Origin of the sequence: Bartonella sp. AA78NXGY, from assembly GCF_042197005.1 — a bacterium.
Lineage (GTDB): Bacteria > Pseudomonadota > Alphaproteobacteria > Rhizobiales > Rhizobiaceae > Bartonella.
This window is the reverse complement of record NZ_JBHIRI010000003.1, coordinates 1-57671: the sequence shown is the minus strand read 5'-3', so window position 1 is coordinate 57671 and position 57671 is coordinate 1. Positions and strand designations below refer to the sequence as shown.

44 protein-coding genes and 2 pseudogenes are annotated in these 57671 nt (G+C 38.9%); 26 read left to right on the top strand and 20 right to left on the bottom strand.

The features are described from left to right. Positions 1–792 precede the first annotated feature (792 nt). A complete protein-coding gene (locus ACFINL_RS02650) occupies positions 793–1077 on the top strand; it encodes a hypothetical protein (RefSeq protein WP_375611728.1) in 285 nt (94 codons plus the stop codon). 469 nt (positions 1078–1546) lie between these two features. Here the strand turns inward: ACFINL_RS02650 and ACFINL_RS02645 are convergent, their stop codons facing one another. From ACFINL_RS02645 to ACFINL_RS02610, 8 genes are all read right to left on the bottom strand, one after another. Continuing rightward, complete coding sequence (locus ACFINL_RS02645) at positions 1547–2554, bottom strand: HlyD family secretion protein (protein ID WP_375611727.1); 1008 nt, start codon at positions 2552–2554, stop codon at positions 1547–1549. A 30-nt stretch (positions 2555–2584) separates the two neighbouring features. Beyond that, complete coding sequence (locus ACFINL_RS02640) at positions 2585–4213, bottom strand: MFS transporter (protein ID WP_375638260.1); 1629 nt, start codon at positions 4211–4213, stop codon at positions 2585–2587. Between the two features lie 23 nt (positions 4214–4236). Then, positions 4237–4653 (bottom strand): ATP synthase F1 subunit epsilon, encoded by a 417-nt coding sequence (gene atpC, locus ACFINL_RS02635; RefSeq protein WP_375611725.1) that lies wholly within the window; start codon positions 4651–4653, stop codon positions 4237–4239. A 108-nt stretch (positions 4654–4761) separates the two neighbouring features. After that, a complete protein-coding gene (gene atpD / locus ACFINL_RS02630) occupies positions 4762–6387 on the bottom strand; it encodes a F0F1 ATP synthase subunit beta (protein ID WP_375611724.1) in 1626 nt (541 codons plus the stop codon). A gap of 19 nt (positions 6388–6406) precedes the next feature. Further along, the gene (locus ACFINL_RS02625; protein ID WP_375611723.1) at positions 6407–7318 is read right to left on the bottom strand and encodes a F0F1 ATP synthase subunit gamma; all 912 of its coding nucleotides are present in this window, start codon (positions 7316–7318) and stop codon (positions 6407–6409) included. 20 nt (positions 7319–7338) lie between these two features. Further along, entirely contained in the window at positions 7339–8874 is a 1536-nt protein-coding gene (atpA, locus tag ACFINL_RS02620) for a F0F1 ATP synthase subunit alpha (RefSeq protein WP_375611722.1), read from the bottom strand. Further along, positions 8874–9455 (bottom strand): ATP synthase F1 subunit delta, encoded by a 582-nt coding sequence (gene atpH / locus ACFINL_RS02615; protein WP_375611721.1) that lies wholly within the window; start codon positions 9453–9455, stop codon positions 8874–8876. The genes atpA and atpH overlap by 1 nt, the downstream gene beginning before the upstream one ends. 1019 nt (positions 9456–10474) lie before the next feature. Then, positions 10475–12670: a primosomal protein N' gene (locus tag ACFINL_RS02610; protein WP_375611720.1), complete on the bottom strand. Its 2196-nt coding sequence runs from the start codon at positions 12668–12670 to the stop codon at positions 10475–10477. Positions 12671–13818: 1148 nt separating this feature from the next. Between ACFINL_RS02610 and fsa the strand changes: the two genes are divergently transcribed. Next, entirely contained in the window at positions 13819–14472 is a 654-nt protein-coding gene (gene fsa, locus ACFINL_RS02605; protein WP_375649816.1) for a fructose-6-phosphate aldolase, read from the top strand. Here fsa and lptE read toward each other — a convergent pair. Then, the gene (gene lptE / locus ACFINL_RS02600; protein WP_375649811.1) at positions 14469–15077 is read right to left on the bottom strand and encodes an LPS assembly lipoprotein LptE; all 609 of its coding nucleotides are present in this window, start codon (positions 15075–15077) and stop codon (positions 14469–14471) included. The two genes, fsa and lptE, sit on opposite strands and share 4 nt — an antisense overlap. Further along, the gene (gene leuS, locus ACFINL_RS02595) at positions 15064–17706 is read right to left on the bottom strand and encodes a leucine--tRNA ligase (RefSeq protein WP_375650182.1); all 2643 of its coding nucleotides are present in this window, start codon (positions 17704–17706) and stop codon (positions 15064–15066) included. The genes lptE and leuS overlap by 14 nt, the downstream gene beginning before the upstream one ends. Positions 17707–17872: 166 nt before the next feature. Between leuS and ACFINL_RS02590 the strand changes: the two genes are divergently transcribed. The 5 genes from ACFINL_RS02590 to ACFINL_RS02570 all read left to right on the top strand — a co-directional run bounded on the left by ACFINL_RS02590 (position 17873) and on the right by ACFINL_RS02570 (position 25341). Beyond that, positions 17873–18562 carry a YggS family pyridoxal phosphate-dependent enzyme gene (locus tag ACFINL_RS02590; RefSeq protein ID WP_375649803.1) on the top strand — a complete coding sequence of 230 codons (690 nt, stop codon included), beginning with the start codon at positions 17873–17875 and terminating at the stop codon, positions 18560–18562. A gap of 2023 nt (positions 18563–20585) precedes the next feature. Beyond that, complete coding sequence (gene acs / locus ACFINL_RS02585; RefSeq protein ID WP_375649796.1) at positions 20586–22529, top strand: acetate--CoA ligase; 1944 nt, start codon at positions 20586–20588, stop codon at positions 22527–22529. Between the two features lie 533 nt (positions 22530–23062). Beyond that, positions 23063–23722 carry a cell division ATP-binding protein FtsE gene (gene ftsE / locus ACFINL_RS02580; RefSeq protein WP_273723097.1) on the top strand — a complete coding sequence of 220 codons (660 nt, stop codon included), beginning with the start codon at positions 23063–23065 and terminating at the stop codon, positions 23720–23722. Continuing rightward, positions 23715–24668, top strand: coding sequence for a cell division protein FtsX (locus tag ACFINL_RS02575; protein ID WP_375611715.1), 954 nt, complete (start codon positions 23715–23717; stop codon positions 24666–24668). The genes ftsE and ACFINL_RS02575 overlap by 8 nt, the downstream gene beginning before the upstream one ends. A 4-nt stretch (positions 24669–24672) precedes the next feature. After that, the gene (locus ACFINL_RS02570; protein ID WP_375649789.1) at positions 24673–25341 is read left to right on the top strand and encodes a YdcF family protein; all 669 of its coding nucleotides are present in this window, start codon (positions 24673–24675) and stop codon (positions 25339–25341) included. 19 nt (positions 25342–25360) lie between these two features. Here the strand turns inward: ACFINL_RS02570 and ACFINL_RS02565 are convergent, their stop codons facing one another. From ACFINL_RS02565 to ACFINL_RS02525, 9 genes and pseudogenes are all read right to left on the bottom strand, one after another. Further along, positions 25361–25495, bottom strand: coding sequence for a hypothetical protein (locus tag ACFINL_RS02565; RefSeq protein WP_375611713.1), 135 nt, complete (start codon positions 25493–25495; stop codon positions 25361–25363). Positions 25496–26683: 1188 nt separating this feature from the next. After that, entirely contained in the window at positions 26684–31645 is a 4962-nt protein-coding gene (locus tag ACFINL_RS02560; RefSeq protein WP_375649782.1) for a DEAD/DEAH box helicase, read from the bottom strand. A 2096-nt stretch (positions 31646–33741) separates the two neighbouring features. After that, a complete protein-coding gene (locus tag ACFINL_RS02555; protein ID WP_375649777.1) occupies positions 33742–35730 on the bottom strand; it encodes a MacB family efflux pump subunit in 1989 nt (662 codons plus the stop codon). A gap of 3 nt (positions 35731–35733) precedes the next feature. Further along, the gene (locus tag ACFINL_RS02550; protein ID WP_375649770.1) at positions 35734–36960 is read right to left on the bottom strand and encodes an efflux RND transporter periplasmic adaptor subunit; all 1227 of its coding nucleotides are present in this window, start codon (positions 36958–36960) and stop codon (positions 35734–35736) included. Next, complete coding sequence (locus ACFINL_RS02545; RefSeq protein WP_375613163.1) at positions 36957–38438, bottom strand: efflux transporter outer membrane subunit; 1482 nt, start codon at positions 38436–38438, stop codon at positions 36957–36959. The genes ACFINL_RS02550 and ACFINL_RS02545 overlap by 4 nt, the downstream gene beginning before the upstream one ends. Positions 38439–38499: 61 nt before the next feature. Beyond that, positions 38500–39315 (bottom strand): exodeoxyribonuclease III, encoded by an 816-nt coding sequence (locus ACFINL_RS02540; RefSeq protein WP_375649762.1) that lies wholly within the window; start codon positions 39313–39315, stop codon positions 38500–38502. A 33-nt stretch (positions 39316–39348) separates the two neighbouring features. Further along, positions 39349–39957: an outer membrane lipoprotein carrier protein LolA gene (locus tag ACFINL_RS02535; RefSeq protein WP_375649754.1), complete on the bottom strand. Its 609-nt coding sequence runs from the start codon at positions 39955–39957 to the stop codon at positions 39349–39351. A gap of 121 nt (positions 39958–40078) precedes the next feature. After that, a pseudogene (locus ACFINL_RS02530) lies at positions 40079–40339 on the bottom strand (DNA translocase FtsK); the annotation flags it as partial. Positions 40340–41060: 721 nt separating this feature from the next. Beyond that, positions 41061–43502 (bottom strand): DNA translocase FtsK 4TM domain-containing protein, encoded by a 2442-nt coding sequence (locus ACFINL_RS02525; RefSeq protein ID WP_375649746.1) that lies wholly within the window; start codon positions 43500–43502, stop codon positions 41061–41063. Positions 43503–44245: 743 nt separating this feature from the next. Here ACFINL_RS02525 and ACFINL_RS02520 point away from each other — a divergent pair. Next, positions 44246–45523, top strand: a complete 1278-nt coding sequence (locus ACFINL_RS02520) for a ubiquinone biosynthesis hydroxylase (protein WP_375649738.1) — start codon at positions 44246–44248, stop codon at positions 45521–45523. 1572 nt (positions 45524–47095) lie between these two features. Here ACFINL_RS02520 and ACFINL_RS02515 read toward each other — a convergent pair. Beyond that, positions 47096–47383: an H-NS family nucleoid-associated regulatory protein gene (locus tag ACFINL_RS02515; protein WP_015857007.1), complete on the bottom strand. Its 288-nt coding sequence runs from the start codon at positions 47381–47383 to the stop codon at positions 47096–47098. A 128-nt stretch (positions 47384–47511) separates the two neighbouring features. Between ACFINL_RS02515 and ACFINL_RS02510 the strand changes: the two genes are divergently transcribed. The 18 genes and pseudogenes from ACFINL_RS02510 to ACFINL_RS02425 form a co-directional block, all read left to right on the top strand. After that, a complete protein-coding gene (locus ACFINL_RS02510) occupies positions 47512–48126 on the top strand; it encodes a hypothetical protein (RefSeq protein WP_375649731.1) in 615 nt (204 codons plus the stop codon). Beyond that, positions 48126–48764, top strand: a complete 639-nt coding sequence (locus ACFINL_RS02505) for a TrwN protein (RefSeq protein ID WP_375649724.1) — start codon at positions 48126–48128, stop codon at positions 48762–48764. Before ACFINL_RS02510 ends, ACFINL_RS02505 begins: the two co-directional genes overlap by 1 nt. 117 nt (positions 48765–48881) lie before the next feature. Next, positions 48882–49181: a KorA family transcriptional regulator gene (korA, locus tag ACFINL_RS02500; RefSeq protein WP_015857010.1), complete on the top strand. Its 300-nt coding sequence runs from the start codon at positions 48882–48884 to the stop codon at positions 49179–49181. After that, a complete protein-coding gene (gene trwL / locus ACFINL_RS02495; RefSeq protein ID WP_375611702.1) occupies positions 49144–49461 on the top strand; it encodes a VirB2 family type IV secretion system major pilin TrwL in 318 nt (105 codons plus the stop codon). Before korA ends, trwL (ACFINL_RS02495) begins: the two co-directional genes overlap by 38 nt. A gap of 144 nt (positions 49462–49605) precedes the next feature. Beyond that, positions 49606–49926 (top strand): VirB2 family type IV secretion system major pilin TrwL, encoded by a 321-nt coding sequence (gene trwL, locus ACFINL_RS02490; protein ID WP_375649716.1) that lies wholly within the window; start codon positions 49606–49608, stop codon positions 49924–49926. A 135-nt stretch (positions 49927–50061) separates the two neighbouring features. Then, entirely contained in the window at positions 50062–50379 is a 318-nt protein-coding gene (trwL, locus tag ACFINL_RS02485) for a VirB2 family type IV secretion system major pilin TrwL (protein ID WP_375615008.1), read from the top strand. A gap of 76 nt (positions 50380–50455) precedes the next feature. Continuing rightward, positions 50456–50767: a VirB2 family type IV secretion system major pilin TrwL gene (gene trwL / locus ACFINL_RS02480; protein WP_375615007.1), complete on the top strand. Its 312-nt coding sequence runs from the start codon at positions 50456–50458 to the stop codon at positions 50765–50767. Between the two features lie 128 nt (positions 50768–50895). After that, a complete protein-coding gene (gene trwL, locus ACFINL_RS02475) occupies positions 50896–51213 on the top strand; it encodes a VirB2 family type IV secretion system major pilin TrwL (RefSeq protein WP_375612572.1) in 318 nt (105 codons plus the stop codon). Between the two features lie 56 nt (positions 51214–51269). Continuing rightward, positions 51270–51587, top strand: coding sequence for a VirB2 family type IV secretion system major pilin TrwL (trwL, locus tag ACFINL_RS02470; RefSeq protein WP_375649709.1), 318 nt, complete (start codon positions 51270–51272; stop codon positions 51585–51587). Between the two features lie 56 nt (positions 51588–51643). Beyond that, a complete protein-coding gene (trwL, locus tag ACFINL_RS02465) occupies positions 51644–51967 on the top strand; it encodes a VirB2 family type IV secretion system major pilin TrwL (protein WP_375612569.1) in 324 nt (107 codons plus the stop codon). 127 nt (positions 51968–52094) lie between these two features. After that, positions 52095–52406 carry a VirB2 family type IV secretion system major pilin TrwL gene (trwL, locus tag ACFINL_RS02460; protein WP_375615004.1) on the top strand — a complete coding sequence of 104 codons (312 nt, stop codon included), beginning with the start codon at positions 52095–52097 and terminating at the stop codon, positions 52404–52406. 114 nt (positions 52407–52520) lie between these two features. Then, positions 52521–52835 (top strand): VirB2 family type IV secretion system major pilin TrwL, encoded by a 315-nt coding sequence (gene trwL, locus ACFINL_RS02455; RefSeq protein WP_375615003.1) that lies wholly within the window; start codon positions 52521–52523, stop codon positions 52833–52835. 116 nt (positions 52836–52951) lie between these two features. Continuing rightward, positions 52952–53272, top strand: a complete 321-nt coding sequence (trwL, locus tag ACFINL_RS02450) for a VirB2 family type IV secretion system major pilin TrwL (RefSeq protein WP_375649704.1) — start codon at positions 52952–52954, stop codon at positions 53270–53272. Between the two features lie 125 nt (positions 53273–53397). Continuing rightward, positions 53398–53706: a conjugal transfer protein gene (locus ACFINL_RS02445; RefSeq protein WP_375649698.1), complete on the top strand. Its 309-nt coding sequence runs from the start codon at positions 53398–53400 to the stop codon at positions 53704–53706. Positions 53707–53718: 12 nt separating this feature from the next. Next, a complete protein-coding gene (locus tag ACFINL_RS02440) occupies positions 53719–54027 on the top strand; it encodes a type IV secretion system protein VirB3 (RefSeq protein ID WP_375610334.1) in 309 nt (102 codons plus the stop codon). 2 nt (positions 54028–54029) lie between these two features. After that, complete coding sequence (locus ACFINL_RS02435) at positions 54030–56501, top strand: VirB4 family type IV secretion/conjugal transfer ATPase (RefSeq protein WP_375612563.1); 2472 nt, start codon at positions 54030–54032, stop codon at positions 56499–56501. Then, a complete protein-coding gene (locus ACFINL_RS02430) occupies positions 56498–57265 on the top strand; it encodes a type IV secretion system protein (RefSeq protein WP_375649692.1) in 768 nt (255 codons plus the stop codon). Before ACFINL_RS02435 ends, ACFINL_RS02430 begins: the two co-directional genes overlap by 4 nt. 188 nt (positions 57266–57453) lie before the next feature. Further along, a pseudogene (locus ACFINL_RS02425) lies at positions 57454–57671 on the top strand (trwi protein); the annotation flags it as partial.

Genomic DNA, 57671 nt, shown 5'->3' with positions numbered 1-57671 from the left:
GCGCTTCAAAGGACGAAAATTACACCGCCCACCAATCTTAACAGATTGCTCTCAAAAGGTTCTACCTACTAACACTGATGCAATACAATTCATAGGTAGATTCATTCTATAGACGCACCGGATAAGTTCTACTACTTCTGTTCAAGTTTATACTTCTACACTTGGTTGCTTCAAAAAGAAACTGAAACAAAACAGAGACAATACTGTATTTTTAAGTTGCATGCCGATACCTTAATCAACGTCACCACAAAACAATGTTTTACAACACAACAGATAACGCCTATCAAAGCGCAATTTTTAAAAATGCATGAAAGACATCGCCAAATTAATCCAACATATTGATTTATAATAATCTATTTTTTACAAATTTGAATAGCAACCCCAAATATCGTAAGATTTCCTCATTTTAAATCTTCTTAATTGAATCAATCAATACCACTCCCTACAGCCACAAGAGAATAGATAGATAAAAACTCCTTATAAACTATTTCAAGTGCCAAAAGCTATCCCAACACTTTAAACAAACAAAAAAATGAAGACATCGCCCACCATCTTTATGAATGAATCTTACACCATTTTGTAAAAATTTTTACCTTACATCCTTAACAAACACCATCACGAAATGAACTCAAGTACATTAAGAAATGCCTCATTAAACCCAAACTTTTAATTCTCATCTCACCCACGCGCGGCATTATCAATGCAACCTTTCAATGTTCAAGCCGTTATAGCAAAACCCCAAACACCATCCCAACTGTCACACAACAATTTAACACATGAAGGAGTCAATAAATGTGTCTATTTTCACCCCATAGAAAAAATGCTAAAATTAAAAAACGTATAGCACAATTAAAAAGAGAGCTGGTCCCCGTAAATCATTGGAGTTTTCAAAATGATAGCTTTGAAAATATTTCTGAGCTGTTTAACACATGGAAACAAAAAGGCCGTCACGCACTTTATCACCTCAACGAACATGCTACAGAATTAAAGAAAAAAGCGAAAGAAAATCCTAAAAAAACCCTCGCATTAGCAGCAGGAGTCGTTTTAGTAAGCTTCTTACTGATCCGTAAAAATTAATAACACAACCAATAACCTTCCCTTTTAATGCCCGCCTTAAAACGGGCATTTTTATGGTTTACAAAATATAAACTTTACGTCTTCCTCCTAACTTTACGCCCTCACCCAAAAGGATAAGTTTCCCATCCGACCCAGTCTATAATCCAGTTTTTTATCTGGCATCCCCCCTACCCCCATCTTCCAAACATGCGGTGACACCACACCTCAAAGGACAGTGTTGTGCAAAACCACAGGCAAAGCTTCCAATACTCCCCCCCCCTACTAAGTTAGTTCAAAAGAAATGGAAGTGAGTAAAGATGCATGCGCTTTAATATTCTAAGGAACATTATTTTACATCATGACATAAAAGTATAAGAAGCCTAAGAGCTTTAAAACATTTAGTATAGCAAACCAAACGAAATCTTCCAATGTAAACAACCACTTGCTATAAGTAAATGACGCAAAAATTAAACTGAAAAAACCCAAAATTTCATCCTCCAGAATCGACTCGCTGCGAAGTATCTACATAGGTAACCACGGACATGCCAGGAATGAGTTTTTCAATTCCTTCCTGCCCAGGATCTAAAGCAATCCGTACTGAAATACGTTGCGCAATTTTGATAAAATTACCAATTGTCGTATCCGTTTTTAACAATGAAAACTCTGAGCCTGTAGCAGGTGCAAAACGAACCACACGCCCTGTTAACTTTTTGTTGTTCAATGCATCAACAGAAAAAACAACCGGTTGTCCCACACGCATCTGAGAAAGTTGCGTTTCCTTATAATTAGCAATAATCCAAATATCATCAGAAATAACAGAGACCAATTGTGTCCCTGGCATAACATATTGCCCTACCCGCGCTCCAACTAATCCAATATAGCCTGTTCGAGGAGATAAAATCTTTGTGTGATCGAGATTAAGTTTTGCCAACTCAACACTCACCTTCGCTCCCGCAATTTCTGACTGTAAACTTTGCCGTTCAAGATCCAATTGTTTTTGCAATTGGCGTTTTGTTTCGAGAGCTGTCAAGAGTTGTGAAAGAGGACGAGAAACAGAACTTGCCGCATCACCAAAACCTAACTTTTTACTATCTGGAACAACATTGGAAAATGCTCGTGAACGCGCCAATTCCACCTCTGCTGTATTAATTTCGCCCTGCAAAAGCTGTGCTTGTAATTCAATACTTGCCAGTTTTGCATTTTTTGAATCGAGAACAGCCTGTGCCCGTGCAAGCTGCTGCCGAAAAAGAGAATCATCGAGCTCAAAAAGCAGCATTCCCTTTTCAACACGTTGATAATCTTGCACATAAATCCGTGCAATCACCCCAGAGATCTGTGAACTAACCAGAGTAACATTGCCCTTAATAGAAGCATTATCCGTTATTTGAATGTTACTCACAAAAGGAGGAAGCCTCCAAGCCCACAAAATCAGCAAAACACCCGTAATGCCCGATAGGAATGCAACAATCGTAGCTTTTGACCGTAATTTTTTTATCATTTTTTGCACCCCTCTTTCTATGACATTACTCTACTTTTCTAATGCACGCAAAGAGCATGACTTAACAATCATTGTGACAAGAAAAATAACGAATACAACCATTGAAATATAAAAATAAAGCCGAAAAACGTCATCATAAGCAAAAATATTTGCTGTTAACTTAAATTTCTCTATCAACATAGAAGTACCCTGCTCACTTCTCAAGCCATTGGGAACAGAAACACCATAAGAAGGCGAAAATAAAGTATTCATCTCACCAGAAATAAGCGGATCAGTAATAATAATATTTTGTGTTAAGGACTCAAAGTTCTTATGGGCAAAATAAAACTGAAGGCTGCCAAAAAAAGCCGACCCCATCAATCCCCCTGTCACTTGCGTTAGCAAAAAAACAGCAATAAAACTTAAAACGTAACGCGGTCCTCGCTCACCAGCGATCACAAACCCTTTGAAAAGAGCAGGAGGCAAAAAAAGTGCATAACTAAAACTCACCAACCCTTGGCTCAACATCATATCTTGTGGGCGCGTTAAATGGTTTACATGACTATCTAAATAAGCTCCTAACGCCAAACAACCCAAAGACAACAAATAAAAATAATCCTCACGCCCCGCCCGTAAAAAAAAGACACAAACAGCCCCCCCTAACAGAATCCCTAATGTCACCGCAAGATACATGGGCGCCATCTCACGATTGAGCAAACCAAAAAGATTAAAAAACCCTACGGGCAAATTTGACCGCTCCAATAAAAAAACATGAAAAATAAATAAAATAAAAACAGATTGGACCATTTCTTTACTGAAAATCCAACGGAGATCAATCAACGGTTTTTCTCTATTAAGCTCAATAATAATAGCAATAGCCAACGAGAAAATAGCAAGTGCGAGCCCCCAACCAATCCATGGTGCTTCATACCACCAATACAATATGCCAACAGACATGATCACAGCATTTAATCCAAGACCAAGAGCAATCAAACCATAGCTTATCCAATCTAATTTTTGAATAACCTTACTACGCACAACAGGAGTAAGAGGCAAAGTATAGATACAGACCAAGCTGATAAGAACCAACCCCATTTCCAGAGCGGAAAGACTGGAAAAACCACCATTTTCCAGCAAATCAGGAGAAATCAAACGTGATAAAGGTGCCGCTAAAGCCGCATTCATATAATTCAAACTAAGACCAACAGTAAACTTCTTTGCTGGAGCAAAAGCCTCCATCATATAAAGCAGCGCAAGCGAAGCCAAAGGAGCAGCAGCAATCCCAGCAAAAAAGCGAATAATCAATGCAGAACGCAAATCCGTAACAAAGAGCTGCAACACGCAAACCAAAACAAAGCCAAGAATTGATAATTCAGCAAAAGCGCGCAGCCCAAATTGATAGCGGATTTTGATCAACATAATCGCTACACTCACATTTGGCGCCATATAAGCCGCTACCAGCCATGTCGTCTCGGCCAAAGTTGCATGAAAATCACCCGTAAGATGGACAATGTTAGACTGAACAATATTAGCCCCTAAACCATAAGCCCATTGCAAAATAAGAGAAGCAAAAATATAAACAAAGCACTTTGGCAAAGGTCCCGCAAAGACACGACCAGGATGAGGAAAAGGTTTTGCACTCCTTTTAGCAGACACAACCGTACTCTTTTTTCCGCTCATGTCATCTTTTCCTGTATACTCTGCTACGCTTCTATCAACACAGCACCATCAGCTGACAACTGCTGGAAAAAAGCCTCTATTTTATGATTGTCCTCATCACTTGTCCCTCCTTCTAACGTCGCTTGAATCTGCAAAATCTGCTGTTCTAATACATCAAAAGAAAGATTCTCTACAGCCACAACGTGCTCTACCAATAAAGAGCAGCCTGAAAAGGTAATATTTGCAACGCCCCCGCATACAACAAATAATTTTTCACCCACAGAGGTGCGAACACGAACACTGCCCAACACAATACTTGCCACCAATGGCGCATGATGCGCCATAACTGTCAAATAACCTGAGGCTGAAGGAAGAACAACAGACACGACCTGCTCTGAAAACACAATTTTTTCAGGCGATACAAGCTCAAATAAAAAATGCTCTTCTCTATTGTTTTCCACAAAAGTCTCCACAATACCCGATATAAGGACTCTCCGTTTTCTCCAACGACTCGTCCTTTTTAACGAAAAATACCCATGACAGTTTTCTCTTGAATAAGAAGCTTCTTACTAAGAAGCCTCTGCCATGAGACGCTTTCCTTTTTCAAGTGCTTCATCAATCGAACCAACCATATAAAAAGCAGCTTCTGGCAAATCATCATAATCGCCAGCACAAAGCCCCTTAAAGCCTTTGATTGTCTCTTCCAAAGGAACGAGTTTCCCCGGTGAACCAGTAAAGGCTTCCGCAACATGGAAAGGTTGCGAAAGGAAACGTTCAATTTTACGCGCCCGCCCCACCAGCAATTTGTCATCTTCAGAAAGTTCATCCATTCCAAGAATAGCAATAATATCCTGAAGCGCTCTATAACGTTGTAAAATGGTTTGCACTTGACAAGCAACAGTGTAATGCTCTTCCCCCACAATCAATGGATCCAACATACGCGAGAAAGAGTCAAGCGGATCAACCGCTGGATAAATCCCCTTTTCCGCAATAGAGCGCGAAAGAACAGTTGTTGCATCCAAATGAGCAAAAGACGCTGCCGGCGCCGGATCCGTCAAGTCATCTGCCGGAACATAAATTGCCTGAACGGAAGTAATAGAGCCTGTTTTTGTACTAGTAATACGTTCTTGCAACGCCCCCATATCTGTTGCCAAAGTTGGCTGATACCCCACAGCAGAAGGAATACGCCCTAAAAGAGCAGACACCTCAGCTCCTGCTTGCGTGAAACGGAAAATATTATCCACAAAGAAGAGAACATCTTGTCCTTCATCACGGAAACTTTCTGCAATTGTCAATCCTGAAAGAGCCACACGCGCACGCGCTCCTGGTGGTTCATTCATTTGCCCGTAAACAAGGGCACACTTTGACCCTTCCGTTGAACCATTATTCTCTTTTGGATTCACATTCACGCGGCTTTCGATCATTTCATAATAAAGATCATTTCCTTCACGTGTACGTTCTCCCACACCAGCAAATACAGAATAGCCACCATGTGCCTTTGCAATATTGTTTATAAGCTCCATAATGAGAACGGTTTTTCCAACACCAGCACCACCAAACAAGCCAATTTTACCTCCTTTAGAATAAGGGGCTAACAAATCCACGACTTTAATACCGGTGACAAGAATTTCCGAAACAGTCGATTGTTCAACATATTCAGGTGCCTCTTGGTGAATAGAACGTGTTTTGGTTGAAGCGATTGGTCCCACATTATCCACCGGTTCCCCAATCACATTCATAATACGTCCCAACGTTGCTTCTCCTACAGGAACGCTAATTTGTGTGCCTGTATCCACAACCTTTTGGCCCCGCATCAAACCATCAGTCGTATCCATAGCAATCGTACGCACAGTATTTTCACCCAAATGCTGCGCAACTTCTAATACTAAGCGATTACCTAAATTCTCTGTTTCCAAAGCGTTGAGAATATTTGGCAATTCACCTTCAAATTGCACATCAACGACAGCACCAATAATCTGCTTGATTTCACCAACAGCGCCTTTTGCACGCTCTTCTTTTTTTGCGGATGTATCTTTTTTTACAGGTGTATCTTTAGCTGCATCACGCGCAGGTACAGAGGAAGCCTTTACATCCACTTGAGATTTCGAAGCGGCTTTTTTCACGCTGGAACGAGCAGCTGGTTTCTTTTTTTCACCTTTTTCTGTTCCTTTGCTTGAGGTTACTGCTTTTACCATCAATCCTTACCTTCTCCATTTAAAGCGCTTCAGCGCCCGCAATAATTTCGATCAATTCTGTCGTAATCTGTGCTTGACGTTGACGATTATAAGCCACCGTCAATTTACTAATCATTTCACCCGCATTGCGCGATGCATTATCCATAGCTGTCATCTTGGCGCCCATTTCACCAGCAACATTTTCTAGCAAAGCCCGAAAGATTTGCACCGAAAGATTACGTGGTACAAGGGCCTCTAAAAGAGACGCAGCATCAGGTTCATATTCATAAACAATCGATTGTGAACCTTTGTTATGATCGGTTTGCTCCACAATATCTATTGCCCTAACAGTTGCTTTTGGAGCAACCATTGGAATCAAATCCAAAGCTGTTGGACGCTGATTAATTACGGAAACAAATTCAGAATAAAACAGCGTACAAACATCGAAAGCGCCTTCATTGAATAAATCAACAATCCGTTGACTAATCATCACTGCCTCTGCAAAACCAATTCGCTTTACAGCATGCAAATCGATATGGTCAATTATCAAACCTTTGTAATCACGCGATAAAATATCCGCGCCCTTTTTACCCACAGTGATAATTTTTACTATTTTATCAGCCGCCAACAATGCCTTAATCTGTTCACGTGCACGACGAGCAATTTGCACATTAAAAGCACCACACAAACCGCGCTCAGCAGTACACACCACCAAAAGATGCACATCATCGCGCCCCGTACCACGCATAAGAGTAGGCGCATCAACACCATCTACATCAGCAGCAACACTGGTCAAAATATCAGCCATTCTCTTCGCATAAGGGCGTGCAGACTGCGCTGCCTCTTGAGCACGATGCAACCTTGCCGCTGCAACCATTTGCATAGCTTTGGTAATCTTTTGTGTTGCTTTAACCGAAGCGATACGGTCTCTAAGATCTTTTAGTGAAGCCATTCAAGCATTCCATCAATTCATCACGAGAAATTTTTCGCATAAGTATCAAGAACAGTTATCAACTTATCTTTCAGCTCATCTGTTATTTGCTTTTGCTCAGCAATTGCCTTTAAGAGATCTTGATAATCACTACGCAACAGCACTAAAAGTCCCTGCTCAAACCGCGCAACATCAGAAACCGCCAAAGCATCAAGATAGCCATTCACACCCGCAAAAATAACCACCACCTGTTCTTCTGTTTTGAGTGGAGAAAATTGCGGCTGCTTCAACAGCTCTGTCAAACGCGCACCCCGATTTAACAGACGCTGGGTTGACGCATCCAAATCAGAGCCAAACTGCGCAAAAGCTGCCATTTCACGATATTGCGCCAATTCACCTTTAATCGAGCCAGCAACTTGCTTCATTGCCTTAATTTGTGCAGCAGAACCAACACGTGATACAGAAAGACCAACATTTACAGCAGGACGAATTCCTTGATAAAACAAATTAGTCTCTAGAAAAATTTGCCCATCAGTAATCGAAATCACATTTGTAGGAATATAGGCAGAAACATCATTTGCTTGCGTTTCAATAACTGGCAAAGCTGTCAACGACCCAGATCCATTTTCCGCATTCAACTTCGCAGCCCGCTCTAAAAGACGCGAATGCAGATAGAAAACATCTCCCGGATAAGCTTCACGACCTGGAGGACGACGCAATAAAAGAGACATTTGACGATACGCCACCGCCTGTTTTGATAAGTCATCATAACCAATCAAAGCATGTTGCCCATTATCACGGAAATACTCACCCATAGCACACCCAGCAAGAGGTGCAATAAATTGCAGTGGTGCTGGATCAGAAGCGGTCGCTGCAACAATAATAGAATATTCCAGCGCTCCACGTTCTTCTAAAACTTTAACGAATTGTGCCACCGTCGAACGTTTTTGACCGATAGCCACATAAATACAATAAACTTTGTCTTGCTCTCGTCCAGCCCCTGTCTCATGAAAAGGTTTTTGGTTTAAAAATGTATCGAGCAAAATTGCTGTTTTTCCTGTTTGGCGATCACCAATCACCAATTCACGCTGCCCCCGTCCAATAGGGATGAGTGCGTCAATCGCTTTCAATCCGGTCGACATCGGTTCATGGACAGACTGACGCGGAATAATTCCAGGAGCCTTAACATCGACACGACGACGCTCTGTTGCTTTAATGGGCCCCTTCCCATCGATAGGGTTTCCCAACGCATCAACCACACGCCCAAGCAAAGCGGGACCCACAGGAACATCGACGATAGCGCCTAGCCGCTTTACACAATCACCTTCACGAATATCACGATCTGAGCCAAAAATGACCACACCAACATTATCAACTTCCAAATTGAGTGCCATACCACGCACACCGTTTGGAAAGGCGACCATTTCCCCTGCTTGGACATTATCCAAACCATAAACGCGAGCAATACCATCCCCTACAGAGAGAACCCAACCAATTTCTGAAACCTCAGCCTTTTGGTCAAAGTTTTTGATTTGCTCTTTTAGAATTTTTGAAATTTCAGATGGTCTAATATCCATCAGCTGACCTCTTTTTTCAATGCAAGCTTAAGTGAAGACAATTTTGTGAGAAGAGACGTATCAATTTGAGACGATCCCACACGAACGATTAATCCACCAAGAATTGTTGGATCCACAATGATGTGCAGCAAGACTTTTCCTCCAACAACACCTTGCAAAGCCTCACACAACTCTTGTCTTTGTTGAGAACTTAAAGGGCATGCAGAAACAATTTGCGCAGTAACCTGCCTACGAGCGCGTGCAACACAATGCTGGAAAGCACGTAAAATACCAAATACGGCACTAAGCCTACGGTTTGTTGCAATAACGCGTAAAAAATTACCAATGACCTGCCCTGCGTTTTTATCAGCAAATTTGATGTTTGCACAAACAGATTGCATCACCTTAATTTGCTCTTTAACTGAAAAGAATGGACTAAGCACAAAGCGTTTTAAATCCTTATGCTCCAAAACAAGTAAAAGATCCTCTACTGCCTTTTCAACCTTTTCAACGTTTCCGGCTTCTTGAACGCAATCAAAAAGCGCTTGCGCATAGCGTTGATCTACCAACGGCAGCGGTATGAGAGAAAATGAATCCGACACGAAATACCGCCTCTTTCCCTTGAGCGACTCTCTGATAGTTATCAGATGAAATGAAACAGACATTCTCAATCTTAAGAATCTTTTTCTTAAAACCTAGAACAAAAATCACTTGGTTTCTAGCATAGACATAGCCGACTCGCAACACCACAAATCGCTGCTTTTTAAAAATTTTAATAAAATATTCAAAATATTTTTGAAAAGCATTTTTTTTAGATATACAGGATGGCATCACAGTTTTTTTATGCCTCTTTTTGACATTCTCTGAGCGATTTTTTCACTCTCTTTGATTTTTCTTCAAATGCCCTTGCCACCATAATAAAATACTTCTTCTCCCAAAAACACTCCCTTTATCACCACAAGACCTTTAATGAGATGCAGCTGCGATTGAAAAAGTCTATTATTTCAAACTGATAAGAAAGAAAAAATAATGAATATCCTCCTAAAAATTAAAGAAAACATTGCTCTTTTTTCTTCAAATACCCACTCCTTTTAAAAAATTTCACCAAGTAATATTTTCTTGTAAGCACACTCTTTAAATATACAAAACATTGATTTATAATGATAATATATCATTTTTCATACCGGACAAGCTTCAAATATCGACAAATTCTCTCTTTTCAAATTTTTTTATCAAAATCACGCCCTTCATTAAGCCCGCATAGCTTCACTTTATATGGCACTATATTGCACTGATTTAGAAAAAGCATAGATCAATTTGAACGCGAATAGAATTGGGTATTTTGGGTGTACAGCTAAGCATTTTCAGCCCTTATAAAAAGAATCCGCCTATCAAAAGAATACTGTCCCTCATACAAAAAAGAAGTAAAAGCCGAAATGATAGTGCCCTCGAAGAAGAGAGGCGCTTCTGCTGGTTCTATAACAAAGATATTTTTTCCCGTGGCTCTACTTAATGCAATACATGTATCATATTTTGCTGCTTGGATGCTTATTCTGAATAATATAAGAGTTCAAGTAAAGCACCTTAAGCAAAGAGACCTTCACTTTATGCGATACTGGTTTTAGAAAAAACTTTGCGGATCAATATCAATTTGAACCCGAACGGAACTGGGCATTTTGGGTGTACCGCTAAGCATTGCACGTATAAACCCTTGTATATCAAAAGAACGCTGTCCTTGCAGCAAAAGCCGAAAACGATAACGCCCCCGAACCAAAGCCAAAGGCGCTTCTGCTGGTCCCATAACCAAGATATTTTTTTCCCGTGGCGCTGCCTGACGCAATGCGCGCGCATAATGTTCTGCTGCTTGGCGCTGTTGTGCAGACACGATCAAAGAGGCAAGCCGCCCATAGGGAGGCAAATGATAATGCTGACGTGCTGCAATCTCACGTGTGTAAAAATCTTCTGGCTGGCATGCAAGTAAGGCTTTGATGACCGGATGATCTGGTTGATAAGTTTGCAATAATCCTAAACTTTTCAATCCCACACGCCCTGCTCTTCCGGTAACTTGAGAAAGCAGCTGATAGGTACGTTCACTTGCGCGTAAATCGCCATTGGCAAGACCAAGATCAGCATCAATAACGCCAACCAGAGAGAGCTTGGGAAAATGATGTCCTTTAGCGACCAACTGTGTTCCAATAATAATGTCCACATCGCCATTTGCAATGGCTTGTAATTCGCTTCGCAACTTCCCAATCCCTCCTTTGAGATCTGTTGAAAGGATCAATGATCGCGCTTGAGGAAAAAGCATTTGTGTTTCTTCGGCAATTCTTTCCACACCCGGTCCACAAGCCACGAGATGATCTAAGGTTCCGCATTCAGGACAGGCTTCAGGAAGTGGTTCATGATATCCACAATGATGACATTTCAGTTGCCCTTGCGCACGATGTTCTACCAACCAACTTGAACAATCGGTACAATGAAAACGATGTCCGCAAATTCGGCATAAAGTCAAAGGTGCATAACCACGACGATTAAGAAAAAGAAGAGCTTGTTCGCCCTTATCAAGCGTTTGTTTTAAAGCCCTTTCAAGAGCAAAGGAAATAAAGCGCCCCTTTTGCACCCCTCCTTGGCGCATATCAACCACCCGCAACTGTGGAAGTGCAGCTTCTTTAAAACGGGAAGGTAAATGCACCTTTTGATAACGCCCTTTTAAAACATTGGCTTGGCTTTCAATCGACGGTGTGGCTGAAGATAAAATAACAGGAAAATGCTCAAAAGAGCCCCGTGCAACAGCCATATCACGCGCATGATAAAAAATGCGCTCTTCTTGTTTATAAGCGCTATCGTGCTCTTCATCGACAACAATCAAGCCAAGCTCATGAAAGGGAAGAAAAAGTGCTGAACGAGCCCCCGCAACGACACGCACCCGCCCTTCTGCAACTTGCCGCCAGACGCGTTCTCTACGACGTGGCGTCAGATCAGAATGCCATTCTGCTGCCGCAGCGCCAAAGCGTGCATAAAAACGATCTAAAAACTGCTGCGTTAAAGCAATTTCCGGCAATAAAATTAAAACCTGCTTACCTCCTCTGAAGGCTTGAGCGACCGCTTCAAAATAAACTTCCGTCTTTCCTGATCCGGTAACACCATCAAGCAAAAAAACTTGAAACTGAGAAGATAAAACACCTTCCCGCAATAATGTTGCTGCTTCATTTTGCGCTCCCTGCAACTGAGGGGGACAAAAATCAGGATCAGGCATTGCCACAAGATCAGGAGCAGGAACCTTAACATCTTCAAAAATTCCTAGCGCTTTTAAACCTTCAACAACAGAAACCGAAGTTCCAGCCGCATGTGCCAGACCAGAACGTGTCCATATCTTCTCATTACGCACCAATTCCAAAATCCGTGATCGCGCTGGTGTGAGACGTTCTACATTTCCACCACAATATCGCAAACCCAGCATCTGCGCTTCCGGCTCTAAAGCAGCCGGTACCGACAAAACCAATCGTGCTACAAGACCAAAAGGTGCCATTGTATAGCGACTAACAAAACGCAAAAATGTGATCATTTCTGCCTTTAATGGGGGACAATCAAAAACATGAAGCAGAGAGCGTAATTTTTCACGCGCCACAGGAGCAGACTTTTGCCCATCGGCTGTCTGCTCTCCAACGTCCACAACAAAACCGCAAAGCTCACGCCCCATCAACGGAACCCGAACAAAGGAACCAACGTTCACCTCCATAGAAGATGGAACTTTATAACTATAAGCGTGAGCAACAGGAAGAGGAACCAATACGGATACAATCTTTTCCTCTATCATGTTTGAATTCATCTTTTAAACCAATCTACGACCTATTGAACACCAACAGGCCTAAACCTTAATCTTTAAACACTCTTATAAAATTCATTGCAGGATTCAATCCCCCGATTACAACACTTTTCTAACAAAAATTCTTTTTAATACTCATTTCATCACCAAAGTGCCAATAAAAGAACCAATCTCATCGTCTATAATAAAAAACTCTATAGCAAAAAAACCAGCGCCATTCTTCTGTGCAAATAAAGCGCATCACTATTAAGCATTCAACATGCTATCGGTTAAGTGCATCCTTCAACAAAGCGATCCCATAATATGACTTCTTCCCAACGCACACTTTTATTTTTTTACCGCCTCATATCTCAATTTATCTTCAACAAATTGATTTATAAAGATATAATCATCATTTTACCTATTGTAATAAAACCCTCAATACGATGAATTTTTCTCATTTCAACCCCATCGAGGAACATTTGTAAATCCTTATTGATGAAAGAGTATCCCATGATTTTAATTATAGGGAGAATAATATTGCAAATGGAGCCGTTACAATATTCACCTTGGCTTTGTGCCAAAACGTGAAAACACATGTATACATCTTTCAGCTTGATTGAGAATCAAGCAACAATACAAGCAGCACAAAAGCGTATTGTTGAAGAATGGAGAACACAGAATAAATCAATGTAATTGACCATAAAAAACCCTTCATGCGTAAAATTTTACAGGCGTTCTTCAACAGTGTTTTACGACAAAATAAATCCATCCGCTTTCATCAAAAACAAAGTTAAACATACCCCCTAAAAAAGGAAGGTATCTTATGATGCACTCTCAAATATCAAGAGCAATCGCAAATAGGAAATGAGCAAAGTGTTTGATAATGCTAGCTTATTTCCATAAATATAAAAACACCGCTACGCAAAGATGCCAATACGCAAAAATATTGGTACGCAATGAATTCTATGCCTTATCACGAGTAACACTATGAAATGGGTGTGGAAACGATAAATCATATTTCTTTACCGAAAACGGGTACATGATTAACACCATAGCATTCTTGTTCTTTACACAGATATTAATTCTTTCTCTTGCTTTTGCAGTCAACAATAGCGCATAACAAAAAATAGGATAAAGCTAAAAAGAAGAGGTTAGAGATGAAATTTTTTGTGGATAGCGCCGATATTGAAGAAATTCAAGAGTTACAGAATTTAAGCCTTGTTGATGGTGTTACCACCAATCCCTCTCTTATCCTAAAATCAGGACGCAATATTCTTGATGTTACAAAAGAAATTTGTGCTCTCGTTAGCGGACCTGTTTCTGCTGAAGTTGCAGCAACGGAATTTGAAAGCATCATGAAAGAAGCAGCTGTTTTAGCAAAGATTGCCGACAATATTTGTATCAAGCTTCCTTTAACACTCGATGGATTAAAAGCCTGTAAAGCCCTCACAGCAGCAGGACTAAAAACAAATCTCACACTTTGTTTTTCTGCCAATCAAGCCTTACTTGCCGCCAAAGCAGGCGCAACATTCGTTTCACCTTTTATTGGTAGACTTGATGATTGTGGAAATAATGGAAGTGAACTGCTTCATGAAATTCGCACAATTTATGATAACTATAACTTTGAAACACAAATCTTGGCCGCTTCAATCCGCACCGTTAATCATGTCAAAGAAGCAGCACTCAGTGGTGCTGACATTGCAACAGTTCCACCAGCAATCTTAAAAGCACTGGTCAAACACCCTCTCACCGACAAAGGGTTGCAAATATTCCTCAACGACTGGAAAAAAACAGGACAAAATATTGCTTAATATCTAGAATTTTTATTGGAAAGATCTTTTGAAAGTAACAAAAAGATCTGTTCAGCCAACTCTTCCGCAACACGTTTTTTTGCATCTTCTTCTGCTTGCAGCGTTGCATATTCTTGACGAAGTCGCTCAAAAGATGCATTCATCATTGCTGTTCCTTTTGCAACAAGAGTATTTTTCATATCCTGCAAAGTGTAAGAAGCTCTGCTCATAACAGTTCCAACAGAAGGTCGTCCCTTTCTCTTTTTCTCGAAATCAACCTCTATCTGCATAGATTCTCTTGTAAAGACGGATATCTGTAATGCCAATTGATAAGCAGGTAGAGAAGGTTTAGCACCATTTCCATACAAAAGAAAAAGCAGATGGTTGCGCACCATTTGTCCAAAACGATCCGAAGGTTCTTCCACAATAATAGAAGCAAGCTTTTGCGCTAATCCCAAAGAAGCTTGTCCAGAAGGGTATCCAGAAGCAGGATTCCCATAAGAAGCAGAATCCATTGTCATTGCACTCTGCAACTCTTGACGGTAAAGCGGTTCAACTTTGCATCCACACAACAGTGTGAATACACCAGCTAAAATGACAAGAATAGAACTTCTAAAAAACGACATTCACAATCCTTTGTGGAACAACAATGATTTTTTTCACAGGCTTTTCAATTAGCTGCGCCTTTACAAAATCTAACGCCAAAACCGCTTCTTTAATCATCACCTCATCAGCAGTTGCTGCAACGCTCACCTCACCACGTTTTTTACCATTAATTTGTACTGGCAAAGTATAGCATTCCGCAACGGTTAACGTGGGATCATAAATAGGCCAAGCAAGCGCAGATATTAAATTTTTTCCCCCTAAAGCAGCATGACATTCTTCTGCTAAATGGGGCATCATGGGTGCAATCATAGCAAGAAAAAAATCCATGGCTTGACGTAAAGAAGCTTTCATTTCATCGTCAACACTTTCTATCCTATTTAACAACGGCGCCATAATATTCAAGAATTCATAAAGGCGTGCAATAGCCCGATTAAAAGCGAATTTTTCCAAATCATCTTCTACAGCGTGGAGCGTGCGATGTGCGACCTTTGAGAGTTCCAAAGCCGCTCCCTGATGCCCTGCACAAGGCGCCACATCCTTTAAAATAGAAGCACTCACAGCCACATGGCGCCAAACACGCTGTACAAAGCGATGTGCACCTTCAACACCAGATTCTGTCCAAATGACATCCCGCTCGGGAGGAGAATCTGACAACACAAACCAACGCACAGTATCAGCGCCATAAGATGCAATAATATCATCAGGATCAACGACATTCTTTTTTGATTTTGACATTTTCTCAATCAAACCAATCGTCACTTCACTTTGATCGGTTAATTTATAAGCACACCGCTTTCCATCTTTTTCAACAATCGAAATTTCTGCTGGAGAAACCCACCCTTGATCATCTCGATAGGTTTCATGCACCACCATACCTTGGGTAAAAAGCCCCTTAAAAGGCTCATCTACCGTCACATGACCGACCAATTTCATGGCACGCATAAAAAAGCGTGCATAAAGAAGATGCAAAATGGCATGCTCAATTCCACCAATATATTGTTGCACAGGCAACCATTCAGAGATTGCTTGTTTGTCGACAGGTTCCTGCGCAAAAGGAGCCGTAAAGCGTGCATAATACCAAGAAGAGTCAACAAATGTATCCATGGTATCGGTTTCACGTTTGGCAGGTTGACCACAGGAAGGACAAGTAACATTCTGCCATGTTTCATGTCGTGCAAGAGGATTTCCTGGTTGATCAAAAGTAACATCATCAGGCAACACAACCGGTAAATTGGCACGTGGAACAGGAACAACCCCACAAGTTGTACAATGGATCATCGGAATGGGACACCCCCAATAACGTTGACGTGAAATCCCCCAATCACGCAAACGAAATTGCACTGTTTTCTTCCCTTGCGGTTGCCCATTGAGCATTTGTTTTTCAAGCTTTTTAGCAGCTTCTTCAAAAGCTTGTCGAGGTGTCAAACCATCCAAAAAACTGGAATTGATCATCACCCCATCACCCGTATAAGGTGTTTCAGGTGTGACAAAATCTTCTGCTTGCTCTCCTTTTGGTAAAACCACCGGTTTTATTGGAAGATCATATTTACGCGCAAAATCGAAATCTCTCTGATCATGAGCTGGACAACCAAAAACAACCCCTGTTCCATAGTCCATAAGCACAAAATTAGCGATATAAACGGGAATATGTACTGTTGAATCGAAAGGATGAACAGCCAAAAGGGGCGTGAGAAACCCTTGTTTTTCAGCTGTTTCAAGTGCTGCCGTTGTCGTTCCACCACACCGACAATTTTCAATAAAAGCACTCAATGCTTTGTCTTTTTTTGCCAAAGCTTGTGCAATAGGATGATCAACAGACAGCGCTAAAAAGGAAGCACCAAAAAGTGTATCAGGGCGCGTTGAATAACAAACAACCTCATCAAATTTTTCACAAACATCATCAGCATCACCTGTCGACTTTAAAGCCCAACGAATCAGCAAACCTTGTGATTTTCCAATCCAATTTTTTTGCATGGTGCGAACTTTTTCAGGCCATTGGTTCAGCTCTTCAAGCCCTGCCAAGAGATCTTCACTAAAGTCGCTAATTTTGAAAAACCACTGCGTCAACTCACGTTGTTCCACCAACGCACCAGAACGCCATCCCCGCCCATCAACAACCTGTTCATTGGCCAAAACAGTATGATCAACAGGATCCCAATTCACCTTAGCCACTTTACGTGCTACCAACCCCTTTTGATAGAAATCAAGGAACAACATTTGTTGGCGGTGGTAATATTCCTCATCACAAGTCGCAAATTCCCGAGTCCAATCTATCGAGAGCCCTAATTGCTTTAATTGCCCACGCATCACCGCAATATTTTGATAGGTCCAAGTTTTAGGGTGCACTTTATTTTGCATAGCAGCATTTTCAGCCGGCATCCCAAAAGCATCCCACCCCATGGGATGAAGCACATTAAACCCCTTGGCGCGTTTATAGCGTGCAACCACATCCCCCATGGCATAATTGCGCACATGCCCCATGTGAATACGGCCAGAAGGATAAGGAAACATCTCTAAAACATAATATTTTTCACGAGCATCTTCTTGGACAGTCTGAAAAATTTTCTTTTCATCCCAAATTTCTTGCCATTTTTTTTCTCTCGCCCGTGGATTATAGCGTTCGCCTATCTTATAATGCTCAATCGTCATTCCCATTATACTCTTTTAATAAAACTGAACCAAAAACTTGTTTTATTATGCTTGACCATGGATTAACCTCATCGTCAACATTTTCGTGAAATATTTCCCTAAGTATTTTATAAAACTTTAAAAAAAAACGACCAACTCTTGAACAAAAAAGGTAAAGCACAAAAATATGAATACACAAACACCCCTTGATGCCCCTTCCGTTGAAGCATGGCAAAACCTTCAAAAAGACATTGCTGAAACATGTCAAGAGTTACAACGCCCTGTAGAAGAAATTGAACTTATCGCTGTTTCAAAAACTGTTTCTGCTATTGATATACGACCCCTTTTGCAAGCAGGCCAATCTTTGTTTGCAGAAAACCGCGTACAAGAAGCAGCACAAAAATGGCCTGCTTTACGTCAACAATTTGAAAATATTAAACTTCATCTCATTGGTCCCCTACAATCAAATAAAACAGCAGAGGCGATCAAACTTTTTGATGTTATTCAAACGGTTGACCGTGAAAAAATAGCCAAAAGCTTAGCTGAAGAAATGGAAAAACAAAAAAAGCATCTCCCCTGCTATGTTCAAGTTAACATTGGCTTAGAACCGCAAAAAAGTGGTATAGCACCACAAGAAGCTACATCTTTTGTCAACCAATGCAAAAACAATTATGGACTTGATATCATCGGACTTATGGGCATCCCCCCTGTCGACGAAAACCCCGGTCCCTATTTCGCTCTTCTAGCAAAATTAGCAAAACAAGCAGGTCTTCCAAAGCTTTCCATGGGTATGTCCAGTGATTTCAAAACCGCTCTACAGTTTGGCTCTAATGTCCTTCGCATTGGCTCCGCTTTATTTGGAAAACGCCCTGTGTAAAGCAATTTCCCCTCATATAAATCTATTCCCCCTTCAATAAATTCCCATTGAAGATTCTACGAACAAGCCAAAAACAGCAGAAATGAGAAAAATATTTCCTTCAATCTCAATAAAGGAGCAATTCTAGCAAAAAAGATTCCAGTCCCTCTTTCATCCTGTTAGCAAAATAAGCAAAAAAGCTGGTCTTCTCAAATTTCTCACCGGCACATCCACAACACGTACAATAGCTTCAAAATAGCATTACAATTTGGCTCTCATATTCTCGCATATTGGCTCTACTTTACTCCCCTCTGAACGCCTCTCCAGCAAAAGCAACATAAAAAATAAATCCTTATATAAAAGCAAAATGATAAGAGGGGCGTTGAGCATGAATGAAAAAACTGTCGCAAAATCACTAATAGCAAAAGAATATTGAATACGATTATCGCAATGATTTTCATTGAAAATCACGCATTCTCTTAACTTCTCCAACATGCGTAAACAATTTCCCCGCATGCCAATGGCGTAAAGCAGGCAAAAGAGGCTTATGGCTGCATAATACAATAACAAAACTCTTTCATGTAAGTCACTTGAGCAAAATAAACATCTCAAATACCCAATAGAGCACCAAGAGCCGCGCTAAACAACATGCTAGCAATCTATAAGATCAACGATAGCATAGAGGCTTTCTATGCTCTACAAAGCGTAAATACAGTCAATATCCGCCTGAAAAATAAAAGAACTAATCCCAAGCATATGCGCATAATACATGCAGGCAAAACAATGGTAATGAAACCGATTTCAATAACGATATTCCTTCGCCGTTATTCCTTTGTCGTTCTCTTAAACAAAGAGAAAAACTTCAACTTTTCATACACGCAATTTTTCTAAATTTAAACTTTAATTAAGAAAAACATGGTGTCATTACTTATATTTTAAAAATTTATAAGTAATATTATTATCTTCTTAAGAAGAAGATTTCACATATAAAAAAGTATTAATACAATATAGTTATTATTTATTACAGTATTTTTATCACCATTTTTAAAGTTTATATTTGTAATTTCTCTAAAAATACGTGATAGACATTTGAAATGTATAATTATGATTAATATTTTTAATGTAGATAATATTAGGAGTATTAAACTGAAACATTTTGGTTCAGGTTTAACTTATACGATACATGATTCAACACCTATCATTTATGGAAATACATGTAGTACTAATGATTTTATGTCTCACATAGGCGCAAGAGGGTTGGCATGGAGCTTTTGATGGAGGAATAGGCAGAGCAATTCTAGGTGGTATAACTGGAAGACCAGCGGGTGCATTTACAGGTAGACTCTTAGGCGCCGCAGGTGGATTCTTAGCAGATGATCTTTGGGCTTTATAGAAAAAGGTCGTGAATGTTGGTTCTAATTTATAGAGAATAGCGACAAAGATATCTCTGAAATTAGTATTTTTGTAAATATTGGAAAGAATATACCAAATATCTATGGACAAAATATTTTTCAGAGATATCTATTACGGATCACCTATTATAATTTAGGATTTTTTATAATGAATATTCGTTATGAAATAATAAGGCTGTTTTGCATTCTCTTTGTATTCATCCCTATATATGCTATTGGTTTTAAAAAAATTGGTGGTTACAGTTGGAAAGTAGCTATAAAAACAACATTATATACAGTAATTATGTTCATTATTTTTGATAGTTTATGTAGATATTTTGGTTTATATTAATATTTAGTAAATTTATTCTTTTAAAAAGCATTCTCATTCCCTCTCCTTTATAGGATATTTTTTTAATATCTTTGTGCGTTTATAAAAAGCTCTATACCGCAATAGTCTTTGCCATATTTGAATATCTTAAAAGCATAAAATACCTTTTTAAGAAAAACGTATCAGATTTAAAAATTGACTATTCTAATCTTTGTCATTTAGTCTAACCTCATAATGAAAAGCTTTTGGGAAAACTCTGCCACAAATATAACCATACAAAAATACAGAGGCAGATTTTTCCAAACAATAAAAAGAGGGAAACATGACTGAAAAAATTTATCCAATATCAGAAGAGATCAAAAAAAATACTTTACTCGATGAGAAAACTTATCAACAATGGTATCGAGAAAGCATCAATGATCCAGAAAGCTTCTGGGCCAAACATGGTCAACGCATTGAATGGTTTAAACCTTTTACAAAAGTAAAAAACACTTCTTTTAACGGAGATGTCTCCATTCAATGGTACGAAGATGGGATAACAAATGTTACCTATAATTGCATTGATCGCCACCTGAAAACCCATGGAGACAAAATCGCGCTCATTTGGGAAGGAGATAATCCTTATCATGATAAAAAAATAACCTATAACGAGCTTTATGAACATGTTTGTCGTTTTGCTAATCTTTTGAAAAGTCGTGGCATTAAGAAAGGCGATAAAGTAACCATTTATCTTCCTATGATTCCCGAAGCAGCCTATGCCATGCTTGCTTGTACTCGCATTGGTGCTGTTCATTCGGTTATTTTTGCAGGCTTTTCTGCTGAAGCAATAGCAGGACGCCTTGTCGATTGTGAATCAACCTTTATGATTACCGCTGATCACGGCTTGCGTGGCGGCAAACGGATCAACTTAAAAGACAATGTTGATCATGCTATTGAGATAGCAGCACGCCAAAACGTGCATGTGGACCAAGTCATGGTTATACGGCGGACTTGTGGACCCATTCAATGGGTAGAGGGGCGTGATTTTTGGTACCACGAAGAGATAGCTCATACCAAAACAGCTTGTCCACCAGAACCAATGAATGCTGAAGATCCACTTTTTATTCTTTATACTTCAGGCTCCACCGGCAAACCTAAAGGTGTTTTGCATACCACAGCAGGCTATCTTGTTTTTGCCTCGATGACTCACCAATATGTTTTTGATTACCACCCCGATGAAGTTTACTGGTGTACGGCTGATATTGGTTGGATAACCGGCCATTCTTACTTGGTTTATGGACCTTTATGTAATGGTGCGACCACTTTAATGTTTGAAGGCACACCAACCTTTCCTGACAAAGGAAGATTTTGGGAAATTGTCGACAAGCATCAAGTCAATACACTCTACACCGCACCAACAGCTATCCGCGCCTTAATGGGAGCAGGAAATTCGTTTGTTGAACACTCAGACAGAACATCGTTGCGTCTTTTAGGCACAGTAGGAGAACCTATTAACCCAGAAGCATGGGAATGGTTTTATCATATAATTGGAAATGACCGTTGTCCGATTCTCGATACATGGTGGCAAACGGAAACAGGAGGGCATATGATCACACCCTTGCCTGGTGCAACCCCCCTCAAAGCAGGATCGGCCACACGTCCTTTCTTTGGTGTTCAACCCCAAATTGTTGATGCCCAAGGCAATGTTTTAGAAGGTGAAGCAGAAGGCACTCTTTGTATCAGTGATTCATGGCCCGGACAAATGCGCACACTTTATAAGGATCATGAACGCTTTATTCAAACTTATTTTTCCTCCTATAAAGGAAAATATTTTTCAGGCGATAGCTGTAGGCGCGATAGCGACGGTTATTATTGGATCACAGGACGAGTTGATGACATTCTCAATGTCTCGGGGCACAGATTAGGAACCGCTGAAATTGAATCAGCTCTTGTTTCTCATCCCTCTGTATCAGAAGCAGCTATTGTGGGTTACCCGCATCCCATTAAAGGACAAGGAATTTATAGTTTTGTGACCCTCATGGAAGGAACAGCGCCAAGTGAAGAATTGCAAAAAGACCTTATCAAGCATGTGAGACAAGAAATAGGCTCTATTGCCATATTGGATAAAATTCAGTTTGCTCCGCAGCTTCCCAAAACGCGATCAGGGAAAATTATGAGACGTATTTTACGAAAAATCGCTGAAAACGATTTTGATACTCTCGGAGATATTTCAACTCTTGCCGAACCACAAGTTGTTGAAGATCTGATTGCCAACCGACAAAACTAAAAAACACGACGAAATACAACATACGGTGGTTTTTGTTTTTTGCTAAAATTATCTCAGCATTATTACGAAAACCACCGAGGAGAATAAAAAATAAAACAATTCACGAGAAGCTCAATCATTCTAACAACAAACGCTTTTTTTCATAACAGGTAAGAAATAATTTAAGCAAAAACCTCAGGATTGGGATGCGAACAAGAATAAGAAAGTAAGATAAAAAGAGCAACATAGCTTTTTAAAATCACCCAATGTCCACTCAGTGCAAAAAAAGCCTCTGAGTAAGAAGGAAAAATAGTTCTGATGTTTATGCTAGAATCCCTTTGAAATTCCTGCTAAAATCATAAATAAGGCTAAAAAAAGAAAGTATAAGTGATAATATTCTTGAGCAAAAATATTTATCTATAACGAGGGTGTATAAAAAATATTGAAAACCATGAAATCTAAAATAAACAAGCTTACAACAAAAATCTAAAGCAATGAAAGTAAGAGTTTTTAGAATAAATGATGCAATATAAAATCAGGAGTAATAATAAAAAGTGATTCATTTTGAAAATGTCGGCCTACGCTATGGAATGGGCCCTGAGGTCCTTCGTGATATTAGCTTTCATATTCCTCCTGGATCATTTCAATTTCTCACAGGTGCCTCTGGAGCAGGGAAAACGTCGCTGATGCGTCTTATGTTTTTGGCACTCAAACCCACCCGCGGTCATATTGATCTCTTTGGAACAGACACAGCATTACTCAAACGACAAGAGCTCCCTGCGCTGCGACAACGTATTGGGGTGGTTTTTCAAGATTTTCGTTTACTCGACCACATGACCACTTATGAAAATGTCTCCTTACCTTTACGCATTAAAGGACAAGAAGAAGCAACCTATCGCAGTGAAGTGGAAGATCTTCTCTGTTGGGTAGGTCTTGGAGATCATATTCATGTTTTACCACCGGTTCTTTCCGGTGGGGAAAAACAAAGGGTAGCCATTGCACGCGCACTCATTGATCAACCTGAAATTCTACTTGCCGATGAACCCACCGGAAATGTCGATCCGCCCTTGGCAAAACGCCTCCTCCGTTTGTTTATTGAATTAAACCGTTTTGGAACGGCTGTTATCATTGCCACCCATGATATTGCCTTAATGGAACAAGTTGCAGCACGGCGTATGCTTCTCCATAACGGACGGATGACGATTCATGAATAAGTCTTTCCCCATTTTTACAAGCAATAAAAAAAATACAACAGCGATTATTCCCAGTGGTAATATTTCTGGAAAAGCATTAGTTGCCGTGATTGCTATTATGACATTTCTTTCAAGCCTCACCTTAATCGGTGTTGATTTGGTCCAACGTGCCGCCCAAAATTGGAGTAATCAGATTAGCTATGAAGCAACAATACAAATACGCCCCATTGACAATGTTGATATCAACAAAGCACTCCGTGATGCCGTACAATTGGTTAAAACATTTTCTGGTGTACAAGATGCAAAAATTGTTGACCAAAAAGCTACAGAAAAGTTACTGGAGCCATGGCTTGGAACAGGCTTCAATGTCAATGAACTACCCCTTCCCCGCCTCATCATTGTGACCCTGAAGAGAGATGAAAAAATCAATTTTGCAGCCATTAATCACGCCATTAAAACCCAAATTCCAGGAGGTCAATTTGATGATCACCGTGTTTGGGTTCATCGTTTTGCGACCATGGCACACACCACTGTTTTCATTGGTTTTTCAATTTTAGCATTGGTTTTAGGCTCTCTTATCCTCACCATCATTTTTGCCACCCGCAATGCATTGGCAGAAAATACACATATTATCAATGTCTTATATTTCCTTGGTACTGAAACTCTTTTCATTGCGCGCCAATTTGACTGGCATTTTTTTAAAACTGCGCTGCGTGGTGCTTTATATGGTGGTCTCACAAGCATATTTCTATTTTCAGCCTTTTGTCTCTGGACGAATTATAACTTGGGAAGAGTAGAAGCTAGCCAAGTAACAGCTTTGTTTGGACATCTTTCCATAAGTTCCATCCCCTACGGAAAAATCATTTTTCTTATTATTTTCGTTTCTTTTCTTACCACCCTTACAAACCGCATGACTATTTTAGCGCAACTGAAAAAAATCGATCAATGTGAAAACGGTTTATTTTAATTTTATGACTCACAACACTTTCAACTCATTGACGCAAAACAATTTAGAACGTCCTCTTCCAAAACGGCCCCACTATAATAGTTGGTCTCCCTGCTTTTTATTTCACTATTTTCCACCGACAACCCTTACTCTTTCAATCATTGTTTTCATTTTCTGGAGCGGTTTTATCATTTTTTCTGAAAAAACTGAACGACTTTCTCCCCCAACACCTCTCCCCAAAGCGGATGCCATTATCGTGCTTACAGGCGGAGAAAACCGAATAGAGACAGGACTTAATCTCTTACAAAGGGGGTTTGGTTCACGTCTCCTCATCAGTGGCGTAAACACCACAACCAATCTGAAAAGTCTCATGCACAACATGCATATTACCCCACGGCTTATCTCCTGTTGTATTGACATTGGGCATCAAGCGATTAACACCAGAGGAAACGCCGAAGAAAGCGCCGCTTGGATCAAAAAACACCACTATAGAACTCTTTATATCGTCACCCATGATTACCATGTGTGGCGCTCAATGCGAGAACTTAAATATTTAATGCCTGATATCCATTTCATTGCCTATCCTGTTAAAAAGAACAATGCTGAAAGCGCAATACAACAGATCAATCAAATCCGCATTCTTATATTCCAATATATTAAAACGCTCCAAGTCTATATCAGAACCGCATTCTAATCTTTATCCTTCTGACTTTTTAAAAACCTTGCCACCCACGAACCGCTTCATACCCTTCCACACGAGTTGCCTCTATAAAAGCTCGACAGAGCTTACCCTCATACAACGCAGAACATCCCAATGCACGTGTCACTGTATTTGCACGTTCACCCAAAACATCTCTTACATCCCAAACATATCTCACAGCGCGGATCTGTACATACCATCCCAATATATAAGCTCTTGTAAATAGAGCCCCCAGACAGCCATAAGATCTCCAGACTTGTCATAAAAATCTATTTATACCACTGTCTTACCCTTCATAAAAAATGCAAACCGCCTCACCCTATATTTTGCCACCCCCCAAGTATTACGATAGCTCTTAAATCTCTTGGGATGATTGGTAAGAGGCATGCATTACCCCTTTCTTAAACACGAACATACCAACCTTGTATGACATGCAACGAAGTAATTTTAATAGATTTAAAATGAGAAAATTTATAATACTTAGATTTCTCATTCAACAGAGAGAAGGTTAAACTATCATTATAAATCAATATATTAGAAACAATCTCTTCATTATACAAAGCGTCTTCATAAGAGCATTTTAGATCACAGATAGGAATAAGCTCAAAACGCACACCGCGACAAATACCCTACGTTTTTTATCGCAATCTTTTTTGAAATCATTTCGCTCTCTAAGATCACCTTTTGTCTGGTTTCATCCCCAAAAAGAACGAAAATTTTTAAACTCTATTGATCTGTAAACAATAATAACTCAGCTTCTTGTCTAACGCGTTCCACCTGCTCACTTCAATATCAGAACACCTCAAAAGACAGATTTCATGAGAATTTTCATTTCCTCTCAACATCTCAAAAGGCGACGATTCTTATTAGCAACGATTTGTAAACAATCCACTTTCTCTGGACAGGTTCCTCTCAGCTTCCCCATTTATATGGTTTACTCACATAAAGCTAGACAAGAAAACCCTGCCTGAGAATATTCATCACTGCCGCTAAAGCTCATGCGTCATAATTTTAGCGACCTCACTGCCTAAGGTGCTTTATTACATACAACATATTGATTTATAATGAAATTTTATTACGCTACAACTTGAATGAGAGCTCTCAATATCATCAGATTCTCTCATTTCAAATCTGCTCTCTATTGAATCAATCAAAACCATTTTCTTGCACATCACATAGGACTTGCACATCACAAAGGAAGAGAGCCTGCGCAGCGTAAAACTGTACAAGAAAGACATGCCTCTTATGGACTTGTCTCAAGTGCCAAGGGCTGTCGCAATACCCACGAGCTGGCAAGGTGTATGATAGTGCCAGTTTGTTACGACTCAACACTTTTTTACCGCACAATGGATAATTTAACCTTTTCAGTTTCTCTCACTTCCAATTTTGGCAGGTTGCGCACAATTTTCATTGTTTCCAAGCTTACAGTAATAACCCGCTGAAACAATTCCAATGGATAAGCTGGATTACCCACCGTTTCAACAGCATAGCGATTGGCATCATTCACAATCCCACTCGCTTTATCCGTTTTGACAACCTGCCGCTCCATAACCCATTCAAGAGCAGGCCTGCCATTGATCACATACTCATAAGCTTCAAGAGGAATATTCTGCATCGTGATATTCGCATTATAAACCACGGTGCTTTTGTCAATAGCACCACGCTTACCAGCAAATTTCATTGCTTCAACACGATAAAAACTCTTCTCATCAGAAATCACCCAAGTTCTTGGATCACCCTGTTTATAGGTAACGGGATAGGGTTCAACCTCTTCATAATTCATATGCAAATCACCAAGCTTTCGCCCCGCTGTAACAAAAGCCCAAAAATCCTCTACCTTTTTAACTGTTGGAATACGCGGCAATTGTTTAGACAGATTATGCGCATAACGAGCACGATAATCTTCAGAATGCAAAATCCCATAAACATAATAAAACAAATCATCCTTTGTTATCATTTCGCCAGGATAAGCTGCCTTAAAATAAGCCAACCCTTCGTCCGTAAGAGCATCACGCCGCTGCAAACCAGTTTCTTTGCTTTCCTCTGCAAAATTTGCAAACAAATGAACCTGATCCTTCTCTTTACCTCCTAAGGACTCAGCATCTTCATAAATATATCTTGGAAAACATTGGCCTTTTTCCATTGCATCATAGCTAGGTAAACTCTTAGTCATCAGAACAGAAAAGCCGCTTCTTGCTCCAGTTCCTGTAACTTGTATCACTTTATTTTCAACGGCTTTTTCCATAGGGAATATACGCGGCATTTGGTAAACGCTATCATTAAGAGCTCGATTATAATAAAGCCACTGTCGTGTAAAAGGACGATAAAGACTTTGCGTTAAACAATCTCTCTCAAAGTTAAAAGACTTTCCTTTTACTAAATTTTGTTTGAGAGAATAATTCCAGCTGATCTTTTTAGCATCTGTATCAAAAAAATCGTCTACAGCTTCTATACGTGTTTTGCGATCAGAATGTGGATGCGCAGCATTAAAACGCTCTACTTCACTATTATAGAAAGTAATCATATTGCTCATATTTTTCGCTAAAGTTTCACGACTTGAATTATATGCCCATGCATCACGACTGGTTTTAAGACCAAGAGAAAAATTTTCAAAAAGCTTTTTATCACAGCTCTTCTTGACACCTAAGGCTAAAAATTTTTCAAAATCACTATTGCGCTGATCCAGCCAATCGCCATGCTCATCTGGTGTAACCATCTGCCAGCGTTGTTCATGCTTGATCCCACCAATACTACCCAATCGCTGAACTTCAGAGAGTTTGTCTTTTGTCGAGAGATTACCACCAATATCGTAATAGTGAATTTTGCAATGCTCCATAACATTTGGATTTTTGATAAACAGTGTCACAGCAATTCCTGTCATGCTTCCACTACCAAAAACATTTTGCCCTTCTTGAGCGCACCCTTTACTCAACATATTTTTGCGAATATCACCCCGCAAATTGAAAACATAAATGCTCGAAAATTCCTCACACAAATTTTTTCTGAGTCCATCCATTGATAATTTTTCAACATAACCAGAACCAGTCACAAAACCTATAACACCACAGTCTTTTATGCGATCACTAGCCCAGCGAATGGCACGAATATAACTGTCATAAAGTTTATTAAAATTGCTCGCACTAGATTGAGCAGCATAGGTTTCACGAATACGACGATCCAATTTAGGATATCCAATATTTTTCGCATTATCATTTTCACTTTTTTGCCCTACCGAATAAGGGGGGTTGCCAACAATAACACGAATATCCAGTTCCTTCTGGCGTGATCGACGTGTGCTGTTATCCACCAGCAAATCACTGATCAGATCTTTTTCTTGCTCATAAAGCTGGAATGTATCGGTCAAACAAATTCCCTCAAAGGGAATATAATCTCCCCCCATAAGACCATGATAGGTCGTCTCAATATTAATGGCTGCAATATAATAGGCTAAAAGCACAATCTCATTGGCATGAATTTCATGACAAAATTTGTATTTCATCTCCTCTGGTTTTATCAAACCCGATTGTAAAAGCCGCGTGATAAAAGTCCCCGTTCCTGTAAAGGGATCCATAATGTGAATACCCGATGAACCAAGCGTTTGCCCAAATTCTTGCTCTAAGACATCATTGACAGAGTGCAAAATAAAATCCACAACCTCGACGGGGGTATAAACAATGCCTAGTTTTTCTACAGTGCGTGGAAAAGCATAACGAAAAAACTTATCATAAAGCTCTATAATCAACCTCTGTTTTGCTTTTGGATCCGTAATGCCACTGGCGCGTAATTTTACACTTGTATAAAATTTCTCGAGATCTTTGGATTCCTTATCAAGATTCGCCTCATCAAGTACATCAAGCATACGCTGCATAGCACGCGATACCGGATTCTCACGTGTGAACTGATACCCTTCAAACAACACCTGAAAGACAGGACGTGTGATAATATGCTGTGCCAACATCTCAATCGCATCAGCTTCTGTAACAGCATCATTTAAATCATCACGCAGTTCTGCCACAAACCTATCAAAGGCTTGACGCGCCTCAGTATTTGGCTCTGCCAGAATACCTGTTAAGCGCGTGATATGATTCTTAGCAATTTCAGCAATGTTGCTCGCCCAATCTTCCCAATAATCACGTGTCCCACATTTCTTGACGATCTTTGCCAAAATCGCACGAGAAAGTTCATCCACGCAGAAAGAAAGCTGCCCTTCTACTTTCTCTGTACGAGTTAAATCATATTCCGGTGCTCCAATTCCCGCTCGTGCTGGTTGTGCGCGTAGTGGAAGATTGTCTACAACAGCCGTAACAGCCTGTAACTCAGTGCTCTGCGTGACGCCAATAATCTCAATCACATTGCTGATATCTTGGCTTAGCGATGCCTTATTAATCGTCGCATCAAAACGATCATCATGCGCACGCAAAGCATTTAAAATTTGCCAAACAACCCGATATTTATCATTGTTGTTCAAAGCCTGTTCCACTGGAATCCCAGAGGGAATACCAATTGGCAAAATGACATACCCCATCTTTTTGCCCTCAGACCGACGCATCACCCGCCCAACGGATTGAACAACATCAATCTGGCTCTTGCGTGGATTTAAAAACATAATCGCATCAAGCGCTGGAACATCCACCCCCTCAGACAAACACCGTGCATTGGTCAAAATACGACAAACATCCTCACCACTATCAGCTTTCAGCCAATCAAGTAATGCACCACGATCCTTCGCATTGAAAGTGCCATCAACATGCTCAATTTCACACTTCAGAAAGTGCTCTTTTTCCGTATCCTCTTTCGTATAATCAAGATATTCTCTAACAACCGCAGAAAATTCATCACGCACCAGTTCAGAACTTTTAATAGTCTTACAAAACGCTAAAGCACGACGCATGGGGTGTGGATCCGCACCAACATCAGCCTTCAGATCTTGTTTGGTGAGTGCCTTATAACAGCCAATAATCTTCGTTGCATCATCAAGAACAAGCTCAGACTGGTCATCACTAAGGCGCTTCTGAACAGCGGAACTGACCAATTTTTCGTCCACTGCTAAGACAATAACCTTATAATCCGTTAAAAGATCATTTTGTACTGCCCATGAAAACCCCCGATAAAAAAGTGTTTTACCAAAAAGCTTTTCATCATCCATCGAAGCAAGAACGGCATTGGCTTCATTCGCGCGACTTTTTGCGTTATCACCAAAAATACGTGGTGTCGCTGTCATATAAAGGCGCTTCTTGGCACAAATAACATCATTAGAATGCACCTTAACAAAATTGGATTCATCCTCTCCAACTAGCGTTGCTCCTGTTGTACGGTGCGCTTCATCACAAATAATAAGATCAAATATTGGCAAACCATAGTTTTTCTGAGCATCCGCAACCACCTGAATGGATTGATAGGTTGCAAACACAACAGTCATCTTATCTGCAACACTCTTACCCGCCTGTTCTGCAAGTTTAGCAGCATCGGTTGTCGCCGGAAAAGCAAGATCAAACACATCAATTTCAGCAACATCATCACTATTTTTACGACGCTTTCCTACTTGTGTATCTGAACAGACAGCAAAAGATCTCAATCCGATTTCTGCATCCGTTGTCCATTCACGAACCGTCTGTGACATCAATGCCAAGGAGGGAACAAGAAACAAGACAAACTTGCCTTCACCCGCAAAATCCTCAGCAATTTTAAGACTGGTAAATGTCTTACCGGTCCCACAAGCCATGATGAGCTTCCCCCGATCTGCTTGGGCAAGCCCAGCACGCACATCACGCAATGCTTCCAATTGATGTGGACGGATTTTCTTTTTATCCTCCAACACAACTTTGCCCTGGGCTGCAAAAGTTTCCCAACGGATCGGACTTTGTTGTATATCGGAAAGATTAATCCGTATAACAGGAATATCCTGCCCCCGTATCATTGTTTCAGCGTTATCACTCCAAGCACTTTCAGTACTATCTATAATAACACGCCGCTTGAATGGAGCTTTCCCTGATGCCGAAATAAAACTATCAATATCTGCTTTTCTAATCCGATAGGCTGCATCATAAAATTTACATTGGATTGCTGCAAACCCCTCTTCATCACGAAGCTTTGCCACAAGATCAATACCGGTATCCCGACCATCCCAAGCATTTTCACGAGCCCAATCTTTAAAGGTTTGAACTTTTTCATAACACCCAGACTGAAGAGGATCATGTGTTAGATAAGCAAGAGCAAAACGCTCAAAATATGTACCTTTGTCTCGTTCGGTACGCGCTTCGTCACGGTATGTCTGTAAAAGCGATTGCAGCGTCGTCATGCTTCCCCCCAATGAAAAATACCTCAATTATCGAATCTAAACCAATTCGTCAATGCCTCTTGTTCTACCCAAAAAACTTAAAAAAGCTTAAAATTGCTTGATTTTCAGACATTTCTTCTATGCTTAATTAAATCAACAAGAGAGAATCTTTTAATCCTTTTGAGTATCCCCCAAATCATATGATGCATTTACTGATGTCTATATCCCTATGGAAATAAACGGTAAGGCGTGATGATTTTGAAAATACTTTTTGCCTTTTGTAAGAATACAAAATAAAGTGCGCAATAATTTTAGGATGTAGCTTAGGAATGAGAGGGGGGAAATGGATAGGACACCTGCGAACACACAAGACACCAAGGAAGAAACTCCACATACAAAACAGCGCATTTTACGAACGATAATGCATATAATTTCACTATAATACGCAAAATATTAGTCGTGATATTCAAAATATTGATTTTTGAAATATTTCTTTGTCTTTTGTTCTTTCGTAGACTAATTATTTGCTTCTTATACTTTATAGCGGGTGGTTTTAGAATTCTTTTTTATCTGTACAATATATTGATTTATAATGATAATATAGCGTCATTCATATTAAATTAGAACTCTGAATAACGTAAGATTTTCTCATTTCAAATCTGTTTATCTTGAATCAATCAAAACCACCTGCTTGCACATCACAAGCGGGATGAGTGTGTGGAGAAAAACTGTACAAGAAATGACTAAAAATGGCTCTTATGAACCGCCGCCTTAATGCAAGGTCTATCGCAACACCCACGAGCTGGCAAATATAATGATGGTGCCCAGCTTATTACTTCATAAGCGTAAAGATGGAGGTGCTCAATAGATTTACCATGAACAGCGTCGCAAAATAGGCTTGGATACCTTGAGAAATCTTTCTTTAAAACAAGAGTGTCAATGTGCAACACAATGGCGCTCTGTATCGGACTTGTAGCAGGAGGAAGAATACCATACCAACTAGACATACCAGTGCTCATCACTAGCGGCCATTATGTTCTTTAGCAACATAACTGCAGCTTGGTATTACGATGTTCTCTTACTTCATCTCACATCTGCTGAATATGAGCTTATTCTTTTTCAATGAATGAAAGCCCCTTTCATTCATACATCATTCAAAATAAGAAGCTATCCGCCTCTCAAACTTTTTGTCTTCCTCACCAAACTCATGAAATCAAACCCGCATCTCACGGTATTAGTTCTTAAGATCACGCCCCCTACCGAGTATCTGACGGCATCCTTACCCTAGAAACTCAAATGGCTTGTTTATCCTTCAGCTCCAAAATCATGAGATAAGGCAGAAAAAAGCGATGCCTTAAACAAAATATTCTAAAGAAAGCTAAGTTACTCGCATAAAGGAACAGAAAATGGCTGTGTCTTAGGTCACATTTTAAAACTTGAGCACGATCATAATTTATTTGCATAAACCTAAACACCTATAATTTGCACCAACTTCTGCAAAACTAAAAGTGAGAAATCCTCATAACCTCTTTTCCGAAAATCTTAAAAAGACTAAACGAAACCTCTTAAACTGCTCAACTATCTCGATACCAGTTCATTTTTTGGAAGAACGGAGGTTTAAGCTGTTTTTGGTATCAACCTTCTTTTTTGTTCTTTTGTTTGTTAGCAGATATACTATTCACTTCCCCCGCCTCTTTTTAGGTTAAATCTTAAGAATCGCCGCGCAGTATATTTCACTTGTCCTCCTCTTCACATCTCAGAAGACGAGAATTTTTAACAAAATTCAGTCTGCAAGCAATCTCATTCTAACGGGTTCTATTTAATTTCTCCTTAATAGGATTTACTTCCATAAGACTCGACAAGAAAGATTTAAAATATTCATCATGCATTCTCAAAACATTTAATGCCTCAAGAAGGCTTATATGCCTACCATATCTCACATGATGTGGTGCGCTATAAAACGCTTACCTCTAGTGATACGTTCCACTTAATGAACAAAGCGTTTTCTAAAATAGAGCAGCAAATAATGCTAAACTTTTTCCATTCATGTTTCGCTTCATAAATGCTTCATCCAAGTAGGAAAGCATCACGAACAAACATGCCCCAATTGATAAAGCTTAATCGCGTGAAAGGGCGACAACAGGGTCAAGCCGTGAAGCTTGCCGCGCTGGAGAAAAGCCAAAACATATTCCTATGAGGGTTGAAAAAGTAAGAGACATAATGATCGATTCAATAGTATAAACCAAATGAATAGGTGCCTTAAACAGAAGAAACAAGCCACCTATAGAAAGTCCAAGCAAGATTCCCAAACCACCACCAATCACACAAACCAAAATCGCTTCAATGAGAAATTGCTGTAAAATATCACTTTGCCGTGCACCAACTGCCATACGCACGCCGATTTCATTGATCCGCTCAGAAACAGTGACCAACATAATATTCATCACCCCAATACCCCCCACAACCAAGGAAATAGCTGCAATTGAAGAAATTAAAAGTGTTAAAATATTTGTACTCTCCATAACACGTTCACGGAAGAATTCAGAATTTCTAATGAAAAAGTCCTCCCCACCATGCCGCATAATGAGAAAACGTTTTATCATGGTCTCCGCTAAATGTGAATCAATATCATCAGCAATCCTAACGGTAATCGCACGAACTTCTGTTGTGCCAAGAAAACGTGTCTGCACTGTTGTATAGGGCAAATAAAGCTGTAACGTATTTGATGTATCTCCACTTGCATTATTTTGCGAATCAACAACACCAATAATACGCGCTGGAACATTCCCCACATGCACCACCTTTCCAAGGGGGCTTTCATAGCTATGGGGGAAAAGAACAGACAATGCTTCTTTCTCGATCACGAGATCAACCGCCCGATCATGGACACTTTTTTGATCAAAAAACTGTCCTTTGAAAACTTTGAGCCCCTGTGTCTGAAAAAATTGTTCTCCCACCCCCGCAATGACGGCATTGACTTCAACTGCACCAAAACGCACTTTCGAGCTTGCTGAAATCTGTGGTGTTACACCAGAAACATAAGGTAATCCAGACAAGGCTTCTGCATCAGCTTCAACCAAACTGGTTATTTTTTCTGCTTGTGGATCAGAAAAACTTTTACCAGGAAAAATGGTTAATGTATTAGTACCCAAACTTTTAAAATTTTCCAGAATTTTCTCTCGTGTACCATTCCCTAAAGCCACCATAGCAATAATCGCCCCAATACCGATAATCACCCCAAGCATTGTTAGAAAAGTCCGCATGCGATGTGCATTCATTGCCAACAGAGCCATCACAAACGCCTCACGGAATCGCTCAAAAAAAGAACGAAAAAAGCCCAGTTTTTGTTGGCCTTTTAGATTTTGTTGTTCCTGAAGAGATTTTCTACCAACTTTTGTTTTTGCAACCCTTGACCGCTTATCAGCAATAATTTCCCCATCACTGATTTCGATAATACGCTCTGCTCTTTCAGCCACCTGCATATCATGGGTTACAATGATAATAGTACGCCCTTCTTGATGAAGTTCATCCAAAATATGCAATACTTCTTGCCCACTCTTTTTGTCCAATGCACCAGTTGGTTCATCTGCAAGAATGACCTCCGCATTATTCATGAGCGCCCGAGCAATAGAAACACGTTGTTGCTGACCACCGGAAAGCTGATTTGGACGATGATTTATCCGATCACCCATGCCCAAACGCGTTAAAAGATCCTGTGCACGCTTTTTTCTTGCTTCCACGGCACATCCCGCATAAATAGCCGGAATTTCAACATTACCAAGAGCTGTCAATTCATTCAACAAATGGTAACGCTGAAAAATAAAACCAAAATGATTACGTCGCAAAGCCGACAATTCATCCGCAGAAAGGGAAGCTGTTTCTTTACCAGAGATCCAATAACGACCAGAAGTTGGACGATCAAGACAGCCTAAAATATTCATCAAGGTCGATTTACCTGAACCGGAAGCACCTACAATTGCCACCATTTCACCACGTTTAATGGTAAGATTGATGTTTTTCAAAACGGTAACAAACGCTTCGCCCGCAGGAAATTTGCGCACAATATTTTCCAAGACGAAGACAGCATTTGCTTGATTTGTGCTCATGCTTTAACTCTCGTCTTCGCTGTGCATGTGAGAAGACTCTGGCATCACTCCATCAGACGAACTAGTGACGACGACATCACCCTCGTTAAGTCCTGAAACAATCTCTGCCATAACCTTATTATTCAACCCAACGCTCACCTGTTTAGTAACCACCTTATTTTCCCCCACCAAAACAGAAACCCATGCTTTACGCTCTCTTGTCTCATCGCGTAAAGCATCACTTGGAACCAACAAGACATTCTGCGCGCGCCCTAAGATAATATGAACTTGAGCAGTCATATAGGTTCGCAAAAAATTATCCACATTATCAACATGTAGAATTCCATTGTAATAGATCGCCGATGATATTAAAGCACTAGAACCACTCACCATACCAGGATTAATACTCACATCAGCACGAATTGCTTCAGGAGCCGGCTCTACTTTTTCTAAAACGCCTTCATAACGACGCTGTGAATTACCTAAAACTGTAAAATAAAGTGGTTGTCCAGCTCGGACTTTAAGAATATCTGCTTCTGAGATTTGCGCCTTGATCGTCATCTTTGATAAATCACCCAAAATAACAATTGTTGGCGCCGACTGAACCGCATTCACATTCTGCCCTTCTTCCACAACTGTTGCCAAAACCGTTCCCGCTGAAGGGGCAGTGATGCGTGTATAACCTAAATTAACCTCTGCACTCTCCACATCAATTTGTGCTTGCACAATCTGCTGACGAAGTTGTTCAATTTGCGCCTCGCGTATTTTCACCTGTGTCGCAGCCTCATCGAGGTTCGCACGTGAAACCGCACGTGTTTCAATCATTTTTTTCTGACGCTCTAAATTTTTCTGTGCAAGAGAAAGATAGGCTTCTTGTTCTACCAAACTCGCATAATAATGCGATAATGCTGCTTTTTTTCTTTTTAAATCATTTTCCTGATCTGTAGGATCAATTTCTGCCAAGAGATCGCCTTCTTTCACAACACTCCCAGGGGAAACATGCATTGACACCACACGCCCTGTTGCTCGCGCACCAACAGCCACCAACCGGTAAGGACGTACAAGACCAGAAGCTAAAACACTTTCCTCAATATCCCCACGTTTCACCACAGCGGTTATATAAGTTGGAGTAGATGTTCCAAAAAAAACAGAACGTAACCATAACAACAAGAGAATGAGAAATATAGCAGTTAAAAAGAAGGAAAGTTTTTTGTGTTTTGTAATGAAATTTTTGAGTAAGTTTTTTTTCATTTCCCTACCTTTGCACGCGAACGAGGTGCATTATCAACGACTTCTGGACGCGATACATCAACAACGCCATCCCAGCCCCCCCCCAATGCTTTCATCAACGTGATATATTGCGTAACCAAAGAAACACGGCTATCTTTAAGCGCCATTTGTGCAGAATAATAAGAGCGATCAGCATTTAACAATTCAAGAAAACTAGTATTTCCATTCTCAAAAAGGTTCCGTGAAAGTTTTAAGGAATGAAGAGAAGCTTTATTCGCAACGATTAGCTTTTCTAAGCGTTGATGTTCCTTCGTTAATCTTACAAGCGCATTTTCTACATCTTCTAAAGCTTCCAACACAGCAGCTCGATAAGTAATAAAAGCTTGATCACGCTGCGCGCGCGCTACCGCAATAGAAGCCTCGACCTGACCTCCATTAAAAAGAGGAAAACGAAGACCAGGTCCAAAAGACCAGCCAATCGTTGAATTTTTCCATAATTGATCAATTGCCGTTGCTGCTGTCGAAATATTACCTGTTAAAGTAAGTGATGGATAACGATCTGCTTCACGTTGACCAATCCGTGCTGTCGCTTGCGCATATTGACGCTCTGCCCGTCGCAAATCTGGACGTGTTAACAAAATATCGGCTGGAATTCCTGCTGGTATCGGCCAGCGTGGTTGTGGAATCTTTGCATGCTTAGCATTTTTTTGTAAAAGATCCTTCAATGCCGTAGGCACACGACCAGTTAAGACAGAAAGGCGATGAACGCTCATTGCTAAATTCGCTTCCATCTGTGATATATCTGCTTCTGTATTTGCCATTTGTGCTTGCGCATTTGAAACATCAAGCTCAGAAACATCACCAGCTGTTAATCTAGCGCGCATCAGTTCATAAGTTTTACGTTGTGATACAGCAATTTGCCGCACAATAAACAACTTTTGTTGCCAACCACGCATTTGCACATAATTTGTTGCCACATCTCCTAGTAATGTCACCATGGTAGCGCGCATATCTTCCACAGCCGCATCAAGGCCATAACGCGCTGCTTCAACCGCACGTTTATGCCCACCAAAAAAATCCAGCTCCCAGCTTGCATCAAAACCACTACTATACTGGTTGAACAATGCATCAGACTGTCCAGAACGACTACGGGTTCCTGAAATTGAATTGGACACATTTGGCAAAAGAGTTCCCACAACCTGTCCTAAACCCGCACGCGCCTCACGTACCCGAGCTTTGGCAACAGCAACATTATTATTTCCAGAAATCGCGTAATCCATTAACGCATCTAGAACAGGATCATTCAAATGCCGCCACCATCCGGCAAGCGCAACGGGCTGCCCTGCAGTCTGTGCAGATTTTTCTCCCCAAACTGCTGGAACACGAAAAGATGTTTTCTGGTAATTAGGACCAACCATACATCCTGACAAAAGCAAACACAACAAGACACTAAAAAATAATCCACGAGAAGCGCCCCATTTGAGATTTCTGATATACATCCAGTCTCCCGCATTCTTTCAGAATCATTATTTAATATTAATACTTTATTTACCTCTTATTTCAAACTTGACGTGAAAAATCAAATACAGTTTGCACAGGAATATGATCTGAAGGACGTTCCCATCCGCGCGCATCACGAAAAATCGAAAGATCTACAACAAAAGGAGCTAAATCTTGAGAAGACCAAATATGATCAAGCCGCCGCCCATAATCGGTAAATGCCCAATCGCGAGCACGATAACTCCACCATGTGTAAAGCTTGGTAGGAACAGGAATATGCAACCGCATCAGATCAACCCATCCACCTTGACAACACAAATCCTGTAAACGCTCGGTTTCAATGGGAGTATGGCTTACAACCTTCAACAATTGCTGATGAGACCAAACATCCTCTGCCAAAGGAGCAATATTTAAATCTCCCACCAAAAGAGAAGAAAGACCATCGCCTTGATCCGCACGAATGGAAGACATTTCTTCTAAAAAATCAAGCTTATGACGAAACTTTTCATTCACATCAGCATCAGGGATATCTCCCCCAGCAGGAACATAAAAATTATGAATCCGCAAGCTTCTCCCATGGGCTTCCACAATAACTGAGATATAACGGCAATCTTGGTTTTGGCAAAAAAAACGCTTTTCTACCTTTTTAAAAGGCAAACGAGAAACAATAGCCACCCCGTTATAAGATTTTTGTCCACTCAATGCGATATGCTTATAACCCGCTGCTTCAAAAGCCTCCACTGGAAATAAAGCATCTGGACATTTTGTTTCCTGTAGACACAAAACATCTGCGGAAAAGAGTTCCAAATACTGAAAAACCTGTGCAAGACGCAAACGAATAGAATTAATATTCCAAGTCGCAATACGAAAGAACATTTGTTTTAATCCCAATGACGTAACACTCTTTCTTCATTTCTTCGAAGGAAGTGTGAACATCCCATTAGCGAACCGGACGTCTGTCCGCACATTCATAATCTGCACAGTAGTTTCCAAATTTTGTTGGTCAACAATTGTCCACTGTCGCAAAGCAGAGCCTTTAGAATCAAAAACCATCCTTATTTGCCCTGCCCCAATCGTCTGATCACGCAGAACAATCGTCACGGCCCCTGGATCTTCGCGAAATGCGAACAAGCGCCCAGAAGATACATCAATTTTATCATCCAACAGAAATTTCATTGGCGTTTGCGAAAGTTGTGAAAAGTTCCAAGTATTCAAAGCCCGATTGTTAATGCCCACAAATTGACCATCTGCAATAATCTGTAAAGGCATTTTCTTGTAAATAAAACGAATTTTCCCTGGACGCTCTAGATAAAACGTTCCTTGAGACATCTTTCCCTTTGGACTAAATTGAATAAAATCACCTGTCATTGTTTTGATTGCCGCAAAATGGTTCACAACATTCTGCGCCTTTGCCACTTTATTAGAGGCTTGCGAAAAAGCAGGAACAGTTAAACACCAAAAGATAATAATTCCCACCAACCCAAAGACTCTTCTTTGCAGTAAAAAAGACGTTTTCATAAAAAATGCTCCCAAGCAATACTTAATTGACTTTATAATTCATAACTTAAGTGATCAACGACGAATAAATACCCTTCTTTATAAGATAAAGATATTGTTTGAAAAAAATATCAAAAGATTTTTAAAAGTATTCTTCTTCGACAGTCTCCAAAACTTTTCGCTTACCCATATCATTAGCTGGACTAATGGTGCCTTCTTCTTCCATCCTTTCGATCAATGTGGCGGCACGATTATAACCAATGCCTAAACAACATTGAATATAAGAAGTTGAAGCCTTACGATCACGAAGCATAATAGCAACAGCTTGACAATAGGAATCATCTGCTAAAGAAAAAACTAAAGAAACATCCTTTTTTATTTCTTGCGGTATCGTTTCCAAATAACCAGTCTGCGTTTAAGTTTCCGAAATCATCAAATTTTCCTGCTTTTCTGCTGATTTTCTAAACGCATAATATATTCTTTCCCACCCCTAATCTATGAAGCAACATAAATTATAGTCAATACATAATGGATTAAGGACTAAACATATTACTCGCGAACCTGAAAGCTCTTTTAAGTGTCAAAAATGCTTTTTTGACTTCCTTCCCACCCAAAAGAATAAAAATCTTCATCCGAACCACTCTGTAAACAGTTTGGAGTTTAGCAAATTTCACTTAGCTTCCCACCCCATATAATTCATTTATATTAAGACTCGACAGATCAGCCTTGCCCTAAATATTTAGAACGCACTTAAAAAGACACTAAAATATCAAGTCTTACATGCTTTTACACCCCTATACTCGCAATAACATTATTTTATACCAAGATATTGATTTATAATAATTTATCTTTTTAACTTAAATCATAACGCCAAAGACAATAAGATTCTCTCATCACATACTCTCTCATATTGAATCAATTCAAATCATTTGCTTGCACGTTACAAACAAGGTTGGTGTATGGATAAAAGTTATATAAGATAAAGAATCCCCTTATAAGGAGTCTCAAGTACCAAAGAGCTATCGCAAATTGAGAGCTGGTATATGAAAATGCAGACTTTCTACGATACAATAGGATAAACACTTGTTTTACAAGGTATTATAAAAAACAACTATAAAGATTTTTCAAAAGCGCTCTTCTTCAGCAGGCACTAAAATTTCTCGTTTCCCTGCGTGATTTGCTGGACTAATAATACCTTCTTCTTCCATCCTCTCAATCAATGTCGCAGCGCGGTTATAACCAATGCCTAAACGGCGTTGAATATAAGAGGTCGAAGCCTTACGATCACGAAGCACAATAGCAACAGCTTGACTATAGGGATCATCTTCTGAAGGAGAAGACAAAGAAACATCAGCACCATCCTCTTCAACTTCTTGCGTAATTGTTTCTAAATAATCCGGTCGTGCTTGCGCTTTGAGATGCGCAACAACCTGCTCCACTTCATCATCCGCAACAAAAGGCCCATGCACACGCTGAATACGTCCTCCTCCCATCATAAAGAGCATATCTCCTTGTCCCAATAATTGCTCGGCCCCCTGTTCGCCTAAAATTGTTCGGCTATCAATTTTTGAACTCACAGAAAAAGAAATACGTGTAGGAAAATTGGCTTTGATCGTCCCAGTAATAACATCGACAGAAGGACGCTGTGTCGCCATAATTACATGGATACCGGCAGCACGTGCCATTTGTGCTAAACGTTGAACCGCTCCTTCAATATCTTTACCAGCAACCATCATCAAATCAGCCATTTCATCAATAATGACAACAATATAGGGCATAGGACTAAAATCAAGTGTTTCCGTTTCATAAAGAGGCTCACCAGTCTCGCGATCAAATCCAACTTGAATTGTCCGCACCATTGTCTCTCCCTGACTTGCAGCTTCCCTAAGACGTGCATTAAACCCATCAATATTACGAACGCCTAGTTTTGACATTTTACTATAGCGTTCTTCCATTTCACGAACAGCCCACTTTAAAGCAATCACGGCTTTTTTAGGATCTGTCACCACGGGTGTTAATAAATGGGGAATGCCATCATAAACCGAAAGCTCAAGCATTTTCGGGTCCACCATAATGAGACGACATTGTTCAGGTGTCATACGATAAAGCAATGATAAAATCATTGTATTGATAGCAACAGACTTTCCCGATCCTGTTGTACCAGCAACCAAAAGATGGGGCATTTTTGCTAAATCTGCAACAACAGCTTCCCCCCCGATTGTCTTACCCAAAGCAAGTCCTAGCTTTGCTTTGCTGTCAATAAATTCTTGCGCCTGCAACATTTCTCGTAAATAAACCATCTCACGCTTTGCATTGGGCAATTCTATTCCAATAACATTACGTCCTGGAACCACCGCAACACGCGCCGAAATCGCACGCATCGAGCGTGCAATATCATCTGCCAAACCAATGATACGGGAAGACTTAATGCCTGCAGCCGGTTCAAATTCATACAAAGTTACCACCGGTCCAGGACAAGCATCTATAATTTTGCCTTTGACCCCAAAATCTAACAAAACCCCTTCAAGCTCCTGAGAATTTGCTCTTAAAACAGCAGGAGAAAGTTTTGCATCCTTAACAGACGGTGGTGGAACCGAAAGATAATCTACAAGAGGAAGAACAAAACCACCCTTTGAAGAAGCTGTTAAAGACTTTCGATTTTTAACAGGAGAAACATAGGCTTTATTTTGATTTTCCTCACACTTTACTTTTTCACCTAAAAAAGTTGGCTCAATCCGATCAAATGGCTTTCCTTGCCCTTTACTCTGAAAACGCCTTTTGAAACAGAATAAACGAAAAAAACGCGCTTGTAAAAAATAAAAAAGATGCAAAAGAGCGCCACAAGTTGTCGCAAAAAAACCATGATTTTCACGATCCTCCTCTGCGGCATATTCCGTATCTTCTTCCAACTCAAAGACTGGATTAACGATTTCGTCTTTTGGAATGCTTTTTTCTTTTCTTTTCTTTGTTCGACGCCGCCATATCACATTACCAGCAAAAGCAGCGGTGAAAAAACCTAAAAGAATAAAAACAACACTGAAAAACACCGTGTAAGGAGGAGAAAGAAAAAGAGGAAAGACTGAAGAAGCAACACTTAAAACTTTATCTCCTAAAACCCCTCCCAATCCCATTGGCAATGGCCAATAAGTAAAAGAAGCAACAGGTGACATAAGGGCAAAAGCAATTAAAAAACAAATCGTTGATAGCACCCATAAAAAAAAGCGCAAAGTCAAATTGTAGATATTCTTTTGCGCCAACAAGAGAAAAGACCAAAATAACGGTGGCAACAAAACAGAAAGACTTGCCAAGCCAAAAAACTGCATAATAAAATCTGAAAAAATTGCCCCCATCCACCCCATAAGGTTTGTAACCTCATTTGTACTTGCATGGGTTAAAGATGGATCCGCAACATTCCACGTCGCCAAAGCAAACACACAAAAAATAATAAAGCCCAAAAGCCCGAGCCCAATAAATACTCCTATCTGACGTAAAAACATCTCAATAAGACGCGAACCTTGAGAATTTCGCACTTCTAATGAATCATAAGGAGAAGAACTTCGGTGCATCTATCAATTCCAAATACAAAAATTTTATATTTTAAAGAGTTATAACTCCCTCTCTCTCTTAAAAAAGGATGAAGCTTAAACTCTGTACCAATTTGTAAACAAATAGCCTGTAAACAATCCGACTTCTTATCTAGCGCGTTCTACCTTCTAACCACTTCATATCATTCATATACCACCACCCTAAGAGATAATCCTTCATAAGGCGCACAAAAAGCTCTCCCTGAATATTTATCACACGATCAACCAAAAAACACCTTATGTGTAAAGTGTTACATGGGTGCTATAGGCACCTTCTTAAACAAATAATATTTTTTACGCTACATCATGATAACGGCGAAATATGAATACTGTTTTAACCATCACGAATGACCACAATTTTTTATCTATTTTTATCTATCATACTAACGAAATGGCCCCCTTCAGGACAAGCATACTGAAGTAACTCACACAACTTAAAAAATACACGACCATCTTTGTTTATTTTTAGTTTTCTTTTTTATCAACCAAGTGTAAAAAGAATTGGAGAAGATATTTAAAAAAGCTTATCCGATAAATCTGTAAGATGAATCACATAAATGATTAAGCAGAAAAACTCTGAAAAACCAATCTGTCATCAGATTGGCGCTAAAAAGAAACCTCGTTTTTGTGAAGCAGAGAGAAAAGTAAAGGTTAAGATATTTTAAGCAATGTAAAAAGATATTCTTTTTAAAAGAAAGCAAACTATAAACAATGGAAGAAGTATTGTGTGTTCTAATCGCAATAAAAACGTACAACCCAATAAAAAAATTAAATCTCATAAAACTAAACAATGTGATCTGCTCATTGCAGGGGGGGCAGCTGTCGGTTTAACCCTAGCGATAGCACTCAAGCAAACAGCCCCTAATCTGAAAATAAAAATCGTTGATGCTGCTCCACAAGGAGATACCCCTGCTTCTAACATACGAACCATTGCCCTTGCTGCTGCTTCTATTCGTATGTTAAAACAATTACAATGTTGGGAATCTATAAAACCCTATGCGCAACCCATTCATTCAATGATCATCACAGATACAAGCACAAATGATCCTGTCAAACCCACTCTTTTAACCTTTGAAGGCGACATTAATCTCGGCGAGCCCTTTGCTGCTATGGTAGAGCATAGAGAACTCATCAACACTTTAAAAAAACGTGTCAAAGATCTCAATATCCCTGTTATTACAAACACCCGTGTCATTGATTTTCATCAAGAAGACCAACATACAACCGTCACTTTAAATAATGAAGAGGTTTGGCAAACAAAATTGCTTATTGCAGCTGACGGAGCCCATTCGAAATTACGCCAAAAAGCAGATCTTAAAAACTTTTCTCATCCCTATAAACAAACAGCAATCATCTGCACAGTTGAACATGAAAAAACCCATAATGGTCAAGCAATTCAACATTTTTTACCTGCCGGTCCTTTTGCTCTTCTCCCTCTCAAAGGCAACCGATCCGCCATTGTGTGGAATGAAGATCATAAAACTGCGCAATATTATCTCAAAGCTGATGCACTTATTTTTGAAACAGAACTCGAAAGACGCATTGGCCATCGATTAGGCAAACTCTCTTGGGATGGCGAACGTCAAGCTTTTCCTTTGAGTCTTTCTTTAACACGTCAATGCGTTAAACCACGTTTTGCTCTCGTTGGCGATGCCGCCCATACCATCCACCCCATTGCAGGACAAGGACTCAATTTAGGATTACGCGATAGCGCTGCGCTGGCTGAAGTGATTATTGAAACAGCACGACTAGGTCTTGACATTGGCTCCCTCACGGCTTTAGAGCGCTATCAAAGCTGGAGACGTTTTGAAATTGTCCGTATGGCTTTAAGCAATGATTGGCTTAATAAACTCTTTTCTAATGATAGCCTTCTTTTACGGATGCTCCGCGGTACCGGACTTGGAATCATTAATCAAGCACCAAAAATAAAAAAATACTTCATTCAAGAAGCTGCCGGACTCTCTCCAAATGCCCCACGTCTTCTACACGGCTTCCCACTTTAAGAAAAAATTCATACTATTTTACAACCTTTCCCTTCCTCCTTCAAAGAACAAAAAATTCCTATCTCATCCAATCTGTTTACAAACCGGATTCCTGTCGAGTAATTTTTTCTTGACTTCCTCCTCCCATATTTCACTTAACATAAAACTCGACAAGCAAGCTACATTATGAGAGTATTCACTACGCACTGAAAAAAACGTTTAATATCTCAAAGAGGTTGTTGCTTTATATCACCACACCTTAAAAGAAGCCATTTCACGGCATAATAAAATAAACAAGACTTTTTAGCACACAACACTTTTATTTATAATAATAAGTTCATTGTTCTCATATTGAGTGAGAAATCTAAAGATCATAAAATACCCTTATTTCAAATCTCTCTCATGTTGAAGCAATCAAAATCATTCGCTTGCACATCACAAGCGAAAGTGTCGTATAAATAAAACAATTAAACAAAGCGACAAAAGCCTCCCTCTCTCAAGAACTAAGGACTTTAGCAATATTGGAGGCGAGTAAAGTGTATAAGGACGCCGGCTTATACTTTTTATTGAAGTAAAAATGGTGGTGTACAATGAATTTTATATGATCATAGGGGCTTTTACGTTATACTATTCATGAGAAGCGCCATAAAATAAGCTTAGTTGCATTGAAAAATTCTCTTTTAAAAAAGCGCGTAAATTGGAAACATAAATGTATTCCGTTTGGGGCATTCTGCTTCTCAGACAAACTCTTTAACTTATTGTGGAATACCACACAATTTTAGAAAAAATATTCCGATATATAACAAAGTGTTCCGCACTCTATACCATCACACACAATTGTAAACCTGCATCCCCCCCTATTTCACACCATAAAAGAAGATAAACCGCAATAGAAATGATCCAATCCTTTTATTTTCAAATACACTCTTTATTCATTATTCATAAACGCTCATAAATGAATTTTAATCACAAACGCTCAGAAATATGTCATAAATTCTATAAAACCCATAACAGCCATAGAAATTTTCCATTTTTCTACACACTCACTCATCTCAACTAAACGAACGATAAATAAAGTAAATGCCTCATATATAATCTTACAGAAAAAAGACCAAACAAAATCTATAACATCAGGCTTGTTCTACAGAACAGTATTTCAAAAATATAAGTATGCTAATTTATTAACATATTAATTGATAAAATTATCATTTTACATATTGAGTTAAAATCCCTATGCAATAAATTATTCTCATTTCGACCATTTTTGTAAATAATCAATAAAACTCTTTATTTACATAGACTAAAAAGAGCAACGTTAATGAAACGATAAAAAGAAGTAAAATACCCCCCTCTCTCAAATGCCAAAAGCAATTACAATATTTCAACCTAGCATCATCATTATGCTTGCCAGATTATGACAACAAGACCTTTTGCATTTAAATAAATTGTTCACGCTCCCTATTGTTGTATTTGGTAACTCAATACTTTAATATATTTGTTCAGTATGTTTATACAATCAAATTACCCAAAAGAGCATACTTCTTGCATTTACATTCCTTAGTATTCCCTTATCTTGTAAATATCGCACACGTGTTACGTTACTTCGAGTTCATCAAGTGTATACCCATTCTCCAACCACTCTTTAATCCACTTAGGTCTACGTCCACGCCCATTCCATAATTCCCATTGGTTATTGGGATTTCTATAATGGCGCTCTTTGCTCACAAGATCAGCGATATCAATTCCATGGGCATTAGCAATTTCAAGAATTTTTCGTCGCGCATTTTGCTTTTCCTTTGCTTGCCGTTTTTTTAATTCCACATCGATTTGTGTACGCATCTCTTGTAGCTCATCAAAATTCATATTCTTGAGATCATTCACCTTAATTACTCCCCTTGCAAAAAAGAATTTCTTTTTGCCATATTTTAAACACAATTATAGACAATTTCTGTCCATTTATTATCGAAATTAAAATTACGATACATATATCACTTTGACGGAGATGTGCTTTGAGCCACAAAGAACTGTTTATTGGTATATCAACTACCACCACTGCATCTTTTTTCAGTTCAATTACTGGAACTACTAAATGCAGTGCTCAAACACCATCACACCTCTCTGACTCTCATGAATCAGTAGTCAAAAGTAAATATAAATCGTCACTCTATAAATTATGGCAATACGCAACAAAGAACAAGCCCTCTCTGTATAATGATAGTGTAGTTCATTATAACAGTAAAACCTCCCCTTACACACAACGGCTTTTTACTTCGTATAAATTTTTTTTGAAAAGATTTTTGCAACTAGAGAATTATATAAAACAAGCAGCTTCAATACAGTATCAAAGATTATTATTTTTTAAAAGCAGCGCCTTTTTTCGTGATTCCAATAATATTGGTTGGCGTAATGTGCTCTGTTTTATTCAACACTTTTATCTCGTTGGTTGGATATTCGCATATATTAGAAATCTTCTTAGAAGAGAACAAAGCAATAATCACAAGGAATATTCTAAGCTAAACAATCTCATTCTGCAAATTTATAAAATCAAAAGACAACGAGAAAAAGCACCACAAAGAATTAGCATTTTTATTAATAAAATTCTTCGTAATAAGGTGTATTGCTAATGATTGTTCCAGATTTCACATTTTTTGCTGCTGCATACATATCCAATACGCCCCCCATAGCATTTTCAGTTATCGCCAAACAAGAAGCGCGGGACAATGTCTATGTAACAGATGATAAAGATAACTTGTTCTATCAATCATCTCAGCTTAAGGAAACAATCGCAACAGCTGAACAGTTTAAACAGAATAAACATAATTTTAACATAATTTTAGGGCAAATTGATGTTGGAAATGTGAAATTGTTTTCTCTTTTTGATGCATTTGATTTTTGCAGAAATCTTACAGCTGCACAAAGCGCTTTAACTTACTGCTATGAACAAACAACATCAAAGTGCGTCTTTGAAAAAGCGACTTTGCAGTCTGTGCTGAATTTTTACAATACAGAAAACTCAAGCCACACCCGTATGCAAAAAATTACTTCATATGTTGGAGTAAAAGCTGCTGTACGAGGAAATGAAGACTTGCAGGAGCCTGTAAAGCTTAAAAAAGAAGAACCAGAACAGACAACTAAAGTAGATTCTCTTTCTCTCTCTTCAAAAGGAGAAGAAGATGCATTTACACATAAAGAAAGTAGCGCCCGCGATGCTTTTTCAGCTGAAGATTTTTCTTCATCGAGAAGATCGCAGAGTGAGGACTGATATTTTCACGAAACTCCAGAAATTTGATAGGATATTATAATGAAAGGTAGATAAGAAAATGTTAAAGCTCTAATTAGTAAGATTGAACAAAATCTCTTCTAATTGAGGGCAAAGATAATGAAAATGATAGAACAAAACAGCGTTGATATAGCATTTAGTCAAAAAGCAGCACGTGAGATTACAGTCGTGATGCTTTCAGAAAGGGAATGGTATTTCACGTTTATTTCCGATGATCCAATCACCGGAAAGCCAAATAAATATACGTTACTTACACAAAGAGGAAAACTAAGAACTTGGGCTGATCCAAAATATCTCTTTAAGTTTCTTCATGAACGAGGGGTCATTTGTGGGAGTTTTAATCTTAATCAGGATAAAGAACATGAAACAATTAAATATTCTTCACACAACAGCTCGTAATAAAATTGCTGCATTGTCTGCAGCTTTAACTGTATTTTTTATGACCAATTCCACATATGCCCAAGCAGCGGGTTTAGATCCTGCAAAAAAGGCTTTAGAGGGACTCCAAACAGATTTAAAAACGATTATCCCTATCGCTGCTGCAGTTATACTTTTATGCTTAGCAATTGGTTATGCAGGACGCTACATCGGAAAAGACACATTTGTACGGTGGGCAATCGGTGTCGTTATCGCGGGTTCAGCAGCTGAACTAGCAAATTTATTATTTAAGCCTACCTGATAAATCCATTAAACACGAAGTATTTCTTTCATGAAAAAAGAATTTTAGACTTTAATACTTTTATCCCACATCAATTCAATGAAATTATCCCTATTTCATGGAAAAACTACTTGCGCCAAATACAATTTTATAAGGTTGAACGATATGAAAAAATTAATCAATTTTCAATTGAACGATAATAACAAAATTACAGCAACCTCTGCAGTTTTAACTGTATTTTTTATGAACAATCCCGTATGGGCTCAAGCAGCACAAGGTTTGAAAAACGCAGATACAGCTTTAAACGCGCTCCAAAAAGACTTGAAAGAAATTATTCCTATCGCTGCAGCCGTGATACTTTTGTGCTTAGCAATTGCTTATGCAGGGCGCTATATCGGAAGAGATACATTTGTACGATGGGCAATTGGTGTCGTTATCGCTGGTTCAGCAACTGAACTTGCTGGTTTATTATTTAAACCTAACTGATAAATCTTATTAAACACTAAGTGTGTCTATTATAAAAAGAAACTTAGATTTCTGTATTTTTATTTAGTGAAATAACAAACTATATCAAAAAAGAACTTATTTATACCAACTGTAATCTAAATTGGAATAAACAATATGAAACAATTAAAAACTCTTCAAACAATAATTTGGAATAAAGCTACTAAAACCTTTGCAGCTTTAACTGTATTTTTCATGTCCAATCCTGTTTTAGCCCAAGCAGTAGTTCTACAACCTGCAAATAACGCTTTAACTGCACTCCAAACAGACTTAAAAACGCTTATCCCTATTGCTGCTGCCGTTATACTTTTATGTTTAGCAATTGGTTATGCAGGGCGTTACATCGGAAAAGATACATTTGTAAGATGGGGGATCGGAGTCGTTATCGCGGGTTCAGCAGCTGAACTTGCAAATATGTTATTCAAAAGCGCGTAATAAAAATGACTATTAAAGTCATGCTGTGTAAAATATCTTTTTATCCTAAAACGAAATCTAAATTGAGATAAACAATATGAAACAATCAAAAGTTCTTCAAACAATAATTCGGAATAAAGCGACTAAAACCTCTGCAGCTTTAACTGTATTTTTCATGTCCAATCCTGTGTACGCTCAACAATTAACAACTGCAAAAGGTGCTTTAGAAAAACTCCGTGATGACTTAAAGTTGCTTATCCCTCTCGCTGCTGCTGTTATACTATTATGCTTAGCAATTGGTTATGCAGGACGCTACATCGGAAAAGACACATTTGTACGGTGGGCAATTGGTGTCGTTATCGCGGGTTCAGCAGCTGAACTTGCTGGTTTATTATTTAAACCTAACTGATAAATCTTTTGGAATAAGAAATATTTTTTGTAAAAGAAACTTTGGATTTCAATGCTTTCATTATACATCAATGAAATTGTTTCTTATTTCGTAGAAAAAATATTTATGATAAATCAATGAAGCTAAATATGAGAAAATTAACTAATTTCCAGAAAAATAATAATGAAATTATAACAATTTCTGCTGCTTTAACTGTACTTTTTATTAGCAATCCTGCATATGCAGTGCAATTAAAAAATGCAAAAAAAGCTCTAGACACTTTGCAAGATGATCTTGTTAAAAATATTATTCCTATTGCTGCTGCTGTTATACTTTTATGCCTAGCCATTCTCTATGCAGGGCGTTACATCGAAAAGGATACATTTATACGATGGGCAATCGGCGTTGTCATCGCTGGCTCAGCAACCCAGCTTGCTCAACTGTTATTCAAAGGTGCAGTTAGTTAAAATTAAAGATGACAACTATAATACAAAATGTTATTTAAAGTCTTAATGAGAGAAATATGCGAAAATTAATTAACCTCCAGCCAAAAAGTAACAACAAAGTTGCAGCAATTTCTGCTGCTGTAACTATATTTTTTATGAGAAATCCTGCATGTGCAGCAATAGAACCTGCAAACAAAGCTTTAACAGCTCTACAAACAGATCTTACTACTAATATTATTCCTGTTGCTGCTGCTGTTATACTTTTATGCCTAGCCATTCTCTATGCAGGGCGTTACATCGAAAAGGATACATTTATACGATGGGCAATCGGCGTTGTCATCGCTGGCTCAGCAACCCAGCTTGCTCAACTGTTATTCAAAGGTGCAGTTAGTTAAAATTAAAGATGACAACTATAATACAAAATGTTATTTAAAGTCTTAATGAGAGAAATATGCGAAAATTAATTAGTTTCCAATCAAAGAACAATAACAAAATTATTACACTTTCTACGGCTATAACTGTATTTTTTATAACACATCCCGTATGGGCCCAAGTACAAGGTTTAGCTCCTGCAAAAACAGCTTTAGAAGAACTCCAAAAAGATCTTAATGCTAATATTATTCCTGTCGCTGCTGCTGTTATACTTTTATGCTTAGCAATTGGTTACGCAGGCCGCTACATAGAAAAGGATACATTTGTACGCTGGGCGATTGGCGTTGTCATCGCTGGCTCAGCAACCCAACTTGCGAGCCTGTTATTCAAGGGGCAAGCGTAAGTCTATATAACGCATAATATTTTTATCATAAGGTTTTATATCTAATTATTATACACATATGAGAATCTCATATATTTTATAATAATAAATACAAAGTATTAATAAGAGCATTAATTAAGAGTAAAATATGAAAAAATTAATTGATTTCCGATTAAAAAATAACAACAGAATCACAGCAATTTCTTTGGCTATAAGTGTATTTTTTATAGTACATCCTGCGTATGCAAAACTAAAAGCTGAAGATGCTTTAAAAACTCTGCAAACAGATCTTACTACTAATATTATTCCTGTTGCTGCTGCCGTTATTCTTTTATGCTTAGCAATTGGTTATGCTGGACGCTACATCGGAAAAGATACATTTGTACGGTGGGCGATTGGCGTTGTCGTCGCTGGCTCAGCAACCCAACTTGCGAGCCTGTTATTCAAGGGGCAGGTGTGAGTCTTTATAATACATAATGTTTATAATGTGAGAGTTTATGTTTGATAAATTTAAACATATTATGTGATATTTCGTTTATATTCAGAATATACAAAGTATTGATAAGAGTAAAATATGAAAAAATTAATTAATCTCAAATTAAAAAATAATAACAAAATTATCGTAATTTCTGCAGCTCTAAGTGCCTTTTTTATAATGAATCCTGCATATGCAAATGTAAAATTAGATCCTGCAAAAAAGGCGTTAGATGCACTCCAAAATGACTTAAAAACGATTATCCCTCTCGCCGCTGCTGTTATACTTTTGTGTTTAGCAATTGCTTATGCAGGGCGCTACATTGGAAAAGATACGTTTGTACGATGGGCGATCGGCGTTGTCATCGCTGGCTCAGCAACACAGCTTTCTACACTGTTATTTACAGGTAACTAATGAACTGATATAATCCATAATGTTTTTAAATTAAGAGTTTATATTTTCTAATTGTAATATATAAAGATAGTAATTTGTTTATTTTAAAAAATATAAAATATTCATGAAAGTAAGATATGCGAAACTTAATTAATGTCCAAACACAAAATAACAACAGAATCATAGTAATTTCTGCAGCTATAATTGCATTTTTTATAACACAGTCTGCATATGCAAATGCAAAATTAGCTCCTGCTGAAAAAGCTTTAAGTGCTCTAAAAACAGATCTTATTAATCACATTATTCCTGTTGCTGCTGCCGTGATACTTTTGTGCTTAGCAATTGGTTACGCAGGCCGCTACATAGGAAAAGATACGTTTGTACGGTGGGCAATCGGCGTTGTCATTGCTGGCTCGGCAACCCAACTTGCTAAATTGCTATTTACAGGTCAAGCATAAATTAGTATAATACGTAATGTTTTTAATGTTCGTTGATTATAGATTTTTACCAGTAATAATATCGCTCACACTACGAAAAAAGGAATATTATTTATAGCAACTTTAATTAAAAGGGGATAAAAGATATGAAACAGTTAAATACACTTCAATCAAAAATATGTAAGATTAGTGATATTTTTATAACTTTTATTATGTTATTAATAACTCAATCTGCATATGCTCAGACGGAAACAAAGAGTCTAGATGTTTTCATAGGGATGCAATATGGATTAAGTATAATTATTCCTATCGTTGCTGCTATCATGCTTTTATTACTTTTGCTTATTTATATATTTCGCATTATCGCAAAAGCTACATTTATGCGATGGGCATTCAGTGTCATTATTGCTGGTGCAGCTTTTTATATCAGCCACATATTATTTCACCTCCAGTGACGAGAACATTTCATGAAATCGCAAGAAAAAAAAGAATTCCCCCTATTCAAGGGAGCAACACGTGTTCCAACGATATGGGGTGTCCCCATGATGCCATTTATCATTATGGTTATGGGGGTTGCTGTTATTGCTATGACAGTAAGTATCTTTTTGTGGATTATAGCACCTCCATTATGGTTTATTATGGTGCAAATTACTAAAAACGATGATAAGGCGTTTCGTATCTGGTGGTTATGGATCGATACTAAATTTCGCAATCGCAACAAAAGTTTTTGGGGCGCATCAAGTTATAGTCCCTCTGATTATAGTAAAAGGAGATAAACATGACAGCTGTTGAAAGCAGCAAACGCCTTGCATCAGAGGCACCTGTAAGCCTGTTTCTGCCTTATTCACATCATATTACAGATACGATTATTTCTACTAAAAATGCGGAATATTTGTCAATTTGGAAAATTGACGGGCGTTCGCATCAAAGCGCTTCAGAAGAAGATATTTTTCAATGGATAAAAGAGCTTAACAATACTCTACGGGGGCTTGCATCGGCCAATTTATCATTTTGGGCACATATTGTGCGCCGCCGTGTTTATGAATATCCTGATTCAACATTTGATCAAATGTTTTGCTATCAGCTTGATGAAAAATATCGACAAAGCTTTACTGGTTATAATTTGATGGTCAATGATTTATATCTGACTGTCATTTTTCAACCGATAGCGGATAAAATTATGTCGTTCTTTTCTAAGCATGAACGTGAAACGCTTGATCAAAAAAAGATGCGACAAGACACATGTATAAAAGAACTCAATGACATCAATCGTACTTTAGGTCAATCTTTAAACCGTTACGGTGCAGAACTTCTTGGTGCTTATGAAAAAAATGGGCATGCTTATTCTTCTGCACTTGAATTCCTTGGAATGCTTGTCAATGGTGAATATCGCCCTATGCCAATTTGCCATGACCGTTTTGCTGACTATATGTCTGTCAATCGACCTTTTTTCTCAAAATGGGGCGCTCTTGGTGAACTGCGAACAACCAGTGGAATGCGTCGATTTGGAATGCTGGAAATTAAAGAATATGATGCAACAACCAAACCAGGACAATTGAATGTTTTGTTGGAAAGTGACTTCGAGTTCGTATTGACGCAGAGCTTTTCAGTTCTCTCCCGACATGCTGCTAAAGATTATTTACAACGGCATCAGCGTAATCTGATTGATGCACGAGATGTGGCAACGAGCCAAATTGAACAAATTGACGAAGCACTAAACCAGCTTATCAGTGGGCATTTTGTCATGGGAGAACATCACTGCACATTGACGATCTATGGTGATACAATTCAACAAGTTCGCGACCATATGGCCAAAGCAAGTGCAGCATTACTAGACGTTGCGGTACTGCCCAAACCTGTAGACTTAGCAATAGAGGCTGGCTATTGGGCACAACTTCCTGGCAATTGGAAATGGAGACCGCGTCCTGCTCCGATTACATCATTGAACTTTTTATCATTTTCATCTTTTCATAATTTTATGTCAGGAAAACCCACTGGTAACCCATGGGGTCCAGCCGTCACAATTCTTAAAACAACCAGTAAAACACCGCTTTATTTCAACTTTCATGCCTCCAAACTTGAAGAGGACTCGACAGATAAACGTTTACTTGGTAATACCGCGCTTATCGGACAATCTGGTTCGGGTAAAACCGTGTTACTCGGCTTTTTGTTAGCACAAGCACAAAAATTTAAGCCGACAACTGTTGTTTTTGATAAAGATCGTGGCATGGAAATTGCCATTCGAGCGATGGGTGGAAAATATTTAACATTCAAGCCAGGCAGAAAAAGTGGTTTCAATCCTTTCCAACTCCCACCCACACAAGAAAATCTTATTTTTCTGAAACAATTTGTTAAAAAATTGGCAGAAGCTGGTGGTGAGGTCACGCATCACGACGAGGAAGAAATTAACAAAGCGGTTATGTCTGTTATGAGCAGTAACATTGACCAATCACTCCGTCGTTTGTCCTTTCTAGTACAATTTTTACCAAATCCACGTTTAAGTGATTATAATGCTCACCCATCTGTTCATGCTCGCTTACTAAAATGGTGTGAAGGTGGTGATTATGGGTGGTTGTTTGATAATCCCCATGATGCTCTTGATCTCTCAACACATCAAATTTACGGCTTTGATATCACGGAGTTCTTAGATAATTTTGAAACTCGCACTCCAGTGATGATGTATTTGCTTTACCGCACAGAAGGCATGATTAGCGGACAGCGATTTATGTATATCTTTGACGAGTTTTGGAAGCCTTTGCAAGATCCGTACTTTGAAGATTTAGCGAAAAATAAACAAAAGACTATCCGTAAACAAAATGGTATTTTTGTTTATGCAACACAAGAGCCTAGCGATGCCTTGGAAAGTAATATTGCCAAAACACTCATTCAACAGTGTGCAACTTACATTTTTCTAGCCAATCCCAAAGCAAATTATGAAGATTATACAAAAGGCTTTAAACTAACAGATGCCGAATTTGAACTCGTTAAAGGACTTGGTGAGTTTAGTCGCCAATTCCTCATTAAGCAAGGTGATCAATCTGCGCTTGCAGAACTGAATCTTGGTAAATTCCACCTGACACGCGATGGAAAAGCCATCGAACACGACTTTAGTGACGAGCTCTTGGTGTTATCAGGTACACCTGATAACGCAGAGTTAGCCGAAAGCATTATCGCAGAAGTTGGTGATGATCCAGCAATATGGTTGCCAATTTTCTTACAGCACGCAAAAAATGACAGGAGGGAAACATGAAAAAAAAGGTCATTTCAGTAGTAGTTGTAATAACTTTAGGGATTTCAAACCCAGCGATGGCTTGGGTTTGGGGCGCTGGAGCGGCGGATTTGGGAGCATCAGTCCCAACGACGTGGCCCAATTTTTTTGGGAAATCATCTTCAAATAGATCAAAGTCTAAAAAAACTCCACAGCAAAAGAAAGCGCCATCTGATGCCCAACTTCTCGATATGCTAAAAAAACACCTTGAGGAAGTAAAAAAGATACACGAGTCTATAACGGGAAGCCAAAAATTCAATACTAAAAAACTTAAAAATGTACAAACAGATCACAGTAGCTTTTTTCTCAAAAATCCAGAGAATCTCTACAATAGAAATAAACCTTCTGCTCTATCTAAATCACTTGAAAATATTTTAAAAGAAGAAGAAATTCCTGTCACTATCCATGAATCTAGCAGTTTTATCAACAAGCGCATCCAATATGCAGCCATCACTGATAAAGCCGTAAGTTTAAAAACTTTTCAAGAAGCAAACAATCGTTTTCAGCAAATTGAAGAACTATTAAAAGAAATCACGACAACAAAAGATCTAAAAAGTATTGCCGAGTTACAAGCACATATAATTGGAATGCTTGCTATGCTACAAAATGAAACAGCAAAACTACAAATGGTTACACATTTACGCAATGCTGAACATACACTTATCAAACAACAGAAAGATAAGCATAACATAAAAATTTTGAATAGTAAAAACACGAAAATGCCTACCATAAGATTTATTAGGTAAAGCTTTTATAATAACATTTTGTATATTATTTCCCTGTATGCTCGTAAAAAGAAAACGTTAATGCGTAATACTCAATTCTCTCTCATAGATCGAAAAGGTCTACGAAGTTTCATTTTATCCTTAAAAAGTTCAACGAAAAATGCTTAAAAATCATATAAAAAGTTGAAAATTCGTTAAAGAGGAATTCCATGAACTTTACAGTTTTCACGCAACTTTTCAATAAAATTGATCAGATAACAAAAACATATGTCACGGATGTTTCCTCAAAAGCAATTGTTACAATTACACCCTTCGTTTCAATTGGAATCACTATCGCTTTCATCATCTACGGATGGCTTATCATCCGTGGCGCTATAGATATGCCACTTTCCGGATTCGTAAACCGTTTCCTGCGGATAAGTATTAT

Bases quoted from the DNA above. Each gene is read 5' to 3' on its own strand.
- ACFINL_RS02650 (WP_375611728.1), top strand. From the start codon at position 793: ATGTGTCTATTTTCACCCCATAGAAAAAATGCTAAAATTAAAAAACGT.
- ACFINL_RS02645 (WP_375611727.1), bottom strand. From the start codon at position 2,554: ATGATAAAAAAATTACGGTCAAAAGCTACGATTGTTGCATTCCTATCG.
- ACFINL_RS02640 (WP_375638260.1), bottom strand. From the start codon at position 4,213: ATGAGCGGAAAAAAGAGTACGGTTGTGTCTGCTAAAAGGAGTGCAAAA.
- atpD (WP_375611724.1), bottom strand. From the start codon at position 6,387: ATGGTAAAAGCAGTAACCTCAAGCAAAGGAACAGAAAAAGGTGAAAAA.
- ACFINL_RS02625 (WP_375611723.1), bottom strand. From the start codon at position 7,318: ATGGCTTCACTAAAAGATCTTAGAGACCGTATCGCTTCGGTTAAAGCA.
- atpA (WP_375611722.1), bottom strand. From the start codon at position 8,874: ATGGATATTAGACCATCTGAAATTTCAAAAATTCTAAAAGAGCAAATC.
- ACFINL_RS02610 (WP_375611720.1), bottom strand. From the start codon at position 12,670: ATGATAGAGGAAAAGATTGTATCCGTATTGGTTCCTCTTCCTGTTGCT.
- fsa (WP_375649816.1), top strand. From the start codon at position 13,819: ATGAAATTTTTTGTGGATAGCGCCGATATTGAAGAAATTCAAGAGTTA.
- lptE (WP_375649811.1), bottom strand. From the start codon at position 15,077: ATGTCGTTTTTTAGAAGTTCTATTCTTGTCATTTTAGCTGGTGTATTC.
- leuS (WP_375650182.1), bottom strand. From the start codon at position 17,706: ATGACGATTGAGCATTATAAGATAGGCGAACGCTATAATCCACGGGCG.
- ACFINL_RS02590 (WP_375649803.1), top strand. From the start codon at position 17,873: ATGAATACACAAACACCCCTTGATGCCCCTTCCGTTGAAGCATGGCAA.
- acs (WP_375649796.1), top strand. From the start codon at position 20,586: ATGACTGAAAAAATTTATCCAATATCAGAAGAGATCAAAAAAAATACT.
- ACFINL_RS02575 (WP_375611715.1), top strand. From the start codon at position 23,715: ATGAATAAGTCTTTCCCCATTTTTACAAGCAATAAAAAAAATACAACA.
- ACFINL_RS02570 (WP_375649789.1), top strand. From the start codon at position 24,673: ATGACTCACAACACTTTCAACTCATTGACGCAAAACAATTTAGAACGT.
- ACFINL_RS02560 (WP_375649782.1), bottom strand. From the start codon at position 31,645: ATGACGACGCTGCAATCGCTTTTACAGACATACCGTGACGAAGCGCGT.
- ACFINL_RS02555 (WP_375649777.1), bottom strand. From the start codon at position 35,730: ATGAGCACAAATCAAGCAAATGCTGTCTTCGTCTTGGAAAATATTGTG.
- ACFINL_RS02550 (WP_375649770.1), bottom strand. From the start codon at position 36,960: ATGAAAAAAAACTTACTCAAAAATTTCATTACAAAACACAAAAAACTT.
- ACFINL_RS02545 (WP_375613163.1), bottom strand. From the start codon at position 38,438: ATGTATATCAGAAATCTCAAATGGGGCGCTTCTCGTGGATTATTTTTT.
- ACFINL_RS02540 (WP_375649762.1), bottom strand. From the start codon at position 39,315: ATGTTCTTTCGTATTGCGACTTGGAATATTAATTCTATTCGTTTGCGT.
- ACFINL_RS02535 (WP_375649754.1), bottom strand. From the start codon at position 39,957: ATGAAAACGTCTTTTTTACTGCAAAGAAGAGTCTTTGGGTTGGTGGGA.
- ACFINL_RS02525 (WP_375649746.1), bottom strand. From the start codon at position 43,502: ATGCACCGAAGTTCTTCTCCTTATGATTCATTAGAAGTGCGAAATTCT.
- ACFINL_RS02505 (WP_375649724.1), top strand. From the start codon at position 48,126: ATGATTGTTCCAGATTTCACATTTTTTGCTGCTGCATACATATCCAAT.
- korA (WP_015857010.1), top strand. From the start codon at position 48,882: ATGAAAATGATAGAACAAAACAGCGTTGATATAGCATTTAGTCAAAAA.
- trwL (WP_375611702.1), top strand. From the start codon at position 49,144: ATGAAACAATTAAATATTCTTCACACAACAGCTCGTAATAAAATTGCT.
- trwL (WP_375649716.1), top strand. From the start codon at position 49,606: ATGAAAAAATTAATCAATTTTCAATTGAACGATAATAACAAAATTACA.
- trwL (WP_375615008.1), top strand. From the start codon at position 50,062: ATGAAACAATTAAAAACTCTTCAAACAATAATTTGGAATAAAGCTACT.
- trwL (WP_375615007.1), top strand. From the start codon at position 50,456: ATGAAACAATCAAAAGTTCTTCAAACAATAATTCGGAATAAAGCGACT.
- trwL (WP_375612572.1), top strand. From the start codon at position 50,896: ATGAGAAAATTAACTAATTTCCAGAAAAATAATAATGAAATTATAACA.
- trwL (WP_375649709.1), top strand. From the start codon at position 51,270: ATGCGAAAATTAATTAACCTCCAGCCAAAAAGTAACAACAAAGTTGCA.
- trwL (WP_375612569.1), top strand. From the start codon at position 51,644: ATGCGAAAATTAATTAGTTTCCAATCAAAGAACAATAACAAAATTATT.
- trwL (WP_375615004.1), top strand. From the start codon at position 52,095: ATGAAAAAATTAATTGATTTCCGATTAAAAAATAACAACAGAATCACA.
- trwL (WP_375615003.1), top strand. From the start codon at position 52,521: ATGAAAAAATTAATTAATCTCAAATTAAAAAATAATAACAAAATTATC.
- trwL (WP_375649704.1), top strand. From the start codon at position 52,952: ATGCGAAACTTAATTAATGTCCAAACACAAAATAACAACAGAATCATA.
- ACFINL_RS02445 (WP_375649698.1), top strand. From the start codon at position 53,398: ATGAAACAGTTAAATACACTTCAATCAAAAATATGTAAGATTAGTGAT.
- ACFINL_RS02440 (WP_375610334.1), top strand. From the start codon at position 53,719: ATGAAATCGCAAGAAAAAAAAGAATTCCCCCTATTCAAGGGAGCAACA.
- ACFINL_RS02435 (WP_375612563.1), top strand. From the start codon at position 54,030: ATGACAGCTGTTGAAAGCAGCAAACGCCTTGCATCAGAGGCACCTGTA.
- ACFINL_RS02430 (WP_375649692.1), top strand. From the start codon at position 56,498: ATGAAAAAAAAGGTCATTTCAGTAGTAGTTGTAATAACTTTAGGGATT.